General features: G+C 60.3%; 41 protein-coding genes (1 of these 41 running past the window's edge). 19 read left to right on the forward strand and 22 right to left on the reverse strand.

Going from position 1 to position 57,671, the window contains the following annotated elements; genetic code table 11:
- Window positions 1-59: 59 nt before the first annotated feature.
- Window positions 60-653, forward strand: a complete 594-nt coding sequence (leuD, locus tag H1B37_RS22550) for a 3-isopropylmalate dehydratase small subunit (protein WP_182869020.1) — start codon at window positions 60-62, stop codon at window positions 651-653.
- A gap of 124 nt (window positions 654-777) precedes the next feature.
- Here the strand turns inward: leuD and rarD are convergent, their stop codons facing one another.
- The 8 genes from rarD to H1B37_RS22590 form a co-directional block, all read right to left on the reverse strand.
- Complete coding sequence (rarD, locus tag H1B37_RS22555; RefSeq protein WP_182869022.1) at window positions 778-1,659, reverse strand: EamA family transporter RarD; 882 nt, start codon at window positions 1,657-1,659, stop codon at window positions 778-780.
- A 326-nt stretch (window positions 1,660-1,985) separates the two neighbouring features.
- Window positions 1,986-2,234 carry an acyl carrier protein gene (locus H1B37_RS22560; RefSeq protein ID WP_182869024.1) on the reverse strand — a complete coding sequence of 83 codons (249 nt, stop codon included), beginning with the start codon at window positions 2,232-2,234 and terminating at the stop codon, window positions 1,986-1,988.
- 47 nt (window positions 2,235-2,281) lie between these two features.
- Window positions 2,282-4,093, reverse strand: a complete 1,812-nt coding sequence (locus tag H1B37_RS22565) for an L-fucose isomerase (protein ID WP_182869025.1) — start codon at window positions 4,091-4,093, stop codon at window positions 2,282-2,284.
- A 136-nt stretch (window positions 4,094-4,229) separates the two neighbouring features.
- Window positions 4,230-6,053, reverse strand: a complete 1,824-nt coding sequence (locus H1B37_RS22570; protein WP_182869027.1) for an alpha-L-fucosidase — start codon at window positions 6,051-6,053, stop codon at window positions 4,230-4,232.
- 72 nt (window positions 6,054-6,125) lie between these two features.
- Window positions 6,126-7,517 (reverse strand): sulfatase family protein, encoded by a 1,392-nt coding sequence (locus tag H1B37_RS22575; RefSeq protein WP_286178048.1) that lies wholly within the window; start codon window positions 7,515-7,517, stop codon window positions 6,126-6,128.
- Window positions 7,518-7,622: 105 nt separating this feature from the next.
- On the reverse strand, window positions 7,623-10,664 hold the full coding sequence (locus H1B37_RS22580) for an FG-GAP-like repeat-containing protein (protein ID WP_182869031.1): 3,042 nt from the start codon (window positions 10,662-10,664) through the stop codon (window positions 7,623-7,625).
- A gap of 193 nt (window positions 10,665-10,857) precedes the next feature.
- Window positions 10,858-13,773 carry a PDZ domain-containing protein gene (locus H1B37_RS22585; protein WP_182869033.1) on the reverse strand — a complete coding sequence of 972 codons (2,916 nt, stop codon included), beginning with the start codon at window positions 13,771-13,773 and terminating at the stop codon, window positions 10,858-10,860.
- Between the two features lie 16 nt (window positions 13,774-13,789).
- Window positions 13,790-15,004: an AraC family transcriptional regulator gene (locus tag H1B37_RS22590; protein ID WP_182869035.1), complete on the reverse strand. Its 1,215-nt coding sequence runs from the start codon at window positions 15,002-15,004 to the stop codon at window positions 13,790-13,792.
- Between the two features lie 532 nt (window positions 15,005-15,536).
- Here H1B37_RS22590 and H1B37_RS22595 point away from each other — a divergent pair.
- From H1B37_RS22595 to H1B37_RS22610, 4 genes are all read left to right on the forward strand, one after another.
- Window positions 15,537-16,745 (forward strand): DUF1559 domain-containing protein, encoded by a 1,209-nt coding sequence (locus tag H1B37_RS22595; RefSeq protein ID WP_182869037.1) that lies wholly within the window; start codon window positions 15,537-15,539, stop codon window positions 16,743-16,745.
- A 266-nt stretch (window positions 16,746-17,011) separates the two neighbouring features.
- Complete coding sequence (locus H1B37_RS22600) at window positions 17,012-17,206, forward strand: hypothetical protein (RefSeq protein WP_182869039.1); 195 nt, start codon at window positions 17,012-17,014, stop codon at window positions 17,204-17,206.
- Between the two features lie 255 nt (window positions 17,207-17,461).
- Complete coding sequence (locus H1B37_RS22605) at window positions 17,462-18,889, forward strand: sulfatase-like hydrolase/transferase (protein ID WP_182869041.1); 1,428 nt, start codon at window positions 17,462-17,464, stop codon at window positions 18,887-18,889.
- A 30-nt stretch (window positions 18,890-18,919) separates the two neighbouring features.
- A complete protein-coding gene (locus H1B37_RS22610; protein ID WP_182869043.1) occupies window positions 18,920-20,401 on the forward strand; it encodes an FMN-binding glutamate synthase family protein in 1,482 nt (493 codons plus the stop codon).
- A gap of 112 nt (window positions 20,402-20,513) precedes the next feature.
- Here H1B37_RS22610 and H1B37_RS22615 read toward each other — a convergent pair whose 3' ends face one another.
- Entirely contained in the window at window positions 20,514-21,302 is a 789-nt protein-coding gene (locus H1B37_RS22615) for a protein kinase domain-containing protein (RefSeq protein WP_182869045.1), read from the reverse strand.
- Window positions 21,303-21,700: 398 nt separating this feature from the next.
- On the opposite strand from H1B37_RS22615, the gene H1B37_RS22620 reads away from it, so the two are divergent.
- Both H1B37_RS22620 and H1B37_RS22625 read left to right on the forward strand, forming a co-directional pair.
- Window positions 21,701-23,038 carry a DUF1552 domain-containing protein gene (locus H1B37_RS22620; RefSeq protein WP_182869047.1) on the forward strand — a complete coding sequence of 446 codons (1,338 nt, stop codon included), beginning with the start codon at window positions 21,701-21,703 and terminating at the stop codon, window positions 23,036-23,038.
- Window positions 23,038-25,542: a DUF1592 domain-containing protein gene (locus H1B37_RS22625; protein WP_182869049.1), complete on the forward strand. Its 2,505-nt coding sequence runs from the start codon at window positions 23,038-23,040 to the stop codon at window positions 25,540-25,542. The genes H1B37_RS22620 and H1B37_RS22625 overlap by 1 nt, the downstream gene beginning before the upstream one ends.
- Window positions 25,543-25,682: 140 nt before the next feature.
- On the opposite strand, the gene H1B37_RS22630 is transcribed toward H1B37_RS22625, so the two are convergent.
- The 5 genes from H1B37_RS22630 to H1B37_RS22650 all read right to left on the reverse strand — a co-directional run bounded on the left by H1B37_RS22630 (window position 25,683) and on the right by H1B37_RS22650 (window position 35,040).
- Window positions 25,683-27,464, reverse strand: a complete 1,782-nt coding sequence (locus H1B37_RS22630) for an ABC-F family ATP-binding cassette domain-containing protein (RefSeq protein ID WP_182869051.1) — start codon at window positions 27,462-27,464, stop codon at window positions 25,683-25,685.
- Between the two features lie 192 nt (window positions 27,465-27,656).
- Entirely contained in the window at window positions 27,657-28,385 is a 729-nt protein-coding gene (locus H1B37_RS22635) for a MotA/TolQ/ExbB proton channel family protein (RefSeq protein ID WP_182869053.1), read from the reverse strand.
- Window positions 28,386-28,601: 216 nt separating this feature from the next.
- A complete protein-coding gene (locus H1B37_RS22640) occupies window positions 28,602-30,455 on the reverse strand; it encodes a ribosome biogenesis GTPase Der (RefSeq protein ID WP_182869055.1) in 1,854 nt (617 codons plus the stop codon).
- Complete coding sequence (locus H1B37_RS22645) at window positions 30,448-32,574, reverse strand: hypothetical protein (protein ID WP_182869057.1); 2,127 nt, start codon at window positions 32,572-32,574, stop codon at window positions 30,448-30,450. Before H1B37_RS22645 ends, H1B37_RS22640 begins: the two co-directional genes overlap by 8 nt.
- A 9-nt stretch (window positions 32,575-32,583) precedes the next feature.
- Window positions 32,584-35,040 (reverse strand): serine/threonine-protein kinase, encoded by a 2,457-nt coding sequence (locus H1B37_RS22650; RefSeq protein WP_182869059.1) that lies wholly within the window; start codon window positions 35,038-35,040, stop codon window positions 32,584-32,586.
- Between the two features lie 31 nt (window positions 35,041-35,071).
- Between H1B37_RS22650 and H1B37_RS22655 the strand changes: the two genes are divergently transcribed.
- Complete coding sequence (locus H1B37_RS22655) at window positions 35,072-36,721, forward strand: sulfatase (protein ID WP_182869061.1); 1,650 nt, start codon at window positions 35,072-35,074, stop codon at window positions 36,719-36,721.
- Between the two features lie 112 nt (window positions 36,722-36,833).
- Window positions 36,834-37,442: a hypothetical protein gene (locus H1B37_RS22660; protein ID WP_286178050.1), complete on the forward strand. Its 609-nt coding sequence runs from the start codon at window positions 36,834-36,836 to the stop codon at window positions 37,440-37,442.
- A gap of 374 nt (window positions 37,443-37,816) precedes the next feature.
- On the opposite strand, the gene H1B37_RS22665 is transcribed toward H1B37_RS22660, so the two are convergent.
- The 4 genes from H1B37_RS22665 to H1B37_RS22680 all read right to left on the reverse strand — a co-directional run bounded on the left by H1B37_RS22665 (window position 37,817) and on the right by H1B37_RS22680 (window position 42,137).
- Window positions 37,817-39,025, reverse strand: a complete 1,209-nt coding sequence (locus H1B37_RS22665) for a cytochrome-c peroxidase (protein WP_436298720.1) — start codon at window positions 39,023-39,025, stop codon at window positions 37,817-37,819.
- 169 nt (window positions 39,026-39,194) lie between these two features.
- Entirely contained in the window at window positions 39,195-40,343 is a 1,149-nt protein-coding gene (gene mutY, locus H1B37_RS22670; RefSeq protein WP_286178052.1) for an A/G-specific adenine glycosylase, read from the reverse strand.
- A 19-nt stretch (window positions 40,344-40,362) separates the two neighbouring features.
- Entirely contained in the window at window positions 40,363-41,664 is a 1,302-nt protein-coding gene (locus tag H1B37_RS22675) for a PDZ domain-containing protein (protein ID WP_182869065.1), read from the reverse strand.
- 59 nt (window positions 41,665-41,723) lie between these two features.
- A complete protein-coding gene (locus H1B37_RS22680; RefSeq protein ID WP_182869067.1) occupies window positions 41,724-42,137 on the reverse strand; it encodes a hypothetical protein in 414 nt (137 codons plus the stop codon).
- Window positions 42,138-42,337: 200 nt separating this feature from the next.
- Between H1B37_RS22680 and H1B37_RS22685 the strand changes: the two genes are divergently transcribed.
- On the forward strand, window positions 42,338-42,667 hold the full coding sequence (locus H1B37_RS22685; protein ID WP_182869069.1) for a hypothetical protein: 330 nt from the start codon (window positions 42,338-42,340) through the stop codon (window positions 42,665-42,667).
- A gap of 90 nt (window positions 42,668-42,757) precedes the next feature.
- On the opposite strand, the gene H1B37_RS22690 is transcribed toward H1B37_RS22685, so the two are convergent.
- Window positions 42,758-43,144: a lipopolysaccharide assembly protein LapA domain-containing protein gene (locus tag H1B37_RS22690; RefSeq protein WP_182869071.1), complete on the reverse strand. Its 387-nt coding sequence runs from the start codon at window positions 43,142-43,144 to the stop codon at window positions 42,758-42,760.
- A 266-nt stretch (window positions 43,145-43,410) separates the two neighbouring features.
- On the opposite strand from H1B37_RS22690, the gene H1B37_RS22695 reads away from it, so the two are divergent.
- The 3 genes from H1B37_RS22695 (at window position 43,411) to H1B37_RS22705 (ending at window position 46,883) form a co-directional block, all read left to right on the forward strand.
- Window positions 43,411-44,256, forward strand: coding sequence for an ImuA family protein (locus H1B37_RS22695; protein WP_182869073.1), 846 nt, complete (start codon window positions 43,411-43,413; stop codon window positions 44,254-44,256).
- Window positions 44,162-45,883 (forward strand): Y-family DNA polymerase, encoded by a 1,722-nt coding sequence (locus tag H1B37_RS22700; RefSeq protein ID WP_182869075.1) that lies wholly within the window; start codon window positions 44,162-44,164, stop codon window positions 45,881-45,883. The genes H1B37_RS22695 and H1B37_RS22700 overlap by 95 nt, the downstream gene beginning before the upstream one ends.
- Before the next feature lie 139 nt (window positions 45,884-46,022).
- A complete protein-coding gene (locus tag H1B37_RS22705) occupies window positions 46,023-46,883 on the forward strand; it encodes a DUF4349 domain-containing protein (protein ID WP_182869077.1) in 861 nt (286 codons plus the stop codon).
- A 467-nt stretch (window positions 46,884-47,350) separates the two neighbouring features.
- Here the strand turns inward: H1B37_RS22705 and H1B37_RS22710 are convergent, their stop codons facing one another.
- Window positions 47,351-47,590: a hypothetical protein gene (locus tag H1B37_RS22710; RefSeq protein ID WP_182869079.1), complete on the reverse strand. Its 240-nt coding sequence runs from the start codon at window positions 47,588-47,590 to the stop codon at window positions 47,351-47,353.
- 565 nt (window positions 47,591-48,155) lie between these two features.
- On the opposite strand from H1B37_RS22710, the gene H1B37_RS22715 reads away from it, so the two are divergent.
- Window positions 48,156-48,572 (forward strand): OsmC family protein, encoded by a 417-nt coding sequence (locus H1B37_RS22715; RefSeq protein ID WP_182869081.1) that lies wholly within the window; start codon window positions 48,156-48,158, stop codon window positions 48,570-48,572.
- 95 nt (window positions 48,573-48,667) lie between these two features.
- Here H1B37_RS22715 and purM read toward each other — a convergent pair whose 3' ends face one another.
- Window positions 48,668-49,726, reverse strand: coding sequence for a phosphoribosylformylglycinamidine cyclo-ligase (gene purM, locus H1B37_RS22720; RefSeq protein ID WP_182869083.1), 1,059 nt, complete (start codon window positions 49,724-49,726; stop codon window positions 48,668-48,670).
- 495 nt (window positions 49,727-50,221) lie between these two features.
- Here purM and glgX point away from each other — a divergent pair, with 495 nt between their 5' ends.
- The 5 genes from glgX to H1B37_RS22745 all read left to right on the forward strand — a co-directional run bounded on the left by glgX (window position 50,222) and on the right by H1B37_RS22745 (window position 56,453).
- A complete protein-coding gene (gene glgX, locus H1B37_RS22725) occupies window positions 50,222-52,324 on the forward strand; it encodes a glycogen debranching protein GlgX (protein WP_182869085.1) in 2,103 nt (700 codons plus the stop codon).
- 127 nt (window positions 52,325-52,451) lie between these two features.
- Window positions 52,452-53,027 (forward strand): dCTP deaminase, encoded by a 576-nt coding sequence (gene dcd / locus H1B37_RS22730; protein ID WP_182869087.1) that lies wholly within the window; start codon window positions 52,452-52,454, stop codon window positions 53,025-53,027.
- A 4-nt stretch (window positions 53,028-53,031) separates the two neighbouring features.
- On the forward strand, window positions 53,032-53,619 hold the full coding sequence (locus tag H1B37_RS22735; protein WP_182869089.1) for a DUF2141 domain-containing protein: 588 nt from the start codon (window positions 53,032-53,034) through the stop codon (window positions 53,617-53,619).
- Between the two features lie 3 nt (window positions 53,620-53,622).
- Window positions 53,623-55,155: an ABC transporter permease gene (locus H1B37_RS22740; protein WP_182869091.1), complete on the forward strand. Its 1,533-nt coding sequence runs from the start codon at window positions 53,623-53,625 to the stop codon at window positions 55,153-55,155.
- Window positions 55,156-55,322: 167 nt separating this feature from the next.
- Window positions 55,323-56,453, forward strand: a complete 1,131-nt coding sequence (locus tag H1B37_RS22745; protein WP_182869093.1) for a DUF1570 domain-containing protein — start codon at window positions 55,323-55,325, stop codon at window positions 56,451-56,453.
- Window positions 56,454-57,141: 688 nt separating this feature from the next.
- Here the strand turns inward: H1B37_RS22745 and H1B37_RS22750 are convergent.
- Window positions 57,142-57,671: the 3' portion of a serine/threonine protein kinase gene (locus H1B37_RS22750; RefSeq protein WP_286178054.1), read on the reverse strand. It continues 1,036 nt past the right edge of the window; only the last 530 of its 1,566 coding nucleotides appear in the window; its start codon lies off the right edge, out of view — the gene reads right to left on this strand; the stop codon is at window positions 57,142-57,144.

A 57,671-nucleotide genomic window follows, 5' to 3' on the forward strand; every position in this document is an offset into this window, starting at 1 on the left:
TTCGCCCCTGCCCCCTTTTTCGCTCCCGTCAACTCCAAAACGCCACCCAGCATCCAACCATGCAAAGCTTTACCAAACACACCGGCATCGTCGCGACGATGGATCGTGCCAACGTCGACACCGACCAAATCATCCCCAAACAGTTCCTGAAACGGATCGAACGCACCGGATTCGGCCAGTTCCTGTTTTACGACTGGCGTTTTCAGGAAGACGGTGAAACACCCAACCCCGAATTCGAGCTGAACCAACCGGCCGTCAACGGCGCCTCGATCCTGGTCGCCCGCCGCAATTTCGGCAGCGGATCGAGCCGCGAACATGCGGTCTGGGCACTGGACGATTACGGTTTTCGCAGCGTGATTGCGCCGTCGTTTGCCGACATCTTCTTCAACAACTGTTTCAAAAACGGCGTGTTGCCGATCACGTTGCCCGAAAGCGACATCGACCACCTGTTCGAAACCGCCGAGGCCAAGGGCACGTACGAGTTAACGGTCGATCTGGAAAACCAAGTCGTCAAAGACGCCGACGGTTGGGAACGATCGTTCGAGGTCGACGCCAGTCGCCGCGACAAGATGCTGCAAGGCCTGGACGACATCGGCCAAACCCTGAAGTTCGAAGACAAGATCGCGGACTACGAAACCGCACGAAGCTGGTAACCGCATGCACGACGTCCTTTCCAGGTCGTCGCGTTCGACTCCCACCGACGAGGGCCCGGAAGGGCCATCGCACCCGATCAATGATCATCCTCGTCTGGAAGCACCGTAGAAGCGTGCCCCAGTTTCATCGCCGCTTGATCAAGAACACCGCCACACCGCTCCACACAAACGCGAACCCGATCAACGTGTTGGTCGACATCGGTTCGCCGAAATAAAACGCGCCGACCAAAAACTGCAGCGTCGGCCCGATGAATTGCAAGACGCCGATCAGCGTCAGCGGAATCCGCTGAGCAGCGGCGGAGAAAAACGCCAGCGGAACGAGCGTCAAAAAACCGCCGATGATCAGCAACGCGTCCAGCATCGCGTTGCCGCGACCAAAATCTCCCGCCCCACCCTGGTACAGCAGCGTCAGATAGACCAGCGTCGGCGATAACAGCACCAGCGTTTCAAGAAACAGTCCGTTCATCGGATCCAGTTGCGCCTTCTTCTTGACCAACGCGTATCCGGCGAACGAACTGGCCATCGCAAGGGAAACCCAGGGAAACTGGCCGGCGGCAAACGTCATCACCGTGACCCCGATCGCCGCCAATCCGATCGCCCCCCAACGCGCCGCCGGTAACCGCTCCCCCAGCACGACGACGCCCAACAGAACATTGAACAGCGGGCTGATGTAGTACCCCAGCGACGAGAGCAACACCTGCTCGTTTGTCACGGCATACAAAAACGCGCCCCAGTTGATCGCGATCAAGAACGCCGCCGCGGCATAAATGCCCCAGGTTTGCGGGCGGCGAAGCGCATCCAACAGCGCCACGCGGACGAAACGATCGCTGAGCCGAAACCGGATGCCCGCGATCAACATCGAAAACACGAACGCCCAAACGATCCGGTGGCTGACCAACTCCAACGCCGATGTCCCGCGCAGCAGATTCCAAAAGACCGGAAACAGCCCCCAAATCACATTGGCGGCGACGGCGCAGAAGAATCCCAAACGGGTGGAGGCGGACATCAGGAAACTTTTAAAACCTTGGCAAACGCCGTCAATGATCAGCCGCACCTGCGACCGGCCATCATCAAGCCGAGACCAGTGAATACCGGCCGATCCGGCCGAGCTTACAGCTCCACGCCCAACAACGGAATCGGCCCCCAAAGTGTAGAACCGTTGTCCCCAACGATTCCCCTGGCCGCGCAGCGGCCCCCCGCCAACGTCGCTCAGCCACGCCGATTCACCGCGCCAACCTTCCGGCCATTCTCTCCCCTATCATCCTGCCACTCTTCTTCCCCATCGTCTTGCCCCCCGGTTTTCTTCCCGCTGCCGAGACCGCTGGACTGCACTCAGTCACAACCAAGGTCCTCGACAAATCGCTGCTCGGGGTAGACCCGATCATAGTCAACGCCGAGTTGCTCGGAAATGATCCGTCGCACCCTCAGGGCACGATCACGGTCCACGCCTGGTGAACACCGTCGAATGAACTCGTCTTCCGAAATCGGCGGCCATTTGTCCTTGGACGGAATCTCAGCCGACGCACTCCACATCACCACGATCAAGATCGCACCACACAGGACGCCAGTCAGTAGCAGCATGTTATTCGCCTCTCTGCGAGACAATGCGATGACGAGTTCCGCGACAGCTACTTTCGTCCGTACAGCGGACCGAAGTTTTCGCAGGCGCGGAAATCGGCGCTTTCCAGATTGTCCGTTCCGAAGGCGTTCCAGGCGCTGGGCCGGAAGACGCGTGAGCGATCGACGTTGTGCATGTAGACGGGAATGCGAAGGATGGACGCCAGAGTGATGAACAGGTGGCCGACGTGGCCGGCCGTCATCACACAGTGGTTGGCGCCCCACGAATTCATCACGTCATAGGTGGATGAAAACGCGCCGCGGTCGTTCAACGTCGGTGCGAACCAGGTCGTCGGCCACGTCGGGTTGGTTCGCTGGTCCAATCGGTCGTGAACGTCCTCGGGCAGTTCGACGGTGTGGCCTTCGGCGATCTGCAGTGCGGGGCCGAGCCCATCGACCAGATTGATGCGGGTCATCGTCGCCGGCATACCGCCACGGGTTTTGAAACGCGTGCTCATACCGCCGCCGGGGAAGTATTCCGTCATCGATGGATGCCACGTTGTCGCTTTCAAACATTTTTCGACTTCTTCGTCGCTGATCTCCCAAAACGGTTTCATCGTCGGCGATCCGTCGGCATCGGACTGTTGGCCGGTGCCGTCCAAGGTTGCCGGGCCGGAGTTGATCAGGTGCAGCAAGCCATCACTTGCCACGCCATCAAGCTTGTAGCCGTCGCAGACCGATGCGACCGCATCGGGACTCCAGTAGGTCCGCAAGTCGGCAAACACCTGGGCCGTGTTGGTCAGCAGGTGCCCCAGCAACATCGTCGCGGCGTTGAGTGCGTCGTTTTCGGTGGCAACGATGTACGGTGCACGCTTGCCGTTCCAGTCGAACGAGGTGTTGAGGATCGCTTCCATGAAATCCCCGTTGGGGAAGTGGTCGGTCCATTGACGCTGGCCTTGGAAACCGGACGCGATCGCGTTGTGCCCGTGCGATTGTTCTTTCAACCCCATTTCGGCGAGCTTCGGATTGCCGACCATCAGGTCGCGGGCGATCAACGCCATCTTCACGTTGTCGGCCCACTCGCTGTCCAGCTGCTCGCGAGAACGTTTGGCGCTGTCGCTGTTGTAGTCCTCTCCTTCGGGACAGTTTGCCTTGACCCAGTCGAGGGCGCGTTCGTATTCCGCTTGGTCGTATTGGTTTTTGTTCATCCGGCCGCTGAACTCACTCATGTCGATGTCTTCGACACGCATCCCCAGCCACTTTTCCCAGAAACCATAATCCACCATCGATCCGGCGATGCCCATCGAAGTGCCGCCCATCGACAGATAGGATTTGCCACGCATCAATGCGGCGGCCAATCCGCAGCGGACGAAGTTCAGGATTTTGGCTTGCACGTCTTCGGGCATGTTCGCATCGCCCGCCTCTTGGACGTCTTGCCCGTAAATGCCGAATGCGGGCAGCCCCTTTTGCGAATGTCCGGCCAGGACTGCGGCAAGGTAAACCGCACCGGGACGCTCGGTGCCGTTGAACCCGAACACGGCCTTGGGACGCAACGGGTCCATGTCCATCGTTTCCGATCCGTAGCACCAACACGGCGTGACGGTCAGCGACACGCCCACGTTTTCGCGGCGGAACAGGGTTTCGCACTGGTCGGCTTCGGCAACACCGCCGATGCACGTTTCGGCGATCACGCACTCGACCGGCTGGCCGTTGGGGTAACGAACGGTTGACGAGATCAATTCGGCCACGCGCCGGGCCAAGTTCATCGTCTGGTCTTCAAGCGATTCGCGAACGCCCCCCAGCCGTCCGTCGATGGCCGCTCGGATACCGATCTTGGGAAGATTGCCGTTGAAAACGCTGGGTGAGGGAAGTGGTGCATTCATGACAAGAATTCGGTGGGCGATTCACTGTTTTCGGAAAACGAGTCGAGCGAGGATCCTAGTACCGCGATGTCGACTAGAGAAGTGGAAGACAATGGGAATGATACACGAACCGATTGAAACGCTCGACCGCCGACGATCACTCGACTTCCTTTGATGGGGCGTCACGTTTTAATGTCAACTGTCTCAAATTAATCGGTTGCCAAGACCCAGGGACCGGATGAACCCGAAGGCTCATGCGCCCCGGGCTGTCGATTCGAAGGGGGCCTAGATCCTTTTCCGTGTAACGCCCATACCCGCCGGTCGACGCCACGGTCGCGGTCAACTGGGAATCGAGCACGGTAACGCGGAACTGGGTTTGTGGTTCTTGAACGGACAGGACCGAAGACACACGGTAGACGCCCGGATCGCGGATTTCGATTTCCCATTCGACCCAGGCCTGATCGTCCAACCAATACCCGATGTGATCGATCCCGTCGTGCTGGCGAATCCCGGCGTCGCGGCTGCCTTCGTTATTGTGGATGAATGCCAGTTCGGCTCCCAACTCCAACACGCCGTCCTTGCCCGGTGTGGGCAATAACGATTTGACTTTCGGTGCACCGTCGACGACCAATTTGATCACGCTGTTGAATTCATCGGTCGCGTGCTCGGGTAAACGGACGCGGATGCCGTCGTCGATCGTCTCCGTCGTCAGGGATGTTTCCCCATCAAGCAAGGTGGCCGACAAGACTTGATTGGTCAGCCCGCGAACTTCCAAGACTTGATCCTCCGGCCAGTCGAACACGTGCAAATACAACGCGGTGCCGTCCGCGGTGACTTTGGCGGTGCAACGTCCCCAATCGGGTTCGCCGATCGGACTGGCGGTGGTGCCGTAAATCGATTCCCCGTTGGTCTGCATCCATTGTCCGATTCCCCGTAGCCGCTCGGTCGCCTGGGGCAGCAACGTTCCCTTTCCGGTCGGGCTGACGTTCAGCAAATAGTTGCCCCCTTTGCTGGCGATGTCGGCAAGGTTTTGAATCAACGTGCGCGTGGATTTGAACTTCGTATCGGACTTCTTGTATCCCCAGCTGCCGCTGATCGGCATGCAGACTTCCCAGTCTTTCTCCGCTGGCGCTTGTCGTGGGATGTTCCGTTCGAACGTCTTGTAGTCGCCGGGAAAGTCTTCTCCCAATCGGTCGTTGGTCAAGACATCCGGTTGCAGTTTGGTCAGCGAGTGCAAACTGTTAAACGCTTCCTCGCTCATCGCCCGCGGCGTGTCCCACCAAAAGATGCCGATCGGCCCGTATTCGGTCAGCAATTGACGCACCTCGGGGACCGCCTTTTCTTTCACGTATTGGTCGCTGCTGACGCGTTTGATGCTTTTGTCCCAACCGTTGCCGAACCCGCCGGGGTGATGCCAATCCTGGGCCTGGGAATAGTAGAACCCGAACTTGATGCCTTGTTTTTGGCAGGCGTCGGCCAACTCTTTCATGATGTCGCGGCCGAAGGGGCTGAAATCGACGACGTTGTACTCGGTCGCTTTCGAATCGAACATCGCGAAGCCGTCGTGATGCTTTGCGGTGATGACCAGATACTTCATGCCGGCTTGCTTGGCCAAGCCGACGAATTCATCGGCGTCAAAGTCGACGGGGTTGAATTGTTTGGCGTATTGTTCGTATTCGGAAATCGGGATCTTGCCCCGCGCCATCATCCATTCGGCGCTGTTGGGCAATTCCTGGCCTTTGTATTGACCGCCGACGACCGAATAGACGCCCCAGTGGACGAACATGCCGAACTTGGCGTCTCGCCACCACGCCATCCGCGAGGCGGAATCATCTCGTGGTTCGTCATTCTGCTGGGCGAATACGTGGCCACCACACAGAAAGACGTTGCCAACAAGCAGCAGGATGACCCAAGCGTAGAAAAGCCGAGGCGTCGCCCGATCGGTGACGGCGGGGTGATGGTCGGTCGGTTGAGTGTTCATCGTTGGGGAAAGGTGGTTGATCGGGTGTGGGGTGGCGTTTCTTGCGACGATTGTTTTTGAGGTTGGTGCCGATCAGTTTGAATCCCTGTCTCGCAAGGACGAAAAGTTCTTCGGATCCGGTTCGGCCGGCAGCGTCGCCTTCCACTTTGTAAGTTTGGCAACCAGATCGGCGACCACCTGGGGCCGTTGTTGATGTAAATCGTTCTGTTCATACGGGTCGGCGACGATGTCGTACAGTTCGACATAGTCCGAGTCGGCATCGCTAAGCAGTTTCCAGTTCTGATCAACGATGCAGTAATCGACCCAGTGAAAAGAGTCGGCGAGTCCCGGTTTGCCCCGCCCGCTCATCTTCCAAAACAACGGTTTGCGACGTCCGTCGCTGGTCTCGCCCTGCAGCGTTTTGACTTGGCTGATACCGTCGCTCACGTAAGATTCCGGCAGCGAGGCACCGGCGATTTCACAGAACGTCGGCAGCAGATCCACCGCGGACATCATCGCGCGATCATCAACATGCCCCGCGGCGACTTTGCCCGGCCAGCGGACGATGAAGGGGACATTGATCCCGCCTTCAAACAACGCCGCCTTGTACCCTTTGCGGCCGGCCGTGATTCCCTTGGCCGCCCCGATCCCGAAACCCGCCCCCGTCGCGGTGTCATAGCTGAGCGAGAGCGGTGTGCCGGGGCGTCCGCGGGCGGGCCCGTTGTCGGAGCTAAAGATGACCAAGGTGTTGTCGGCAAGGTTCAAGCGGTCCAGCGTGTCCAGGACTTCACCGATCCGATCGTCGGCGTGCGACAACACCGCCGCGTAGATCTCGTCGGGTTCATCGAGCCCGCTGTTGCGAAACCGCCAGCGATACTTCGGCACCACGTGGAACGGCGTGTGTGGTTCGTGAATCCAAAGGTTGACGAAAAACGGTTTGCCGGATTGATGACTTTGCGTGATGAAATCGATCGTGTTGTCGGCATCTTCGTGAACCGGCATCTGCTCGCCGGAACAGTTGAACGCGCCGTAGGTGTCATAGCCGTACCGCCCCGGTGACGGCGAATCGGGAATCATGTCGTTGGCCAGATGCCACTTGCCGAAATGGGCCGTCGCGTAGCCGGCATTTTGCAACAAGCGGGGCAGCGTCACGCAATCGGTGTCCAACCAGTCGGGCATGTTGCGTTTGGCGTTGCTGGGCACCCACGCAAAGTGCCCGTCGATGTTGTACCGAGCCGGAAAGTGTCCGGTCATCACCGCGGTCCGACTGGGCGAACAGACTCCGCTGGCAACGGTGAAGCGATGAAAATCCGTCCCCTCGCGGGCCAGCCGATCGATGTTGGGCGTCTTGACGTAGGGATGGCCGTGACAACTGAGGTCGCCCCAGCCCCAATCGTCGGCAAAGATGAACAGAATGTTCGGCCGCGGCGGTTCGGCGGCGATTGTCGTGGTCAGTGCGCCGTGGGATGCTACGAAAAGCAGCATGCATGCTGCAAAGACACGGGATTTCATGGTTGCTTCTTCACTTGGTGCCGATGGGGAATCTGGACAGCCACACCGTACTCTAGGGTCCCACAAATGCAGGGGGAATCAACCGCCAGCTGCGTCGACTTGCGAATGATTTGCGACACTCCCGCGAGCGTCCGACGTTGAATTGGTGGAAAACGCTTCTCCGGAACCTTCGATCAGGAGATACGTTCGCCCGGCGGTCAACGTCCCGAATGACTCGACCGTTCCATCGGGCCAGGTGACGCAGACATCGTCGATGCGGTCGCTGGAACCGATCCCCGCTTTGAGAATCCGCTCATTGCTGCTCATGTAGCCGTCGCCGGAGAGCAGCCAGAGCCGACGGGGGTGGCCACTTGCAATAAAGTCGATGACGGTCCCGATCGCGTCACGGGAACAGGTCGTTCCGACACACCGCAATCCGATCCGCCGGTGGTCCGTCTTGGTGCGATTGGCAAGCAAGGTCGGCGGAGCGTTCTGGTGCGTGATGATCAAGTCATCGGCCAAATCTTGATCGACGTCGATTTTCCAGAGAGCGCGTCCGATGTGGCTGGCCGCCAGATAGGCGTCGTCGCTGGCTCGTTCGATGATTTGGAACGTTCCTTGTGGCGACCGTCGGAACAGTTGAAACGGCTGCGCAAGGGGCGGCTGATCGGGACCGAAGTCACCGATGTGGCCGTTCGTGATCGCCAATTCATCGATTCCATCGGCGTCCATGTCCACCGCTTGCGTCCCGAACCCGACCATCATCCGTGTCGGTTCGATCAACGCCTGGGCGGCCGTGCTGTCGACCCAAGATCCGCCCGTTTGCTGTTCGTAGTAGATGTTGTACTCACGCGCAAAACCCGTGACGTAAACATCCAGGTCCAGATCACCGTCGAAGTCTCCGCCGGCAATGCCCATCGATGCCTGTGCGAGCGATTGCCCATCGACCGCGATGCCCCGTGGCACGGCGGCTTCGATCAAGCCATCTTTTGTGAGATGATGCCAGTGGTTGGCCGACATGTCGTTTGCGACCAACGCAGATTGCGAATGATCGGTCAATCGCCCGGCCAAAATCCCAAGGCCGCGCCCGGGCGTGATTTGCTTGAGCGGATCGCCGAGCGAATCGACCAGTGCACCCCGGCCGTCGCCCAGCAAGATTTGATCCTGGTCGCCGGCAAATTTCGCCGGGTGACAGGGGGCCGGCCGGCCATCGCTTTGGCAGGGCAGATCGACGCCTCCGGTCAACGAACAATAGTTGACTGCGACGAGGTCCACGATCCCGTCAAGGTTCAAGTCAACCCAAGCCCCGCACGTGGTCCACTGGATCGCCGAGGCCCCCAGCGACCGCGTTGCGTCGGAGAACGATCCGTCGCCGTTGTTTCGAAGCAACCGGTTCGCCCCGATGTTTGCAATGAACAAATCGGCAAAGCCGTCTTCGTTGTAGTCACCGACCGCGACGCCTTGACCGATTTCGGCACTCCTACAGCCGGACGTGAGCGTCACATTTCTGAACACTCCGTCAAGATTCCGCAGCAGCGCATGGCGTGGATCGGTGTGCTGATCCGTCTGGCCGACGGGGCTGCAGAAAAACAGGTCCGACCAACCGTCGAGATCGAAATCGATCGTTCCGCCGCCGCTGCCCATCGAATGGATCAAGCTCGATGCGATGTCGGGGTACGGGACCGTCGGCACGACCAGATTTCGCGTTCCGGTTTCATCAGCCCAATGAATCGCGTCATCGTTGCCGAGGACAGCCGGACGGTTTGCCGACCCGACGCGGCGTCCGGACCGATTGACCTGGGTGACCGGATCGGACGCCAGAGAGTCCAACGGAGCCAAGTCGGGAGGCGTATTCCAGCTTCGGTTTCGTTTCAAGTTTTCAATGATCGCCCGACGCAACTCATCTAGTTCCGGATCACGTTCATCAGGCAGCGTCATTGCGACCGCCGACCATGCCTCGGCCTCCCAGCAGCGCCCCATTCGGACCAGCACCCGGGCGATCTCGGCCGCGGCATGTTGGCTGCTTTCGCCGCTCGCGCCGAAACGTTGCAAGTGCATGCGAAGGTCCAAGAGGTCTCGGGCGTATTGGTCGCATGCACGGATGATTCGATCGGCGTCATCGTCACGCAGCGTCATCTGCTCACCGGAATCTGATATCGCCGCCCCTGAATCAAGCCGACGGATCGTCTGGCTGATTTGAGACCACGGGATCACCCGATTCGGGTTGATGCGAGTCGCTGCCAGAGAGCATGACAGCGCGGCCGTAAAATCCTCGGATTGAAAATGTCTTTCGCCAAGCGCGATCCAAAACTCGACTTGGCCGCGACAGTGCGGCAACGCGGCGTTCAACCAGTCCGCAAAGGCTTGATCGCCGGCCTGCTGCACACTCGGCATTCGCCCGAGTAACGCAAGTGCGGGGGCAAAATCGGCATGGTGCTGCACCATTTCACGCAGCACTGCTTCGGCATCAGAAAACCGACGTTGATCGCACAGCGACTGTGCGATGCCGAGACGAAGCCGGTGATCGGATGGATTGCGCTCGATCATCGCTTCGATCGCCTCGGCCGGAAACAGACGCTGCGACGTATCGGTACAGGCGAGCAACACCGCGACGTCAAACTCGCGGTTGCGAATGATCGCGCGGTAATGCTCTGGCATCAAATCGGTTCGACCGGCTTCTCCGAGCAAACCGAATAATAGACGCCGATTCGCCGAATTGTCGGAGTCTGTTTCCAACGCCCGGGAAAGCAACTCGATCGCCGGATACAGTTCGCCGACTTCCAGTAACGCCCGCACCGCCCACTGGACCCGCGTCGGGTCAAAATCGTCGGCTTCGGCGGCCCGGGAAAGCAGCATCGCTGCTTCGGTGCGGTCACCTGCGGCCGCCGTCGCCCGCGCCGCGTCGGTCAGAAGTTTCGGATCGTCGGGCGACGCGATCAACGCACGACGGGCGACTTGCAAGGCGTCTTCAGCCTGGGATTCAACAGTCGTCGCGTCGATCGAATCCGATTGCGAATCCTGTGCGGCGTTGTTGCTCGCTGGCGATCGGTTGTCGGACGAACACCCGGCCGCCAAGGTGACCATCGCGATCAATGCGAAGGCGTAAATGAGACGTGCGTTTTGGTTGAAGACAACCTTCATTAACACTGGTGCCTACACAACTTACAAAGGCTCCCTTCCCCCCCGGCTTTGCGGGGCAGAAGGGCTGGGGATGAGTGGGCCAGCAGCTTCAGTCCGTTGTTGGACCCGTCGCTTCTCTCGGTGCGGACGAAGGCGAGCGTACGGAAGGGAGGACTCATTGCAGGATCCAAACCTGAGGAAGTTGGCCCGACACCTATCGTACCCCCAATTCTTGAAACGCCGTGTTTTCACCTCGCTCGGTGACGGGCGTGACACTCCAGATGATCCAACGAAATCGTCCCAGGCTACGACCCGGTTTGGAACGGAGCGAGACAGCGTTGAAAGCGTCGCGGGACGCCGCACGGGTGTCGATCGATGTCAGCGGCGTGAACTTGGAGTGATCCTGGACGTTCCAACCGGGATCGGTCGCCGAATCGCATCCATAGACGGTCCATCGTTGTGCCCCCCGGACTCCGCCATAGTTGGCAGACCAACTGGTGATCGCCGAAATGTCTTTCAATGCCCCCAAGTCCATGCGGTAAACGCCGGTCGTGACGCTGTTGGCGAAGACCGGGCCGTACCCCATTTCAATCTTGCCGTCGGTCAACGTCGCGGGTGATTCGTTGCGCGGGGTGGGCTGGGCGTCCACCTTGCCGGTGGATGGGCCTTGCAGAATCAGGTTATCGAAACCGTCAGGATTTGACGCGGATTCGAAGACGATCGTCGGAGCGTGCTCGTAGGACAATGCGATCGTTTGCTGGTTTCGAACCACTTTCAGCGCCAAGGTGTTTTCGCCGAGTTGCTGGTAGGCGGCCAGCAACTGGTCGACTCGCTTGACCGCGTTTCCATTGATGCCCTGGATCAAGTCTCCATCACCCAAGCCCGCTTTGGCTGCTTCGCTGTTGGGGGTCACTTTCGAGACCGCGACGCCGCCTTCTTCTTGAGAGACCCCGTAGGCGGAAAAGTCGCTGCCTTTCAGATCACGGACCGCAGCCCCCAGCCAAAACGTCGCCGTGGGGATTCCGATCCGGCCGCTATCGGAGCGGGGTTTGGCCATTTCCTGCTTGACGTCCAATGCGGGGATTTCCGGCGTGCGTGCGATCCGCTTCAGTGCCGGTTTCTTGACGCCGAACTGATCCATGGCAAAGTTTTCGAACCCGATCTTCAGTGCCGGCGAATCGGACTGGACGCGAAAATCGCCGGCGGCCGGATCGATGAACTTGGGATCGGCGACGATCGAGTTGCGATCCCAACCGAAGCCGGCGTAGCGATCCTTGATCGCCGGCACGTGTGCGTAATACAGATTGCCGTCGACGCGTTTACCTTTGGCCGTTTCGGTCGGCATGCGGGCGCCCTGTGGCGCGGCCATGAAGAGGTTGCCAAAGACTTCATCGCCGCTGTGGTTGTACCAGACATGCGGATGCAGTCCGTTGTTGACGGTGATGTTGTTCCACGCCCGCCGCCGAAACCCCTCGCGCAGCTTCAATCCGCCGGAAAGCATCAGGTTGTTGTAGATGTCGTAGTTGGACGATCCGTCATCCAGATCGATGTCCCAACCGTGGTCACAGCGCCATCGGCTGTCGTGAATCACGGTCGTTTCGACCGCATCCAAGAACGGGAACTGGGGTTCGGAATCGATGACGGTTTGGCTGGCCTTGCGGTCGCTGCTCCAATAACGATCGCGTCCCCATGAATTGAACGAACCGTGGTCATGTGTTTCCTGGACGGTCTCGAACACATCGCAGCGCTCGATCAGATGACCGCCCCAGGCACCGTCGCCGATGTTGATGCCCGCGCGGGCACAGTCATAGATCGAACAGTCGCGGACCGTGATGCCGCGAGCCATCGTGATTTGAACGCCGGCCGGTTGACGTTCGACGCGACCGATTCCGTGAATCAAACAGTCTTCGACGCTACAATCCGCCGGGTAATTGTTCGTCTTGGGACCCGGCGTGCGATCGACCTGGGTCAGGTCGTTCTTTTGACGGTATTCGAACAACGGATCGCGGACGGCGTCGGGATCGCCGACAAAGCACACGCCGCTGGCGCCGGTGTCGTGGATGTGACACCCTTTGACCAAGGCACGGCGGTTGTAATTGCTCAGGAAGATCGCATTGCCGCCGACCTGGTCAAACTCGGCGTCCAGGATCTGGACATCTTCGGTGCCTGACAGCACCACCGCGCCGCCGCGATAGATCGTCCAATCCGATCGCAACAGCGGTTCTTTGGTTTCCATGAACGTTCGCGCCGCATGGCGGAACACGAATCCCTGCATCGTGACAAATCGCACGGGAGCGTCTGCGGTCCCGTCGAACTCGACCAGATGTCGTAGCCGCACGACTTCGATCACGGCTTGGTCCAGATCGACGCCCGCCGGAGGCATGAAGTACAGCGTGTTGTTGCTGGAGTCGTGAAACCATTCCCCCGGGGCATCCAGTTCTTCGAAGATGTTTTCGACCATGCGGTAGTCTTGGTGCATGCCCATTTGACGATTGTTCTGCCAGCCGCCTTCGTAGGTCACGTCCCCGTCGGCGTTTTTGCCGGTGATTTGATAGTGGTAGCCTCCCCAGCGGGCGCGATGCATCGCATGGATGAAGCCTCCGGTCGGATCGGCCCAGCCGCTGGCCCGCTGCCGGGAAAACGCGTCGGCGGCGAATCCCTGGTAGGCCTCGGTTTTCTTTTCGGGGTCATAGTTCGGATAGCGTGCCATCCGTTGTTGACGGCCCGAGACGAACAGTTGGTCGATCGTCAGCCCCGGTGTGGTGCTGGCCGTGAAAATTCCATCGCGGTAGGGCCTCCATTGCAAATCGAGTTTGGATCCGCCGCTCAGCACCGCGCCGCCTTCGTTTTCGGCGCGGTAGGTCACGGGCCATCGCTCCGATCCCGAATCGGCCGGAGTGAACGTCAACGTTTCGCTGAGGTAGTAGACACCGTCGGCAACCGACACCGTCACTGCGGCCTTGCCGGCCGATTGCCGCGCCAAGTGCTGGGCGCGGGCAAGGGTCGCCACCGGCGCGGCGGCCGATCCGTCGCTCGCGTCGTCACCGGTTGGGCTGACATAGATTTCGATGGCCTGGGAACAGGGGACGCCTAGGCCGAAGCAAATCAGGATCAAGAAGATTCGATGCATTGGTGTCTACGGGTCGTTATTGGTCGTTGGGATCGTTGGTGGTAACCAGGGTGTCGCGTTCGTTTTGATGCTGCGATCGATACTCGCCCGGGGAGTGTCCGAGTTCGCGTTTAAAGACCGAACCGAGACTCTCCTTATGACTGTAACCCGTCTTGAACGCGATTTGTTCCAACGTCATGTCGGTCTCGCGCAGCAGTTGTTTGACGCGATCGAGTTGGGTCAGGGTGATCTGTTGGTGCGGCGTGCGGCCCAGGGCTTCGCGGAACCGACGTTCGAGTTGTCGCCGGGAAAGGGAGGTGAATTGTGCGACGTCTCCGACGTTGATGCCCTGGCAGGCGTTCTGGCGGATGTACCGGCACACCCGAGCGATTTCGACATCGTCGACCGCAACCACCTTGGTCGACAGACGTTCGGAAACCGTCACCGGCGCGACGTATTCGATCTCGTTTTCCGGTCGCCAGCCGGTCAGCATTTGTTGCAAAATCTCCGCGGCTCGATAGCCGACCCGTTCGGCGTTGGGGCGGACGCTCGACAGCGGCGGGTCACACAACAAGCAGATCGCGTCATCGTCATCGACGCCGATCACGCCCAAATCATCCGGGACGGCGATGTTCGCCAACCGGCAGGCATTGAGGACCTGTTGGCCGCGAATGTCGTTACAGACGAATAGGCCGGTGGGACGCTCAAGTTTGGACAACCAATGCGCCAGCGACTCCAACTCCAGCACTCCCGCCTCCTCCAATTGTGTCAGCGTCGTGCCAGGCACGCCCGGTGATTGGTAGACTTCGAAGGGGCAGTCCGCGGCGTCGACGAGTTGTTGGAACGCCGCCAGTCGGGCATCGGAATAGGTTGCGAAGCGAAACCCACAGAACGCGAATCGGCGGAACCCACGTTCCCACAAATGCGTGAACGCCATCTTCGCCACACGTTTGTTGTCCGTTTCCACCTGCGGCACGCCCGTGAATTTTCGGTTGCATCGGACATCGATGATCGGAACACGCAATTGGCGAAGCGGCTCGATCGTGTGCCAGTCCACACGGGCGATCACTCCGTCGATGCGTGAATTAAAAATCCAATCGGGGATCGCCGAGTCCAGCGTCATCTCTTGGTGCAACAGCGACCATTCCACTCGCGTCCGCGAGAACAACGCAACGCCGCGTAGCAGTTCCCGCCCATAAGCCCGCGAGGCTTCGACGAGCAGTGCGATCCGGGGACGATTGGTTTGATTCAATGCAACATCCCTATGACGTGTTCTTCACCTGTGTCGCAAAACGCCGCCTGCGTGTCGCAAATCATTCGCCGATCGGTCACGGGCTTGCCGCGACGGGCCATCCGATGAAAGCTACCAGAAAGCATTGCGAGCCGCAAATCAGTCCCCAGGCGTCGTGTTCACTCATCCCGGCCAAACCTGTCCTCTGACGCGATGCGTGAGTGAACGGGCGTTCGCCTGATTGAGGACGCAGCGGGATTCACCAGGCGAATCGATTTTCAGCGGGATGCATCACGGCCCGTTGGTTTGATCGTTTTCTATGAAACCGCGGGGCAATGTGAGCCCGAAGCGGAGCCGCCCTCGCCCCTTGCTCGCGTTACGGGCTTGTAGATCAATAGGCCGCTGACCCGTCACGAACCTGCCGACGCAAATCGTTTGTGGTCCGACGCAAAAAAATATTTTCACCCCGCCGGGGCGATGGTAACGTGACGGCGGATCGGGGGGCTCCGCCCGGCCACTTACTACTCTCCTCTTTTTCCCCAGGTTATTCGAGATGAACCGAACGTCCAAAGCGGGCTTTACACTCGTTGAACTTCTGGTCGTGATCGCGATCATCGGCATTCTGGTCGGGCTCTTGCTGCCGGCTGTTCAAGCGGCGCGTGAAGCTGCCCGACGCATGAGTTGCAGCAACAATTTCAAACAACTCGGGCTGGCCATCCACAACTACCATTCCACTTACAAACGGATTCCCGCCCACGGCGTCGGCACGACCTCCAACCCCAGCGCCGGCAATGCTTGGTGGGCGTCCAACGCACTGGCAAACAATCGCCGCCTGAGCACGCTGGTCGGGATCCTGCCGTTCATGGAACAACAATCGATCTGGGATCGGATTAGCAACCCGATGGATATCGACAGCGACGGCGTCATCGACTTCCCATCGATGGGGCCGACTCCGGACAACATCGATTATGAACCTTGGACGTTGGAGATCCCCACCTACCGTTGCCCGAGCGATCCTGGTGTCGGCCTGCCGGCTTTGGGTCGCGCCAACTACGCCGCATGCTTGGGTGACAGTACCTGGCAAACCATGGTCGGTCCCTGGGACGGCGACCTGATCGAACCGGTCGCGTCGGTCCGTTTCCAGCGTGCCCAGGCAGGGCACCGAGGTTTCTATAAACCGCGTGACATCAGCGGACGCTTCCGCGATGTTCTCGATGGTCTGTCCAACACCATCGCCATGGGCGAGATCGCAACGTACCTGGGCGACACAGACGCTCGGACCGTCTTGCCCAGCGACGGCGGAACGTTGGGCAATAACAACGGCTCGATGAACGCGATCCGCGACAATCCGGGGGCCTGCGATGACTTCGTCGATCCCGATCGGCCGCGGTTCTGGCTCAACGGTGCCTCCCGCGCCACACGCGCTCGCGGTTTTCGCTGGGCGGATTTCAAGCAGATCTTCACCGGTTGCTTCACCATCCTGCCTCCCAATGACATCTTTTGCTCGCGCCACAATGGCGACGACCTGACGGGGACCGCACCGATGTCCAGCCGACACCAAGGCGGCGCGCACGTGTTGATGGCAGACGGTGCGGTCGTCTTTATCACCGATTCGATCGAAGCCGGCAATCGCAATCACGGTGATGTCTGGATCAACGGAACCGGGCCCCGGGCGCCGGGCAACAAGAGCCCCTATGGGCTCTGGGGCGCCTTAGGCACCCGCGCCGCAAGCGAAACGATCGAAGAGCAACTGAACCAGTAACTCTTCCTACATCGACGCCCGAAGGAAGGCGACACGCCGTTTGTGTCGCCTTCCAGCTTTCTCAATGCCCCTAGCCAATCAGCGACACTTTGAAACTGAAACAAAGTGAATCGCGATTCAAACGTCGCGACCTTCGCCAAAAGGTGGTTCCCACCACTCTCCACTCTCCACTCTCCACTCTCCACGCTCGCCTCGAGCGTCGCTACGTCATGGGGAGTCTATCCAGACAGCCTTTCCGAAATACCGAATGCTTCAAACGAGTTAATATGAACACACGATCTCTCCTCTTGATTGTCGTCGCCGCCGTCTCATTCTCCTTCTCGCTCGGCGGATGCTCGGAATCCAAACCGACCTCGGTGACCGAAGACGCCGATCAAGCCGCCATCGACGCCTACAAGGAAATGGAAAAGCAGATCGAATTGGAAACCATGGGTGAAATGGAGGAAGACGACCTGCAATAGCAGGCCGATCGCCCAATCTCCATCGGGCGTCTCCAACGTCTCCAAGCGACAACGTCTCCAAGCGACTCGGCGGTGATTGACGCAGCAGTCGGGAGCGATGAAACTGTTTCGACAAACCTGGGGGGCAGTGAGACCTGCCCCCCAGGTTTGTCGATTGTCGCCCTCTGTCTCTTGCGCCTCTCCCCCCGCCGACAGGGCTGATACGTTTCCGCGCCTCGTGCGTGCGGGCTCGGTTCCGCCCCCTTGGAGTTCAACATGATTCATCCTCTCGCCGCGAGACGACGCGGTCGTTGTGGTTCCGCGTCGGACCGCGGTCGTTGTCCCTTGGCATTGCTCGTCGCCCTTGCTGGCGGATTCTTTGCCTGCGGAATTCTTAACCCGTGTTTGCTTCAAGCCGATTCAGCGACTCGCCCGAACATCGTATTAATACTTGCCGATGATCTGGGTTATGGCGACGTGGGGTGTTACGGACAGCGGATTGCCAAAACGCCGAACATCGACGCGTTGGCCAAGCAGGGTGTGCGTTTTACGCAGCACTACAGCAACGGCCCGGAGTGTAGCCCGACTCGGACGGCACTGTTGACCGGGCGTTACCAACAGCGTGTCGGTGGGCTGGAGTGCGCAATCGGGACCGGCAACGTGGGACGCTATGACGATGCCATCCGATTGGCCGAGCAGCATGAGTTGGGTCTGCCGGTCGATCATGCGGTCTTACCGGGCATGCTCGCGCCGGCCGGCTATCGGTGCGGACTGTTCGGCAAGTGGCACTTGGGTTACGAAACCAAATTCAACCCGATGGAATATGGTTGGGACGAATTCGTCGGCTACTTGGGCGGCAACGTTCACTACTTCAATCATCGAGAACTGAGTGACATTCACGTCTTGTTTCGCGGCCGCCAGCCGATCAAACGTGAGGGTTACATGACGCATTTGATCACCGACGATAGCATCGAGTTTATCAAGCGACACAAAGACCAGCCCTTCTTCGCCTACGTCGCCCACGAGTGCCCTCACTTTCCCTACCAAGGCCCCGGCGACAAGGACAAGGTCGTGACCGAGGAGAATTGGATGGCGTTGGATTCGTCGGCATACGTCGCCATGATCGAGGACCTGGATTCGGAAGTCGGACGGATTCTCCAAACGCTCGACGAACAGGGGATCGCCGACAACACGATCGTCATCTTTGCCTCCGACAACGGCGGGTTCGCCGGGGCCGGAGACATGGGGCCGCTTCGCGGCAGCAAGGGCACGACGTATGAAGGTGGGATCCGCGTGCCGATGGTGGTGCGTTGGCCGAATCGCATTCGCGGCGGGACGGTCAGCGACCAGGTGTGCGTGACCTTCGATTTGACACGTTCGATCCTGGCCTTGGCCGGGGCGGATGAATCACATCTGCAATTGGAAGGCATGGACATCTTGTCGCATGTCGCCGAGCAACGCGCCGGCGTTGCTCGCACGCTGTTTTGGCGCGGCCGACGGGGGAAACGGACGTGGACCGCGGTGCGTGAGGGTGATCTAAAGCTTGTCCGCAAGCGTGAAGGCACCAAGGTGCAGCAGTGGTTGTATAATCTATCCGACGATCTGAGTGAAAGCAGCGATCTTGCCGCCTCGCGGCCGCAAGACGTCGATCGGCTGGAGCTTCTGATCGACCAGTGGGAAAAGGACGTGCGACCGCTACGCTGAACCACCGCTTCGCTGACCTGAGGAACAAACATGGCCTGGGTGTGGACGACGATCATCATTGTGGTGATCTTGCTGGCTTGGGTCACGTACGATGTGCTTCAAAAGAGGCATGCGATCCTGCACAATTTTCCGATCATCGGCCATTTCCGATACTGGTTGGAAGCGATCGGCCCCGAGTTGCGACAATACATCGTCACCAACAATGACGAGGAGCGGCCGTTCAGCCGTGACCAGCGGCGGTGGGTGTATTCGTCCTCGAAGAAGGTCAACAATTACTTCGGGTTCGGGACCGACAACGAACTGGAGTCGTCCCCCAACTACTTGATCATTCGCCATTCGGCGTTTCCGCTGAGCGATCCGCAGCCCGGCGACGAAGCCTTTGATCCGCAACATACCGCCGCATGTTTGAAGTTTTTGGGCGGGGCACGGGGCCGCGCGAAAGCGTTTCAACCCGAATCCATCGTCAACATCTCCGCGATGAGTTTCGGATCCCTGAGCGCCCCGGCGATCGAAGCTCTCAACCGCGGCGCGGCGCTGGCCGGTTGTTTGCACAACACCGGCGAAGGCGGCGTGTCGCCCTATCACGCCAAAGGCGGCGAGTTGATTTGGCAGATCGGCACGGCCTACTTCGGTTGCCGAAATGCCGACGGCAGATTCGACATTTCCCGATTTCGCGACGTCGTGCAGACGCACCCGATCCGCGCGATCGAAATCAAACTCAGCCAAGGTGCCAAACCCGGACGCGGCGGATTGCTGCCGGCGGCCAAGATCACGCCGGAAATCTCCAAGATCCGCGGCGTTCCGATGGGCCGCGATTGCGTCAGCCCGGCGTCCCACCGCGAATTCCACGACGCCGACTCCCTGCTAGATTTTGTCGAACGATTGGCCGATGAAAGCGGGTTGCCGGTCGGTATCAAATCGGCGGTGGGCCAGATGCAATTCTGGACCGACTTGGCCGGCCAAATGCGCGACACCGACCGCGGCGTGGATTTCATCACCATTGACGGTGGGGAGGGCGGCACCGGGGCGGCACCGTTGGTCTTTTCGGATCACGTCGCGATGCCGTTCAAGCTGGGGATGAGCAGTGTGTATCGTGTGTTTCAGGAAGCCGATCTGAACGAAAACGTGGTCTTCATCGGATCGGGAAAGCTCGGTTTTCCACACAATGCGTTGCTGGCCTTCGGGCTCGGGTGTGACATGATCAACGTCGGCCGCGAAGCGATGCTGGCGATCGGATGCATCCAAGCCCAACGCTGTCACACCGGGCATTGTCCGGCCGGAATCGCCACTCAAAACCGATGGCTGATGGGCGGTCTGGATCCGACCGATAAAGCCAACCGGTTTGCCAACTACGTCGTGACGCTGCGAAAAGAATTACTGCAACTGGGCCGGGCCTGCGGCGTGTCGCATCCCTGCGAAGTCCAGCTCAAACACTTTGAGATTTTGAACGATGCCTTCGGCACCCAATCGGCCCAGAAACTGTTCGGTTATCCGATCGCCAGTGCGGATTGATCAGCCGTTTGGGGCGTTGTCGACGACGCCAGTTCGCGTTGGGTGTCGTTACTTGCGTCAGAAGGTCGAGTCCACGCTCGCATCGAGCGTAGCTACATTGCACCTCGTCGCATCATGCGGCGCGGCGTTGGACCGTGGGGACGATGTGTTCGCCGAGGGTGTCGATTTCCATCCGCAGCAACGTCGCGGTGACCTCGTCCGCCGACGGGCGGTTTTCCGGGGCCTCGTCGACCATGCATTCGACCAGTTCACAGACCGGGCTGAGCACCTGTTCGTTGCTCGTTTCCACGCGGGCCAGCCATTCCCAGAGCATTCTGCCGGCGGCAAACAAGTCGCTGGCCGGAGTGCCCGCCGATGCGTTGACCAACAACTCCGGCGCGGCGTATTTTCGGGTTCCACGGAACGGTGCCGAGGGGTCCATCGTGCCTTGGTGGGCAAAGGCCAAATCGATCAGCGTCACGTGCCCGTTGCTGCCCACGATCACGTTGTCGGGTTTGACGTCGCCGTGGGTCCATCCCGCGGCGTGCATCGCGGCCAGCCCCTGACAGATCTGGCGGATCAACCACAAAGCGACCGGCAACGGCTTTCGCGGCCCGCTGGCCAAATGCCACTTCATCGTCCGACCGTCCAGCAGCGGCATCGCCACATACGGCCATTCGCCGGACGCGTTGCCATCGAGCACGGGAACCACGTTGGGGTGCCGGATCACGGCGCCCGCGGCGATCGAACTGGCGATCCCCGTGCGACCGTCGGGCGACGTCGCCACTTTCATCGCATAGTCCCAACGCGGGCTGCCGACGGCATCGACCGGTTGGGCAAAACAGACGCAAAACGACGCACCCTCGCGCACGTTGGACCCGAGTCGCCAAATTCCCAGTTGTTCAGGCAGCGTTGATTCCATGTCGCCGTCGATCCATGTGGTCGTTCCAAGGGGCAAAAGAAAGGCCGATTAAGAACATCGACTAAATGAACGCTGTGCTGGTGATCGGCAGAATCAACCGGCAAAGTCGACCTGGTTTACCGGCGATGGGGCGCAGGCAAAAGATGGCAGAATGATGGGGGCAAAACGATGGGGAAAGTGGGACGAGCCATGGACGTCGCTACGCTCGCCAGAGCGTGGAATAGGCCGATGAACCACCTTCTGGCGAAGGTCGCTACGCAGCACCGGCAAGCCACGGTCTTTCTGCGTGCCTGGGCGGGAGGATATTTCGATCGGGTTGGCCGATCGTGTAGACTGGAGGGGCCTGGATCAAGTCCCTCCACCTCGCCCACCACTTCCCACCCCGTTGGTCTTTCACCATGAATCGCCACCGTCTTCCCCGACGGGTCGTCCGTCGCCGATCGATCCTGCAGGCCGCTGGGATTTCGATCGCTTTGCCGGCCTTCGATTCGCTCCGTAACCGGGCCGCCGCGGCCGAATCGGATGCCTCGTCCGCGACGTCTTCACCGGCACCGCGTCGGATGGTTTGCATCGGCAACATGCTGGGCTTTTACCCGGATGCGTTTTGGCCGGAGCAGAAAGACGAGGGGAAAGTGAGAGTCGGGGGCGATCAACCCGCCGCGTTGTCGACGACGCTTGCGTCCCTTACGCCCCACCAGGGCGATTTCACGGTGATCGGTGGCCTGGACCACGGTCTGAAAGGAGGTCACTTTTCAATTCACGCGTTCCTGTCGGGCGTGCGCAGCGTGGATGCGAAATCGATGCCCGACGGAAACATCACGCTGGACCAATTTGCCGCCGAAACGATCGGCGGGCAGACTCGATTCTCTTCCTTGACCGTGGGCAGCGATTCGGGAATCCACGGCGGTTGCCAGATGTCATGGAGCCGTTCGGGAACACGTGTGCCACCGATCACCGGGCCGCGAGAGTTGTTCGAAAGACTGTTCGTCGGAGTCGCCGCGGCAGACAAACAACGGGCCGCCGATCGGTTCCGCATGAAGGAATCCATCCTCGATGCGGTCCGTGGTGACGCCAACAGCATTTCAAAACAACTCAATCGTCGCGACGCCCAAAAGCTGGACGAATACCTGACGTCGATCCGCGACGTCGAACGGCGACTCGGCGATAGCAAACAATGGATCGACATCGAAAAACCGCCGGCGCCGTTTGATGCCCCGAACAACACCAACATGGTCGATGACCTGCCGATGTTGTACGAGTTGATCGCACTGGCACTGCAAACCGATTCGACTCGGATCGCCACCTTGGAACTCGGCGGCGATTTCGAAGCCCGCGATTTCGGATTCAAAAGCGGCTACCATTCGCTTTCGCACCACGGCCAACGAGAGGAGTCGATCGAGGCGCTCAAGACGATCGAGGCCTATCAGGTTGAACAATTTTCGCGGTTCTTGACCAAGCTTCGTGAAACCGAATCTGGCGAATCAAATCTGCTGCAGCAAACCTCGGTGCTGTTCGGCAGCGGGATGGGCAATGCGAATTCCCACACCAACACGAACCTGCCGATCGTCGTCGCCGGCGGAGGGCTGCGTCACCAAGGCACGATGTGGTTTGACCGGTCGAGCCCGCACCGACCGCCGCTGACCAACCTGTTCTTGACCCTGCTGCATCGCTTCGGAGTCCCGGCCGACCGCTTCTCGACCAGCACCGGCACGTTGACGGGTTTGGAGTTGGTGTAATGCCGGAAACTTCGACGCCTCGGCAGCGGCAGCTCGCACGGCTGAGTCGACTGCAATGCTGGCTGCTGGGCTGTTTGATCGCACCGGTACTGATCGCGACGCCGGCGTTGGCCGTCGATCCAAGCGGATTCCTGCGCGACTACTGCATCGATTGTCATTCTGCCGACGATGCCAGCGGTGAACGTGAATTTGAAACGCTCGATTTGTCGTCCGCCGATCCCGATACACAAATCACTGTGCAGGAGATCATCGACCAATTGACACTCGGTGACATGCCGCCCGAAGACGCGGACCAACCGGCGGGTGAGGATCGCCAGGCAGCGATCGATGGTTTGACCGAAGCTCTGCAGCGATTGCGTCAACAGTCGACCAGCACCGGCGGGCAAACCGTGCTGCGACGCCTGACCCGTCGCGAATACCTGGCGACCGTCGGCGACTTGTTCCAAATGGACATGTCGATGTTCGACCCGACCGATCGTTTCCCACGTGACAACACCGTCGAGCACCTGGATAACGTCGGCGACGCGCTGGTGACGTCGGGGTATCTGTTAGAGCAATACTTGGACGCCGCCGAGAAGATCGTGGAAAAGGTTTTTGCCGACATCGATCAACCCGAAGAGCAGACGTGGCATTTCGACGACGACTTTCACCAGCAACCCGAATTGAAGTTGGCTCACCGGGCGGCATTTAATTTTCGCTACCTGTGTTTGTACGACAGCCCGCTGGCCGACCGCCCCGAGGGCGCCTACGGGCCGGTCGAAGAATTTCGCCAAGGTGTTCCGTCGGACGGACGGTACGAAATCCGTGTGCTCGCCCAAGCCCTGCATCGTGACACGCCGTATTCCGAGTCGGTTCTTAAGATCGATTTGAGCGAAAAGTTCCGTTTGGGGATTCGGCCCGGCAACGCCGACGCGGGCAGCCTGCACACGATGCAGCCGATTCAACCGCTGTTGGCCCAGCGGACGATCGAAGACGGTGAGCCGCAGTGGTACACGATGGAGGTTCACCTGGATCGCGGTTTCACGCCCCGGTTCACCTTCGAAAACGGATTGCGTGAAGTGCGACCGTTGCACACCCGGCTGCACCGCATGTACTCCCACCTGCTTCCCGAACACGCGCGGGGCGGCAGCGGGATTGTTCGCGGCCGCAACGCGATGTTGCGTTATGGTCAGGTCCCCCAGATCCGAATCCACGAAGTCGCGATCCGCGGCCCCATTTTTCGGCAATGGCCCAGTGCCACGTTGGCGAGTGTCTTGCCCGACGGCCGGTTCAATCCGGCGGACGTGCGAACGTTGACCGAGGCGTTTGCCCGCCGGGCCTATCGTCGGCCACTCAAACCCGGCGAGCTGGATCGATTGATGTCGGTCTACAAGGTGCGCGAGCAGGACGGACGCGAACCGCTGGACGCCTTCAAGGACACGCTGAAGACGGTGCTTTGCTCGCCGGCATTCTTGTACCTGCACCCCGATTGTCCGGCTGACTCTGACCAGTTGTCCCAACACGCGCTCGCTTCCCGGTTGTCGTACTTTCTGACCGGCTCGATGCCCGACGCGATCCTGCGCGACTTGGCCGACTCCGGGCAACTGGACCGAGCCGCGCTGCTGGATCAAACCCGTCGACTAATGGCCGATCCCCGGTCCGATGCGATGATCGCGGGATTCACCGATGCCTGGTTGAACTTGCGCGCCTTGGGTGAGATGCCACCCGACCGCGATACGTTTTGGCGCTACTACGCATCGAATCTACAGCCCGAAATGAAACGCGAAACGCGATTATTTTTGCGCCACTTGATCGATGAGAATGCGTCGATCATCCGTTGGTTGGACGCCGACTACTCGTACATCAACCGTGATCTGGCAAAGCTTTATGGCGTCGTCGATCAGGTGCCACCCGAGCGCGCCGATGAGTTTCGCAGGGTCACGTTTTCGGATCGGCGTCGTGGCGGATTGCTGGGCCAAGCGAGCGTGTTGACCGTCTCGGCCAACGGGATCGAAACTTCACCGGTGGTCCGCGGTGTGTGGATGCTGGAGAACGTCCTGGGCACGCCTCCTCCTCCGCCGCCGGACGATGTGCCGGCGATCGATCCCGATGTTCGGGGTGCGACGTCGGTGCGTGATCTGCTGGAAAAACACCGCTCCTCGGCGGCGTGCAACGAATGTCATCGCAAGATCGATCCGTTGGGGTTCGCCCTTGAGTGTTTTGACCCGATCGGTGCGGTGCGGAATCGATACGAGAACAAGGCGGCGATCGACACCTCGGGCAAACTTCCCAGCGGACAAACGTTTGCGGGAATCGCGGAATTGAAATCTCTGTTGGTCGAGCGGAAAGCGTTTTTCGCGCGTGCGTTCAGTGAAAAGTTGCTCGCCTACGCACTTGGCCGCCGCATCGAATTGGGCGACCGGGCGACGATCGATGCCATGCTGGATGGGCTGGCCGAGCAAGACTATCCGACGCGAGAGTTGATCGAGCAAATCGTCCTCAGCGATTTATTTTCGCGGCGGTAGCGAATCGAGTCGTCACGCATCGCGTGACCGCTGGACGTGACCGATCACCGAACGAGGCAAGCGTAGCTACCTTCGCCAGAAGGTGGGGCGGTGCTTTCCACGCTCTGGCGAGCGTAGCTACGATGTCGTGACGCGACGTACTAGAAATCACTCAACTCCATCCAGCGTTCTTCGGCCTGTTCGAGTTCGTTGCCGATTTCGGTCAGCTGGTCGTGCAATCGCACGGCTTCGTCGGGGTCGGTTTCGGTCAACAGTTTCTCGTTGATGGATTTCTTTTCGTCGTCCAACTGGGCGATCTTCTTTTCCAGGTTCTTGATTTCCTTTTCGGTCTTTCGCGATTGCCGCTGGGCGGCTCGATAATCGTCGGCGCCAGCGGTTTTGTTCGCTGGCGGCGGAGTGGATTTTCCGGCGGCCCGATCGCGTTCGCGTTCTCCCGCATCGACTTCGCTTTCCACACTTTGCAAATAGGATTCGTAGTTGCCGAAGTAATTCTTGACCGTTCCGTCGCGGACTTCGATCACGTTGGTCGCGACGCGTTGCATGAAGTGCCGGTCGTGCGAGGTGAAGATCACGGTGCCTTGGTAATCGATCAGGGCATCGGCCAGGGCTTCGACCGTTTCGACGTCCAAGTGGTTTCCGGGTTCGTCCAAGACGAGCACGTTGGCCGTGCCGAGCAACAACCCGGCCATGCACAACCGGGCGCGTTCGCCTCCGGAAAGCACTTTGATTTTCTTGTTGATGTGGGAATCGCGAAACAGCAACGCGCCGGCCATCGCCAAACAATCCTGACGCGTCGTGTCCGCATTGGACTCGTATTCCAGGTGTTCCAGCACGGTCCGCCGATCATCCAGGCTGGTGTAGACGTGTTGGGCATACGTGCCCAGCTCGGTCGCGTGGCCCCATTTAATCGTCCCGTTGATCGGTTCGAGTGAATCGACCAGCGTCCGCAACAGCGTCGTTTTCCCTTGGCCATTATCGCCGACGATCGCAGCCCGCTGGCCGTGTTCGATTTCCAGCGAAATGTTCTCGGCGACGGTGTGGCCCGGGTAACCGATCGCAAGCTCTTCGGTTCGCATCACCGTGCCCTGGCGCGGATTGACGCGTGGGGCACGGATGTGTACGGTCGGCTCGTCGACTTCCACTTCGCTGGTCTGCAAGCGTTCCAACTGCTTGGCCTTGCTGCGCGCCTGGCTGGCGGTGGACGCGTTGGCCCGGTTCTTTTCGATGAACCGTTGCAGCTGTTTTTGTTTGGCGATGACGGTTGCGTTGACGCGGCGATCGTGCTCACGACGTTCTTCGCGGAACTCCAAAAACCGGTCGATCTTGCCGGGGTACATTGTCAGCTTGCCGCGCGAAAGCTCCAACGTTTGCGAGCAGGTCGCTTTCAAAAACGCTCGGTCGTGGCTGACGATCAAGGCCGCTTTGTTGAACGTCCGTAGAAAGTGCTCCAACAGAATCTGGGTTCGCAGGTCCAGGAAGTTGGTCGGCTCGTCCAGCATCAACAGGTTGGGGTCGTTCAACAGCAACGCCGCCAATTTGACCCGCGTCTGCCAGCCCCCGGAAAGCGATTTCACCGGACCATTGAGGTAGTCCCCCTTGAGTTCGAATTGGCCGGCGACTTCGCCGCACCGCCAATCCGGCTGGCAACTTTCCCGCATCAAGAAGTCCAACGCCGACTCGCCCGGTTGAAACGGGTCGTGCTGGCGGAGGTAACCGATCCGCAGCGAGGGATGGTGGATGACCTCGCCCTGTTCAAGTTCCTCGTCGCCCAGGAGCGCTCGCAAGAACGTACTTTTCCCGGCACCGTTGCGGCCGATAAAGCCGACTTTCACGTCATCGACCAAGGATACGTCGGCACCATCGAGCAGGACTTGGTCGCCGAATCGCTTGTGGGCGTTTCGGACTTGGATCAATACGGCCATACCGGCAGACAAACGGGGGGTAAGGGGGCGTGAACGAAACGCCGTTGAGGGTACCAAGCCGAGGCGGAATCGTCGACTGCCGTCAGCGACGCGCCAGGATCAAATGCCAGCCCGTGGCGTTAGCGAGGGGCATGTGTCGCAACGGGGGTGATCACCGGCCGCTCGCTCACGCTTCCCGCTGGCATTGGGGCGTCACGACCGTTTGGGGGCCGCGACGGATTTGGCGGGGCGGCGCTTGATCGGGGCGAGGGCATGTTGGACCTGGAACGCGACGTCCGCGATCAGGGTGTCCACGCGGTTGCGGCTGACCGCATAAGCCGCCAACGCGGGGATCGCGACCACCAGGCCGCCGACCGTCGTGACCAGCGCCTGGTAGATCCCTTCGGCCAAGTCCCCGGCGCCGGCCGCGCCGCGCGTCGTGGCAACTTGCTGGAAAGCGAAAATCATCCCGGTCACGGTTCCCAGCAATCCGACCATCGGGGCGATGTTGCCGATCACACTCAGGTACTCGATCCGCCGCATCATCCGCGCCGACTGTTCGGCCAGTGCATCTTCGACGGCTTTTTCCACGCCCTGCCAGCCGTAGTCGACTTCCGCGATCCCCGACAGCAACACCACGCTCAACACGCTCGGTTCACGCCGACAAGCCGCATCAGCTTCGGGCAGCCGGCCGGTCAGCAACGCTTGCCGCACCGTTTCACTCAACCCTTCCGGCAAGACCTCGCCACGACGAAGCGTCATGATTTGGTCAAACACCAGGTAGGCCGCGAGGAAGCTGAGTGAGAGCAGAACGACTAGGATGACGGCGCCGACGATGCCCCCGCTGAGCACGATGTCCAGCAAGCCTGCGCCCTCGGCCGCCGCGTCGACATCGCCTTGGGCAAGCAACACATCAAACGAGACGGGCAATCCTTGCGGCATGGTTTGGCGGTGGATGAGTGTTGAAGAAGCGGTGACAGGGGAAGCCCCAGTGTAGGCGAACCGCCAGTGTAGCAGCCACGCAACTGCCGTTAAGGACAGCAGGTAGGAAGATTTCGGGGGTAAGAAAATGGTGAGGGTAAGAAAATGGTGAGAGGCACCATCCATTCGGGCTGGACAATTTCCCCACCCCCAAATCTTCCTAACTCTCCGCCCAGGTTAACACCGGCCGGCGGAGACTAAGAATTCCGCGTCGGTCAACAGCGGGTCGTCCCAGCGGAGACGCAGCACTCGGTCCTGCTGCAATCGGGCGATCGCATCCTCGTGGCCGCGGCGAATGGCCTGCTGGGCGCGCCCGGTGCGACCGTTGGACTGGGCACTGGAGAGTGCGATCATCGCAAAGATCGCGGTGGGCAACAGCGACAGCACCAAACTGGTGATCACCATCGCGAACTCGGGCTTGGGAAAATGTTCTAGCGGGTGTTGCGTTCCCGAAGCGTCGGACGCCGAAACGTGCATCAACGTCTCGTAACTGGCTTTCAAGTATTCACCGTAGAGCGCCACGAACGGGCCGGCCATCAACGCCCAAAAGATCAATGTTCCGATGATGGCCAAAGCGGTGGCGGTTGACGATGCGACCGCATTCTCTTCGACCGCGTCTTCGAAAATCTTTTGAGACCGTTCCTGGAGCGCGTCGATGCCGGCCAGCGAGGCGACGTGTTGTGTTTCCGAGCGCGACGAAACACGCCAATCGCCCGCGGCAAGCGATTCCGCGCCGGCTTCCTGATCGTGACGCTGCAGCAGCGCCAACTCTTCGCGAAACTGCGCCGCCAGCGGGCCCAGTCGATCGGTCACCGCGGCGGCGCTGCGACGCTGCAACCCGTCGCGGACTTCGTCGTTGGCGTTGCGCTCGGAGGTCAAACTTCGCGTCGAGGTCCAGATCGTGCTGACCAGCGACGGCAGCGAACCGGACAACGACAACAGCACGCGATCCCAGGCGCCGTGGGTCAAATTCAACACGCCCAGGATGGACCGATAGGGAAACCAGATCGCACCGGTCGACGTCAACAGTTTCAAACGCAAACGACTGCGCACCGCGGCCTGCATCGGGCCGTCGGGGCCGACGAGCGTTTGTGCGACTTCGCCGGGCAGCTTCGTCGCCTCGTCATTCAAGCGACCGACCGCGCGGGTCAGCCCCGGCAACTCGTCGGCCAACAACGCGCTCAATGCGGATCGGAAACGACCGTCCAGTGCAGCCAGTCGCGTCGATTTGCGCCGATCGCTGTCGGGGTTGTTTTCCAACTCGATTTGCAATTGGCGGAGCAGGTCGCCGGCGGCTTGGGCGCCGATTGGTTCTTCGTCTTGGCCGCTGAGTTCAAAATCGTTGACCTGGATCGGTCGGGCGATGATGCTTTCGGGCGCCGCGGAGCGCAGGTTTGCCAGGAAGGCATCGATGTCGGCATGCAAGGCCGCATCGTCGGCGCCGATCGTGTTGATCACGGGAATGACGATCGTGCCTTCGCTCGCCACGGCAAGTGCTGATGGCGTCTGCCCTCGGATCTGATCGCGGCGGACGACCAGGACGATGGCCGAGGCCAGCGAGAGCGCCCGTCGGGCGACGTCGGCGATCCCCGGTCGATTGTCGGTCGCCCCAGGTGCGTCAACCAACATGTACGGTGTGCCGATCGGTTCCATGTCGGCGGTGGAAACTCGAATGAACCGTTCAAATCGCGGGTCCAAATCGACCGGCGGGTGCGGGCCGACCCAAACCAGATCCTCGGTCGCCTGGTCGGCATTGTTGCCGCTGCGGATCGACACAGCCGCCGGCGAACGGCGAACCAATTGACGGATCAACCAAGACTTGCCTTGCCCGGTCGCGCCGACGACCGCCAAGACCAGGGCACCGGCGGCGCGATCTTGTGAAATCAATCGCCGCGCCCGGGCGTGTTCATCGCACAGGGCTCGGACGGCCCGCCCCGTTTCACTGTCGCCCAAGACGGAAGCCCCGGCGCGACGAACCCGAGTCAAAAATTCGTCGTCCGGGGTCACGGATGCTTCAGAAGATTCATGCATGTTTGGACTCGCGGGGCAGGATCCCGTTTAATTCTTGACGAAAGGCGTTGTTCATACGATAGACCGCGAGCGTCGCCCTTGCCCGGCCGTCGGAGGCGACTTTGACATTCGGCGTGGGGAACAGCACGTTGGATTGCTTGATGCGGATCGACGGCAACGGCGAGCCGGGATCGATGCCGATTTGGTGACACAGCAAGACATAGAACATCGACATCTGTTCGACGGCGGCTTGCGTGCTGAGCGCCTGGGCGGTTTTCCCGCCGGCCCAGTAAGCAGAAAAGGCGGTCAGCCCGGCGGCGGCCAACAATTCGACGACCGACGCGTTGGCCACCAGCACGGTCGCTCCGAAATCGACCGGCAACATCAGGACACTGCCGAACGCGGCCAGCAACGCCGCCAGGGGCGTCAGCCCGAAAGCCAACTTTTTGTGGCGTGGGATGTGCCGCCACATCTCTTCGGCCACGTCGCGCAACTGTTCACTGTCGAACACGACGCGATCGTTTTCATCAAAGCTACGCAAGACCTCGTGCATCGCTTGGTTCCACGCCGAAGCGTCGATCGGATCGTTCTGGCCGTCGAACCAGTGGGGCAGGGTCAATGCGGCGCCGAAACGGCGCAGCGAGACATCCAGTTCTTCGGGGCTGACCAGCTGGCCGACTTTTTTCGCCTTGAATTTCTCCTTGATCGATTCGGCGTACCGTTCCGCCATCGCGGTCGGCACGTACTGTTTGAACAAGTCGGTCGCTGCTTTGGTGCGGCCTTGAATGAACGTGTTGATCCGCACGCCCCAGCGGGCATACCAGGGGGCGGCGTCACAAAACGCGTCGGCCAATTGACGCACGATGCGTTCGCTTTGGTGCATCCGAACCTCGGTGATCGCCCCGCCGGTCGTCTGCTTGGTAAACAGGTTGATCGTTGTGTCCAACAGTGTTTGTCTCGCCCGCCGGGTCAACCGCAGCGACTTCTCGGCATCGTCTTCGACCGCCGGCAACCCGAGGTTCCAGACCGCGCGACGCAGTGCGGCATGGCGTCCCAACAAAAATCGGTCTGACGATTCGGGGCGATCAAGTTCACGTGTCAGATGGGTCAACAACCGGTCACAACCGATTTCCGCGGGCGGGTTTTCGTCGGCTTGCGGCGAGAGTGAAAAAAAGATCGGCAGCGGATCTTCGTCGTTGTTCTCGATCACGAACTCCTTGTCTCCGTCCTTGGCCGACTTTGGAATGAACGGTTCACTCTTGGGCAATTCGAAATCGTACGCCCCGTAGACGCGCTCAACACCGAACTTGCTGGCCTGGGGCTCAAACGATTCCAGTACGTCTTCGGGCGTTTGGCCGGGACGGATCTTGTTGACGGCCAACAAACGTGGAATCCCGGGCATCAGATCCGAGATCGTTTGCAAGATGTCCCCGAGCGAGCGATCGCGGGCCATGCTGGGGGTGGAAACGACCAGAAACGCGCTGCAGAACGTCGATGCCTTGCCCAGCAATTCACGCCTCCGCTCGGGCGAACCGACACCAAACACTTCATCGGACACGATGTCGGGGCAATCCAGCAACCCGATCCCCAGATCATCCAACGCCGGATCGGTCGCGACCAGGGGAACGCCCAGCGCGTCGACGCCGCCGCTGCGATTGTTGTATTGCTCGTGCGCCTCTTCGGGCATTTCCGCCAACAACTCGGGCGGGTGTCCGACGGCGTCGCCGAAATCATCCAGCAATAACTGCCACAGGTCGGGTTCGTCGCGCCATTTTTGAGGCAGCCAGAGGACGAACCGGTGGGTGCCTTGACGGTTGGCGACCCCACGCAACGTTCGACGACGCCCGTGCCGGCTGAGCAAGGCGGCGACCAGGCTGGTTTTTCCGCTGTTGAGCATCCCGGCGATGGCCAAGGTCGGGTACTCGGCCAAACGGGCTCCGTGAAACACCTGACGGCCCAGCGAAATCACATCGCCGGCCAACTTCGGCTCGATGCGACGCAGCGCGGACAAGAAACTTTCGTTTCCCGGTTCGGGGTAAAGACGCTCGACGGCGGCCCGACGATCATCGTCTTCGAGTAACGCTTTCAGCCGTGGCCAGTCGACCTGGGGCGGGGATTTTCGTCGTTTGTGACCAAACATATCCGGTGTTCAGTTCGCCGTTGATTGAGCCAGTGGACCGGCCCCTGGACTGGCCGCTGGACGTTTTTCGTTCACGGCAGTGTCACCTTGGGTGCCGTCGGCCGATGGATTCTCTTCGCTGAGCTCAAAATCGTCCAGATATGGCCCGTCGAAGATCTCGCGCCACCATAAAGCAGCGTCCGCTTGCGTCCAATGGGGACTGTCGGCACAGGCGAACAGCTCGCCGGCCAATAGCTGTGCCGACTGGGGCCGTTTTTTCGGATCCAAATGCAGGCACCGCAGCAAGATCTTTTGAAGGTCCTTGGCCAGCGGGACGCCGACACGTCGCTCCGGTGGTTCCGGCTCCTGGTGCAGCTTTTTGGCGCAGATGTCGGTCGCCGATTCGCCGTCCAACGGTGCCGAGCCGCACAGCAGCGTGTAGCCGACCGCTCCGATCGAATAGATGTCGCTCAGGACGTCGGCCGAGGCCGCATCGCGAATCGATTCGGGCGACATGAACAGCGGCGTTCCGGTCAGCGAATCGACGCGCGTCAACTGGACCGAATCATGATCGATCTGTTTGGCCAATCCGAAGTCCAACACCTTGATCAAGTCATGGATGCCGCTCCGCGAGGTCAACAGGATGTTGGCCGGTTTGATGTCTCGGTGAATCATCCCCGCCAAGTGGGCTTCGGAGATCGAACCGCAGATCTGCAACAACAGATAAATCACACGCTCGGCCGGTTGGCGCCCGTAGTAATCGACCAGCTGTTCCAGCGAGATCCCTTCGACATACTCCATCACATAAAAAAAGGTGCCGTCGTCAGTGCGGCCGAAGTCGTAGATTTCGACGGTGTTGGGATGCATCAACCGTGCCGATAGCTGGACTTCGCGTTGGAACCGCGCCAGCGATCGCTCGGTCGCATCGGCGTTTTCGAGCACTTTGATGGCGACCTTGCGTTCCAACAATCCGTGGGTGCCCAGATAGACCGTACCCATCCCGCCGCGTCCGATCCGCTGATGCAAATCGTATTGTCCGAGGCGTCGTTTAAGTGCTTCGACACGCCGGGCGTTGATCTCCCGCGGGCGTGTGATCCAGGCAAGTGCCAACAGAACCGCCGCGGCGACGAGCGCGGCACAAAACAACGCGAGGAAGGAATTGCGAAGGATTTGCAGCGACGCAAACGCTTCGTCGACATCCAGCTCGCTGGCGATGCCGAAATCGTATTCCGACAGCCATGTCCACGCGCCGACCACGGGGACGCCCCGATAGCCGTTGTACCCGACGACGTTCGATCCGGTGCCGCCTCGCGTCGCGTTGTCGGCCATCAGCGTCATCGGCCACGTCGTCGGCTGGCCCGACACATCGACCTGCCTGAGAAGGTTGACGCCGGGATCGCGGACGTGAATCTTCAGCGGACTGGTTTCCCCGGGCGCCAGCAGCCCCACCTGGGACAACTGTGTTTCGAATCGGCTGCTGGAGATCATCACCGCGTGGCGATCAAAGGCATACGTCTCGCCGCTGCTGCCCATTTGAGCGACCGACAAGATCTTGCTGAACTGCTTGGACGGATCGATCATCAACGCCAAAAAACCGCTGGCCCGAAGGTCGTGCTGCAGCGGAGCGATCGCACACATGACCGCGATCGTCTCCGCACCGTTTTCCTCGTTGCCGACCTGACGTGCCGCGATTTCGAAAGGGCGTGTCACGGAGGCCTTTCCGGACGTCAATCGCTCAATCAGTTCTTTACCAAACGGAATCGCGCTGCCATTGAATCGATCATCACTTGAATCCAGTACTCCGCCCAACGGATCGATGATCGCCCAACCCAAGTAACCGGCGTTGCTCAATCGTACCGTCAGATCCCGCAAGGACTCGGTTTGGTGCGGTGGCATCGGATCGGTCAGGTTCGGATCCCGTTCCAAGATCCCGATCGCGATCGTACTCAAACTTTCATCGGCGGCATACTGCTTGGCCGTTTCCCGCTGATCGGCCAGCCACAACTGCAGCGCGTTGATGTTGGCCGCCAACACGGTTTCAAGCGAATTGCGAATGCTGCCCCGCACACTCTCACGCACCAACCAACCGACGTACAGCGTCACGCCCAACAACACGGCAACGACGAGCGAGGCGATCAGTGGCGAAAACGGTCCGACAGGCGTTTGACGAACCACGCTCAGGATCGTCGATTGCCCCAGCCCCCGCGGCGCGCGCGGGGCCCCGTCGAGTGTTTTCCACTGCGAACGCGTCGGCGGATTGCGGCTGGTGTCGTCTCGGGCCATCGTCACAGTATACGAAGACGCGGCAACCGCGCGAGCCGTCACGGTAGCGGAAGCCGCCAAGGCTTTCGGCACGCTCCCGCCGAGGACGAAACGCTTGGCGAGTTCGGCTACAATGGCAATCCATCCGGTAGCGGAAGCCGCCAAGGCTTTCGGCACGCCATCGAGAACGAAACTCTTGGCGAGTTCCGCTACGATGATCTTCAAGCTCCACTCCCCACGATTCCCCACCACGTCCATGACAGATCAGCTTGACTTGACCGGTCGCGTCCATCCCGGAAAATCACTCGCAGCAGCGATCACCACTCTCCTGACGGCCGTCGTGGTTCTTCAAGGCCTTGGCTTGACACAACACACGTCCGCCCAGGAAACGAACGTCCCACAACCCGCCCCCCAACGTCCCAACGTCGTCTTGATCCTGATGGACGACATGGGGGCGATCGACCTGTCCGGTGAAGGCAGCACGTACTATCGATCGCCGCGGATCGACAGCATCGCAAAGCAAGGGATGCGATTTAGTAACGGCTACGCCACGTGCTGTGTGTGCAGTCCCTCGCGGGCAAGCATCCAGCTGGGGACGTTTCCCGCCCGCAACGGCATCACCGACTGGATCGGTGCCAAGACGGGACTCGATTGGAAACGTCCCGACCGCTTGCTGCCGGCCGAGTACGTGCATGCGTTGCCGCACGACCAGGTGACGATCGCCGAGGCGTTGCGCGACGGAGGGTACGCCACGTTTTTTGCCGGCAAGTGGCACCTGGGAGACAAGGGTTCTTGGCCGACCGACCATGGTTATCAGGTCAACAAAGGGGGACACGACAAGGGAAGCCCGCCGGGCGGCTACTTCGCTCCCTACACCAATCCGGTACTCGAGAGCGGTCCCGACGGTGAATCATTGCCGATCCGTTTGGCGCAGGAAACGGTCCGTTACATCAACGATCACAAGAGCGATCCGTTCTTTGCGATGTTGTCGTTCTACAGCGTTCACGGCCCCGTGCAGACGCGAAAAACCCTGTGGGAGAAATACCGCAAACTCGCCCCGCCGTTACCCGAGGGGCAACAACGCTTTCGCGTCGACCGGACGTTGCCGGTGCGACAGGTCCAAGACCACCCGGTCTATGCCGGCATGGTGGAAACGGTCGATGACGCCGTCGGGATGGTCCTCGATGCCCTCGACGCCAACGGATTGACCGACAACACGATCGTCGTCTTCACCAGTGACAACGGCGGCGTTTCCTCGGGGGATGCGTTCTGCACTTCCAACCTGCCCCTCCGCGGCGGCAAGGGACGGCAGTGGGAAGGCGGAATTCGCGAACCGTTTTACATCCGCTACCCGGCGTTGGTTCCCGCCGGATCGTCTGACGAAACGCCGGTCACCGGCGCGGACCTGTACCCCACGCTGTTGGATCTGTGCGGATTGCCGCTGCGACCGACGCAGCACCAAGACGGCGTCAGTTTAAAACCGTTGTTGACCGGAGGAACCCTCCCCGACCGACCGCTGTATTGGCACTACCCCCACTACGGCAATCAAGGCGGAGAACCACATGCGATCATCCGTCAGGACGATTGGAAACTGATTCATTATTACGAAGACGGACGCAACGAACTGTACCACTTGGCCACCGACCCTGGCGAACAAAGCGATGTGTCGCGTACCCAACCGGCACGCGCCGCGGCGATGTGGCAGCAACTGGACACTTGGTTGAATGACGTCGGGGCCAAACGCCCCCAACCGGATCCGCGCTATGATCCCGAAACCACCCAGCGCTATTACCTGGAGAAACAGACGAAAATGAAACAGCGGTTGGAGGATTTCCATTCTCGGATTCTGGAGGCCGATTGGCAACCAAATCCGGATTGGTGGGGAAGTCTGCGTGCGAAGGACTGATTTTTGACTATGCTAAATCAGTCTTGACGGCATTGACGCATTGCCGCTAGCTGTCGAAAGACGACATCGCGAAAACGGGTCCTTCGCACTGTTCTATTTCGGGAGATTGATTATGACGTCACATTCCGGTCACGGGGCTGACAGTCCCGGCAATGGGGAACGCCACGGGGACCATCCCCGTGGCGATGAACTCGGCGGTGAACTCCACGGATCGACCATCGAGCGATTCTTTCGCGGGATCAGCGAGTTCATCTTTCACACCAAACTCGGCGTGGCCGACGTCCAACTGGTCGATTACGTCAGTGATCTGATGCTGCGGTTTGTCCGCGTCGATTCTCTGTACTGGTTGCGGCAAAGCGACGGCATGCGAACCAAGCACGTCGTGCAAATGATCTGTGAAGCCGAACGCCGAATCGGTTTGGCCAAACGTGAAGTCTATCGACACGTCGGTGACTTCACCCTGTTCTGGTCGGGGATGTACCCGGAAAGCTTGGCGGCGAAGAAAAACCGCGATAACACACCGGACCAATTGATCGATTACTGCCGCCAAGGCAAACGCGCCTACGCGATCGCCGCGGAGATCGACGGCGGTGCCGATCGCCCATCGTCGGAATTGATCCACCGCATGAGCGAACACTTTGAAATGTGTGCCTATGGCCTGCGCGAAGTCCGACGCCACTGGGAAGAAGACGACAATTCCGGCGGTTTGCTGACCTGGTGAATTGAAACCGGAGCATTGCTGCCGTTTTGGCAATCAATTCAGATTCTCTCCCTTGGGAGAGACGGCGTTTGCGCAGCAAGCGAACGCCAGAGAGGGCCCGTGCCGCAAAAGTTTTCGCGACTTCCGCTACGATCAAATCCGTCACTTCTACGATCACGCCCCGAGCGAGGCGATGGAAATTTCCCCAGACGCCGCCTCGGGGTGAATGCGGCGTGTGTAACAGAAGCCACTCCTGCACCAACGTTCCAAGAGGGAGCCTTGGAACGTCGCGAATCGCGGATCAAATGTAGCGACCTTCGCTAGAAGGTGGTTCCACGGTGCACTACGCTCTGGCGAGCGTAGCTACATCGAACTCTCGCTAGAGGAGCGTCTCCCTACTCGGGCAATCGGCCGGTTTGAATTTTCGGGAACGAACCGGTCAGCCCTTCCTTCATGAACGCGACCAGATCGGCTTTCTCTTGATCGGTCAGATTCAACACCTTCATCTTGTCGCTTAACCACGGGTTCTTGTGCCCGCCCTTGTCGTACCAGTCGACGACTTCGGCAAGCGTCTGTTGGCTGCCGTCGTGCATGTACGGTGCTGACAACGCGATGTTGCGCAGCGTCGGTGTCTTGAAGGCTCCCTTGTCCTTTTCCTGCTTCGTGACTTCATAGCGTCCCAGGTCGGGATCATCCGCTTCCATGCCGACACCCAAGTTATGGTACTGCTCGTCAGTGAAATTGGCTCCGGCGTGGCAGGTCGCACAGTTTGCTTTTCCGGCGAACAATTTCATGCCACGTTTGGCCGATTCGCTCATCGGATTGGCGGCGATGGCGGCTTTCAGTGCATCGTACTTTTCTTTCAACTCCGGCTCTTCGTCCAAATACTCCAAGTCGTCGGCGAACACTTTTTCAAACGTGTCCAGATCGTTTTGGAAATCGTAGGGTGCCGGCCCGGTCACCAGGGCGCGTTCGAAGGTCGCGATCGCTTTGCCGACATTTTCGATCGTGACCCCGTCGCCGAATACCTTTTCAAATTGCAGTTTATAGATCGGGTTGGCCGCCAGATCGGCGACACAGGATTCGTGGCTGTTGCCCATCTCGATCGGGTTGGCGATCGGGCCGACCGCTTGATCTTCCAGCGTGGCCGCACGCCCATCCCAGAACTGCGCGTTGCTGACGATGCGGTTGTAAGCGACCGGTGAGTTGCGACCGCCTTCTTGTCCACGCACACCCACACCGAATTGGGTTTGAGCGCCGTAACCTTGCGCGGGGTCATGGCACGAAGCGCACGAGATTGTGCTGTCGCTGGAAAGCCGGGGATCGAAGTAGAGCTGTCGTCCCAATTCGATCTTCGCCCGCGTGATCGGATTGTCATCGGGAATGAACAGGTTGCCTTTGGCGGCATCGAGCCCCTTGGGCAACGTGACCGTCAATTCGACGTGTTGCTCCGGCCGGCTCAGCCAGTTCTTGACCTCTTCCAACGTCAGCTTGCCACTGCCGGGGATTCCGGTCAGCAGCGAGTGATCGTCGCCGAGAGTGACCGTGGCCGATGGAGTTGCCGAGCCGGATGCCTCCGTCGCATCGGCAGCGGCGTTCGACAGCGTTCCGGTTGCGGCCAGACACAGCGGGGCCAACGAAAAAAGCGTTCTTAACAAGAATCGTTTCTGTTTGGGCATGGTGAGGGTGGGCTCTCGAGGGGGGGATGGGCAGGAGGTAACTTGATGTTCGTTCGTGTTCGATTTTGTGGAAGCCTACGCCACAGAATCAACTTTAACGAAGCGGCAAAATGGGTTGTGGGTCATCGACCAGGAATTTGGCAATTTTTCGCCCCGTAACACTCAACGGCAGTGTGCGGATCTGGTCAAGTGAGACCCATTGCCACGGCTCCGGCGGCTTCCGCTTGGCCACACCGGCGGCGGACGCAAACGACGCCTGGTGGACGTGCAGCGAAATGCGAAACTTGGTCACCGCGTGACGAAGCGTCTGCAGACGAACTCCGGGGGCAATTTTCGCGCCCAATTGATCGGACAGCCAATCGGCGGCCGCGTCGACGGATTCGGTCGTCGCGTGGGTACAGCGGGGAAAATCCCATAAACCCGCCCAGCGCCCGCCGTCGGGCAAGGGCCGAGCCAAGTACTGTGTCGTGCCGCGCGACCGGCGAGACAGGATCAACGCGAATTCCGTTCGGTCTTCGTATTTGATCCGCTTGATTTTTCCCGGAATCTCGGACTGCAATTGCAGCTCGGCGGCCCGGCAATGATTCTGCACCGGACATTGATCACACTTGGGTTGCTTGGGCAGACAGACCAGTGCGCCGAGTTCCATCGCCGCCTGGTTGAATTGACCACTGCCGCGGCGCGGCAACATCCGCGTCGCGAATTCCCACAGCAGTTTGTTACCGGCGTTTTCGGTGGGCGAGGCACGCAGCGCGATCCAGCGGCTGTAAACGCGTTGCGTGTTGCCCTCCAACACCGGCAGTTTGGCGTCGGAGGAAATCGACAACACCGCTCCGGCGGTATAACGTCCCACGCCCGGCAGCGCCAGGACTTGGTCATAGTCCAAGGGGAATCGGCCGTCATGATCGGCCATGATCTTTTTTGCCGCCGCGTGCATCGAACGCACACGGCGGTAATAACCTAGACCTTCCCAGTGCCGCATCAACTCGGATTCTTCCGCGGCGGCCAACTCGGCGATCGTGGGAAAGGATTCCATCCAACGTTGATAGTACGGCAGCACCGTCGCCACCTGGGTCTGTTGCAGCATGATCTCGCTGACCCAGACGTGATAAGGCGTCGGATCGCTGCGCCACGGCAGCTCGCGCGCGTGCGTGGAGAACCAATCCAGCAGTTTACGTCGCAGCTCGCTTCGCCAGCGCGTCCGTTGCCAATCGTCGTGATGTGGCGGGGTTTCAGTCGGCAAGGTTCGCGATCGAATGACGTCAGGGAGTGCGTTGTTTCTTCAGCGTCGCGGTCGTGTCGAAAACAGCTTCGCCACGACGGTAGCGGATGGCGATTTCGTCGCCGGGGATGTGCGTGTTGATCTGCCGTTGCAGATCATCGAATCGAGTGATTTTGACGTCGTCGATTCGGATGACCACGTCGCCGGCCTGCAACCCGGCGTCTGCCGCACCGCTGCCCGGTGTGACTTGGCTGACTTCGCAAGTGTCTTGCAATGTTGTTTGGCACATCACACCCAAGAACCCGCCGCGGCGAAGTGTGATTTCCAATCCCGGCATTTCGACCCGCAAGCGTTCGACCCGCTGTTCGGAAACCCCCGTCCCCATCAGATGAAGTGCGTCGCGCAATCGCACCTGGCGGAGTTCGGTCAACAGGTCTTCGTTCAAGCGGACGTAGCGCAGTTCGATCGTCTCCAACCGGGCCCGTTTTTGCATCGCCCGGACGGCCTCCGACGTGAGCTGGCAATCAACGATCACCAAGGTCGCCAAGTCGGGCATTTTCATCACCGCGGCCAAAATATCCTCCGTCGCCTCGGTCGATTCGATGACCACAAAATCGATCTCGCGGATCCAACGCAGCCACGCCAGGACGTCGCGATCACCGTTGAATTGGGAGTCGATTCGAACGATTTCGCGGGGGCTGCTGCGCGAGGCCAGCGCGACGGTTTCGGTGCCGACAAAGATGCCGGCGTCGGCCAGCTGAACTCTGGCTTCGCGGCCGCGCGTCTCGGCGAACGATTGCAGCGTCGATTGGGCCAAGGTGGCTTTGGTGCCGAAACTGGTCTCGGCGATCGATTCCAACGTCGCAAGCGCCCCGTCCTTTTGCCACGGCGGTTCGTCTTCGGCGACCTTGGCCAAGATCGAAATGACGTTTTCAACCGTTTCCAAATCGCCGGCATCCAGCATGTCGCGAAGGACGGGAATCGATTCCAAACCGCCATCGATCAGGTGCCGCCGCGCCGATTGGCGACGCAAATAGCGTTCATGGGACAGCTGGCTGGCCCAGTACTGGAGCGTTCGCTCGCCAGAGCGAGTTCGCGGGGGTGGGGCCGTCGGGAGTGGGGGCGAAGGCGACTCGGTCGATGGATGGTCGACCGAGTCGGTCGCAGACTGCGGCGGAGAAGCCTGCTCGGTGGGAAGCTGCTCGGTGGGAAGCTGCTCGGTGGGAAGCTGTGCGGCCACTGGGTTGGCCGCGCCGATCAATGACGCCGCGGCCACCAAAGCGACGACGCACACCACTGCGGCGACGCGGAGCCGACGTCGATGGTTACGCCGAGAGCCCATGCGCCGAAAGTCCGTGCGCCGAAAGTCCATGCGAGCGTCAATGACCAGATCCCCCACCGTTAGCCGATGCACCAGCGTTCGTTGAACCACTCGACGCGGTCCGCACGACGCGGGTTGTACTTCGTCTCGGGGTTGAACTTGTGCGTCTTCAAGAACGACATGAACGCCTTGCCGGGCACCTCGGCGTGCTGGGCGATGATGTCGACATGCTCGCTTTCGGGTTTCCAGTCGTACAGGATCTTGTTGTCGGATTCGAATTTTTCGTCCAGGTACTCGATGTTGGCCGAGCTGCAAACGACGAAGTCGCAATCACGCTTGCACAGGAAATTCAACAGCTTGGATGCCAAGGCACGGGTCTCGGCCAGCTGGCCGTCACAGGTCGCCGAAGCGATGTTCCAGATGGAGACAAAACTGTGTTCGTCCTGGTCGTCCGGTGAAATTTTGAAATCGATTTCGTCGTCGGCGGCTGCCATGCTGATCAAGCCTTCTCAGATGGGGGGTAAATGATTGTTTCAGTCCCCCGATTCTAGACGATTCTTGTCGATTCGCACAGAGTCGACTCGGGCGTGACCGGACGTGTCATGACGCTCTCGATGATTCAGCCAACGAATGAGACATCGCTCATTCGGCACGTGTTTGGACTGATTCGCCGGAGCCTATTGCCATGACCCAAATGATGCTTTTCGACACCTGCTCGCTGGCCCCCAATGTCGCTGTGGCCCCCAATGTCGCTGTGGCCCCCAATATCGCTGTGGCCCCCAATATCGCTGTGGCCCCCAATCCGGCTCCCCTGGCTGCCAGTCCAGCGGCTGCCAGTCCAGCGGCTGCCAGCCCGGTTGCCGCCAACCCTGCAGTCACTCGTCCCCGCACCGCCGGAACCGCGGTCGCCGACTCCGCCGACGACGGCCTGCACCGCATGGGCGATTTGGCACGCCTGGTCCTGCTCCGCTACCAACTGGTCGCCCAACGACGCCAACAAATGGCCGCCCGGCGGGGAAAGTGAAGGGGGAACGGTCAGGTAAGAGTCAGGAGTGGGACGGCAGGAATAATGAGGGTGAGCAAGGGAGCGATGCGAAGTCCTCTCACGGACCTCTCAACCGCCGCCAACCGACCCGCCGTCCTGGCCGTCTTTTTTGTCCGGCTTGCCCAACCGCTCCTTTTTTCGATGCAGCATCCAAGCCGTCCACAGGGCGCCGACCATAAATCCGATCAGCCCCGAAATCGCCAACAACATCGCCAACGGGACTTCGACGTGAAACACCAACGGCATCCGCAGCAACACGCGCTGGGTGTTGGAAAGCGAAAAGATCATCAGCACCAACACGCCGGAAATGATCAAAAACCATCGAATTCGCGCCATGTTCCCCATGTCCCGTGATGTACCAAACGTCCAGTGAATCGCCAACGCATTGAGCGTGCCGAACCACCCGCCGGGGTGCGAAACGGCCGCCGTTAAAAATCGAGCCCGAAATGCTAGCATTAGTTATGCTGGCGTTGGATGCGGGCCGCAACTTTCTTTCCCTGTATCCATTTCGTTCGGGATGAATCGACATGGCCAATCAGCAGCAATTTTTTTCCTTCATGGAGCCCCCGGCGGTCAAACCGCCCGCTGCTGCACGTCCCACGGCATCCCGCCGGCGGATCTCAAACGGTCATCAGTCGTCTAGGACCAGCCGACGGGCCCAGGAGGCTGGGGCATGCCCGGACGCTGCATGCCCCCCCGATCGCGACTCGATCCTGAAATCCTTGCGAGCCAAGGTCGGTTGTCTCAGTACGGCGCGACAGGACGACGGGATTGGGTTTTCGACCGGCTGCGAATCGTTGGACCGTTGGTTGCCGATCGGCGGTTTGCACCCGTCCACGCTGACCGAATGGATTGCCGCCCACGACGGTGTCGCCGCCGGATCGTTGGCGATGTCGGCCGCCGCCAGCCGATTGCGTCAAATCCCCGCGCGACCGCTGGTGATCGTCGATTGCAGCGGCACATTTTATCCACCGGCGGCGGTCGCTTTGGGCGTGCCGCATCAACGCATGATCTTGCTGCGGCCGCGGAGTGGGGCCGACGCGCTTTGGGCGATCGACCAATCGCTGCGATCGGGGGCCGCCGCGGCGGTCTGGGCCAGCCTGCCCATGCAAATCGACGATCGCGACGCCAGACGTTTGCAACTGGCAGCCGAAGCCGGTCGAACCCCGGGCTTGTTCGTGCGTGGATTTGCCGCGCGTGGAAAACCCAGCTTCGCCGAAGTCCAGTTTTACGTGTCGCAGCAACCGCGTGACGCAACGAAGCACAACACAGCGCAGCACAACACAGCGCAGCACAACACAGCGCAACGTGCGTCGAAGCGTCGGCCGATGAACCGTTCGCGCGGTTTCGAAGTCCTCTCGGTCACACTCGATCGCGTCCGTGGCGGTGTCGCCGGCAAGCAACTCGACCTGCAGATCACCGACGCCGCAACACTCCGTCCGCTTTCCACCACCGCCCCACAGACCCCACGGCATGAAACGGCTGCTGAGCATCTGGCTTCGCAACTGGCCCATCCAGCGATTGCAAAGCGAGTGGCATCGCGACCAGACGCCCGAACCGCTTCCTAGCGATCGATCGGACCGCCCGCACGCAGAGTCGCCATCCACCGCGCCGCCAAACTCCCGACCGCTGATCCTTTGGAAAAACGATCATCGCCGCGGCCGGATGGTCGTCGCCTGTTGCGCCGCGGCGCGACCGCTGGGCGTTCGCCCCGGGATCGCGATCGCCCAGGCGACGGAGCTTGCCGGTGCCTCCGGTGTGACACCGATCAGCATCGAGCATGACTCGATCGCCGATTCGATCGCACTGGACCGAATTGCCGATGCACTGCAACACCGGATCAGTCCCCTGGTCGCGATCGAATCGCTGGGCAAACGACCGTGGGCCGGACAGATCTTGCTTGAAAGCGACACCTTGTTCTGCGACCTGTCCGGCGTGACGCATCTGTTTGATGACGAAGCCGGAATCCTGGAGGCGACCCGTCGCACGTTGGCCGAATTCGGATTGGTCGGCAAATTGGCGATCGCCGATCATGCCGCCGCCGCATGGGCGCTGGCCCATTACCACCCCCGCGACACCTACATCTCCGATCGCGGTGCGGATGATTTACGGGACCTGTCGGTCAATGCGCTACGGATCGAAACGGAAACCAAACACACGCTGGACCGGTTGGGGATCGAAACCGTCGGACAACTGCTGCGACTGCCACGCGGCGGACTGGCCCGACGCTTGGGCGACGGCATCGTCAAACGCATCGCCGAGGTGTTGGGCGAAGTCGAGGTGCCGCTGGAAATCCATCATGCCGAACAACAACACCACAGCACCCACGACCTGGAGTATCCGACCGAGGATCGAGAGATTCTGATGGATCGCGTGGGGCGATTGACCGAGGACATCGTGGCCAGTCTGGCGACCGCCCAACGCGGGGCGCTGCGCGTGGCTTGCCGATTGGAACTGGTCGAACGCGCGCCACTGACCACGGTGATCGGCATGTTCGCACCGACGCAAGACGCCGAGCACCTGCACGGTCTGATTCATGCCAGCTTGGAAGCGTTGCGGATCCAAGCACCGATCACCAAGATCACCTTGTCGGTGCTCAGCAGCGGCCCGCTTAGAACCCAGCAAAGCACCTTGTTCGCCGAGGATGCCTTTGCACTGGACAACGACTCGGTCTCCGATCGCTCCCTGGCTCGACTGGTCGACACCCTGACCGGTCGACTGGGACGTGAGGCGGTTTTGGGGGTCCGGTTGAGCGAAAACCCGTTGCCGGAGAAGGCCTTTCGGACCTATTCGCTGACCGACCACCGCACCCGCCAAGCGCTACAACGTTTGCCGGCCAAACAGGCCGCACCGTCATCGACCGCCCGCCACCGTTCCGGCTCTCACGCCCCCCGGCATGACGACGCCCGCCGCCGCCCGATGCAACTGTTGCGCAAACCCATTCCCTTGACCGTCGTGGCCGCGACGTCCCCCGACGCCGCCCAATCCTCTCACGAGCTACCGGCCTTGCGCGTCGAAGGTCAGCTGCACCGAGTCGCCCAATCCTGGGGGCCCGAACGGATCGAAACCGGCTGGTGGGATGGCCCCACGATCCGCCGCGATTATTACCGCGTCGAAACGGAAACCGGCAAGGTTTGGTGGGTGTTTCGAGCGTTAAGGACCGGGGACTGGTTTTTGCACGGGCGTTTTGTCTGATTTCTCGGTGCTCCTTCTCAAAAACCTAAATCCCCACGGGGACCAGGCTCGTCTGATCGGCAGTGCATTGCCGAATCGCCCCGACGAGGACCGAGACGTGGTTAGACCAACAAGATCGCAAACCCTGCTGGCAGCCATCATGTTCTGCCTCCCGCTGCTGGGGTGTGCCCAGCAAACCGAAGGCACAAGCATCGCCGAAGTGCTCGATCGAGCCGAAATCCAGACGTCGGGGGAAAATCCTGCGGTCGCATTGGTCGCCGGAGCTGATGTGCCAGGGCTCCAGACGGCCGGTCGATCGGCATCCAAACGCAAGATCATCTACTCGGCCGAAGTCGAATTGGTGGTCGAAGACTTCGCGGCCTTCGAGCGTCAGATTCCCGCCGTGATCAGCACCCATGGCGGGTTTGCCGCGGAGCGTCAGACCGATCGTCGCCACGGCGATCACCGTGGCGGCACCTGGGTGATTCGGGTCCCGGTGGAAAACTACGACGCCTTTCTGTCCGGATTGGATGCGCTCGGTTTCGCCCGATCCCGCAGCGAGACGTCCGACGATGTCACCGAAGCCTACGTCGATTTGGAAGCCCGCATCAGCAACAAACACAAGCTGGAAGAACGCATCGTCGCGATGCTGGAAGAACGCCCGGGAAAGCTCTCGGACCTGATGGAGATCGAACGAGAACTATCGCGCGTGCGGGAAGAGATCGAACGGATGGAAGGTCGGATGCGGGTGTTGGCCGACCAGACGTCGCTGGCCACCGTGACGCTGCGGATCACCGAAGAAGCGACCTACCAACCGCCGGCGGCGCCGACCTTGGGCGACCGCATCGCCGCTGCCTGGAGCGGATCGGTCCGATCGATCACCGGCTTGGCCAGCGGACTGGTGATCCTGGCAGTTGCACTGGCTCCCTGGACCGTGATCCTGCTGCCGGTCGCGATGCTTGCCTATCGGTTTCGCTCGCGCTGGACCGGGGTGTTTCGCCACGACCTTCCGGCTTCGTGATTCCTCGTCGTCTCCGTCAGCCCAAGGGTCGGTTCAGATTGCAAATTGCAAAATGAACATTTCCAATTGCAAATTTGCATTGTTCAATTTGCAATTTGCAATTCTCCGTCCGCCCACGTTCTCACGCCCCATCCTGTTTCGGCTGAAGCCAGCGGAATCGTGATCCTGCTGCCGATCGCGGTGCTTGCGTATCGACTTCGCTCGCGCTGGACCGGGGTGTTTCGCCACGACCTTCCGGCTTCGTGATTCGCCGTCTACGTCAGCCCAAGGGTCGGTTCAGATTGCAAATTGCAAAATGAACATTTCCAATTGCAAATTTGCATTGTTCAATTTGCAATTTGCAATTCTCCGTCCGCCCACGTTCTCACGCCCCATCCTGTTTCGGCTGAAGCCAGGCCGAGCGGCGACAAATTTGAATAGGAAGCGAAACCGGGGCCGACGCTTGAGCGGCTTCCGCCAATCGTCTCTCAGCCGATTTCCACACAATTGCAGACTTGGCCGAGCACGCCGGCTTGGCGAATCGCCGGCACCAGCGCTTGCTTGAGTGCGACCGACGGCAGTTGCCCGCGAAGCACGATTCGCGACCCCTCCATCGAAATCTCAAGGTTGGCCAAGTGGTCACAGAGTTCGTGGTGGGAACACAGAACCGAGTCGATTCGCTGAATCAGATGGGTGAAACGCGAATCAGAAAGTTGTGATGTAGCCATCGGGCTATCTCCCAAGCGGCGGAAGTGAATTTCGCTACTCGAACAAGCGGACTTCTGCCGTTGAAGTGACAAACAAAACTGGAAATTTTGCCGGGACGCAGAAATATCAGGCGGAGACACCTACGTCGAGGCGAATCGGAGTCAACATTTTGATTTCGTGAAAAACGCGCAATGTCGATCTATCTACCGCAATCGTCCCTTAACGCTAATCAGACGCTCGAAAAAACGTTTTGTTTTCCAAAAAGTTTTTAAAATTTCATGTCTCTCGAACCGGTTGAACGCTCTCACCGGTTCCCCCCCGGTGCGTCCTACCGACGCACGACGCTCACCGGCCACTTGATGACCGGACTGGATTGACCCTCCCTGGCAGGGAGTGGCGAGCGGAGCGAGGGGAGGGGCGATTCGTGGCGTTTAAGTGTTCTCGAGCCACTGCGAACCCAGGACCGCCGACCGCATCCTATCCGTGGGTTCGCGCTGCCATCGGTGGGCATTGATCTGCTTGTGGTGTAGGGTGGCCACCGAACCGATTGAGTCCCCTTTTTCAATCAACAATGGAAGCAAATCGATGGCTGTCGAAATTCATGCGGTCTACACCGGCCAGCTCGGTTGCACGGCCACGCATGGCCCGAGTCAGAAGACCTTGATCACCGATGCACCGCTGGACAACGGCGGCAAGGGAGAATCGTTCTCCCCGACGGACCTGGTCGCCACCGCACTGGGCAGCTGTGTGCTGACCATCCTGGGGCTCGTCGCCGAGCGTCACCAGTTGGACATCCAGGGGACCGAGGTACGGGTGGTCAAGGAGATGATTCAGAAGCCGGTCCGTCGGATCGGAAGTTTGCGGACGGAGGTGACGATTGCTGCGGCCGCGGTCAGCGAGGCATCGATGCGGGATCGGCTGGAATCGGCGGCGCGAAAGTGCCCGGTCCACCAAAGTCTTCATCCGGACATCGATGCGCCGATCGAATTCGTCTACGTTTGAATCCCCCGGCGCAACGTAGCTACCTTCGCCAGAAGGTGGTTTCCTCGGTTTCCACGCTCTGGCGAGCGTAGCTACGTCGAAGCTGCGTTTGGCCGCTAGACGTAGCGGACCTTGCCGGTCCCGAAGGTGATGTTTCCGATCGGCGTGGCTTGGAACCCCAAGTCGGCCAGTCGGGACTGGATGCTGGCGGCATAGAAATCACTGACGATCATGGCCATGCCGATGCCCATGTTGAAGACGCGTCGCATTTCCGCATCGGCGACGTTGCCGGTTTGTTGTAGGAATCGGAACACGGCGGGCGGTTCCCAGCTGTTCGGATCGATTTCGGCGTCAACGCCCGGGGGCAGGATCCGATCCAGGTTCTCTTCGATCCCGCCGCCGGTGATGTGGGCCAGACCGTGGATGACCTGTTTGACTCGGTAATGGTTTTGGACGGCCCGGACGGCGGCGACATAGATTTGAGTCGGCGTCAGGCATTCTTGAGCGATCGTTTTGCCGCCCAGGGCTTCGGGCGTGGAATCCCAGGTCAGCCCGGCATCGGCGATGATCTTTCGCACCAGCGAAAACCCGTTGCTGTGCAAGCCGCTCGAGGCGATCCCCAGCACGACGTCGCCCTCGCCGATCTGTTTGCCGTCGATCAGCCGTTTTCGTTCGACGACTCCGACGGCAAAACCGGCCAGGTCGTAGTCATCGTCGCCGTACATGTCGGGCATGATCGCGGTTTCGCCGCCCAGCAGTGCCATGTCCCCGGCGACACATCCGTCGCTGATTCCCTGGACGATCCGTTCCAGCCGACTCGGGTCGTCTTTGCCCATCGCGACGTAGTCCAGAAAGAACAGCGGTTCGGCGCCGGTGCAGAGCAGGTCGTTGACGCACATGGCCACCAAATCGATTCCGACGGTGTGGTGGACGCCGGTGGTTTGGGCGATTTTCAGTTTGGTGCCCACGCCGTCGGTGCCGCTGACCAGCACCGGCTGTTCGTAATTGCGGGCAAACAGTTTGCCGGCGAAATCGAGTTGAAACAGCCCCGCAAACCCACCATCGCTGGCCAGCACGCGTGGGGAGAAGGTGCGATGCATCAGTTTGGGCAAACGCCGCATCGATTCGGCGTACACGTCCAGATCAACGCCGGCGTCCTTATATGTCGCAGCCATGGTTGGGGGTCAGCAGTCAGGTTGAAAGTGAAAATTCGGGTCAGCGGCTCCAGTTTGACATCACCGCGGCGGCTCTGGTAGCCGTCTGGCAATCAGAACGCCATTATCCGTGGTGTAGTGCGCGGCGATGTTCCACCCACCCTTGCGGGCCGGCGATGGCGGTCATTGAGGCCGCCAAAAACGCCGAAAAACGGTAAACTGTGCCGGTTGACTAAGTGATGTCGGGGCCATTTCCCGGCTGATAGGTCCGACCGTCAGTGTTTCACCAACCGTTTCCTGAGGCTTCTTCGGCAATCCATCGCTAGGCGTCATCGCGTGCCCGTCGGCCTGCCTGTTTTCCAATCTCCGCCCCGTGTCTGACAGACCCATGGTCAGCAAGTGGTAGGGTTTCTGGCAAGCATTGTGCAGGCACGTGATGCAGGCGCATTGGAGGTGGCACATGGTGTGCTCACCCCACAGACGCGTTCAGAAAGGATTGCAGGAGACACTCACAACATGCTTATGCGACAACCGACCGGAAACCTTCAGTTCACCTACCAGCCGCCGTTCGGTGCAACGTTGCAGGAGAACGGCGTCCAGTTTTCGGTGTTCAGCCGCTCGGCAACCGCAATGCGTTTGCTGCTCTACAATAAAGTCACCGACCAGGAACCGGCCGACGTCATCGAGTTTGACCGCGAGACCGATCGTTGGGGTGACGTCTGGAGTCTGAACGTCAAAGGGCTGGAAGCGGGCCAGCTGTATCATTACCAAGCCAGCGGGCCCTGGGACCCGGCCAAGGGGCAGCGTTTCGACTCGGCCGCCCGTTTGATCGATCCCTACGCGCAAGCTCTCGCGGGCACCTTCGGACGCAGCACTGACGGCGTCGTCCGGCCGCCCAAGTGCGTCGTCGTCAAAGATGACTTCGATTGGGAAGACGACCGGCACCTCCGCCGTGACCTGAGCGAGTCGGTGATCTACGAGATGCACGTGCGTGGTTTCACCAAAAGCCGCACCGCCAAAATCAAATGCCCCGGCACCTACCTGGGTGTGATCGAAAAGATCCCCTACCTGCAATCGCTCGGGGTGACCGCCGTCGAACTGATGCCGGTCAACGAGTTTCCGATCCTGGACATCTACGGCAACCCGCCCCAGCGGCCCAACTATTGGGGCTATGACCCGATGGCGTTCTTTTCGCCGCACCGCGGATACGCCCATGACAAACGCCCCGGCGCCCAAGTCAACGAATTCAAACAGATGGTCAAAGCGTTGCACGCGGCCGGGATCGAAGTGATCCTGGACGTCGTGTTCAACCACACCTGCGAAGGCAACGAGCAAGGCCCGACGCTGTCGTTCAAGGGGCTGGAGAACCAAGTTTATTACATCCTGAGCGAAGGGGAGCACTACACCAACTACAGCGGTTGCGGCAACACCCTGAACGGCAACCACCCGGTCGTCCGCGAGATGATTTTCCACTGCCTGCGGCATTGGGTGCACAACTACCACGTTGACGGATTCCGATTCGACTTGGCCAGTATTCTGTCACGTGACCGGGGCGGAAACTTGGTTCCCAACCCGCCGATGGTCGAACTGATCGCCGAAGACCCGTTGTTGGCCGACACCAAGATCATCGCCGAAGCCTGGGATGCCGCCGGTGCGTATCAAGTCGGTTCGTTCGGCAACCACCGCTGGGCGGAATGGAACGGTCGCTACCGTGATGACGTCCGCGGATTCTGGCGTGGCGACGGCGGAACGCTGGGCGCCCTGGCGACCCGACTGGCCGGCAGCAGCGACTTGTACGAACACGCCGGACGGCCTCCGTTTTGTAGCATCAACTTCATCACCAGCCACGACGGCTTCACGCTCAACGACCTGGTCAGCTACAAAGACAAGCACAACATGGCCAACGGGGAAGACAACCGCGATGGCGACAATCACAACATCAGCGACAACTACGGCGTCGAAGGCCCGACCCGGAAAAAAGGCGTCAACACCATCCGCGGACGTCAAATCCGCAACATGCTGGCGACGTTGTTGCTCTCCCAAGGCGTCCCGATGATCGTCAGCGGCGACGAAGTCCGCCGCACCGCACGCGGCAACAACAACGCCTACTGCCAAGACAACGACCTCAGCTGGTTCGATTGGCGATTGGTCGAAAAGAACAAGGATGTGCTGCGGTTCGTGCAATCGCTGATCCATTTCCGACGCCAGCAACCGACCGTGCGTCGCGTCAATTTCTTGACCGGCCAACCGGTCGACGGCCGATTGATCCGCGACGTGTCCTGGTACGCCGACGACGGCAGCCCGCTGGATTGGGGACAACACCACCTCAGCATGGTCGCCTACATCGCCGCCCCCAGCCGCGCCGAAGACCCGGCCGGGTTGGGACGCGACTTGGTGATGATGTTCAACAGCACCGGCGAAGACCGCACGCAACAATTGCCGGCGGTCGGCCGCGGCATGAAATGGAACCTGTTCCTGGACACCGCCGCCGATTCGCCCAAGGACATCTATCCGGAACTCAACGGACCGATGCCGCCGAGCAATCGGGCCGTGGACATGCCCTGTCACTCGCTGAAGGTGTTCGTCAGCGGCAAGGTATCCGCCAAGCGTCGCAAGTAGGGGCGCGAAGCGGCGAAAATCGCCGCCACTCGCTTCACCTTGCTCAGATTTGTTACACTCTGGAAAGCCCGATCTCGGCATCGTTTGCCGGCTCGGGTTTTTCCATTTGAATCGATTCGGAACGGCGATGCTTCTATCGAGCGACCAGATTCACCGGCGGCTGCAACAGGACGAAATCAAGATCGATCCGTTCGACCCCGCCCGGTTGAACCCCAACGGGTACAACCTGGCCTTGCACGACGAACTGTTGGTTTACGAGGAAATCGTGCTCGACGTCGCGGTCCCCAATCGCTATCGGCGGTTGGAGATCCCGGCCGACGGCCTGACGCTGCAACCCAACGTGTTGTACCTGGGGCGGACGGCCGAATACACCGAGACCCGGGGCTTGGTGCCGATGATCCAAGGCCGTAGCTCGCTGGGCCGATTGGGGTTGTTCATCAACCCCGGCGGATCGCTGGGCGATGTGGGGTACTGCGGCACGTGGACGTTGGAGATGTATTGCGTCCAACCGGTCCGGATCGTCCCCGGCATGCAGGTCTGTCAAATTTATTATCAAGAACTCAGCGGTGACGGCGCGGCCTACTGCAGTGACAAGTATCAACACAGCCGCGACATCCAACCCAGTTTGATGTACCGCGAATTCGGCGGCACGGTTGACGAAACGCAACTGGAGCTTAACTTCGGCGAAACTCCCAGCCGTTGATCGCATGCCTGTTCCGAAAGACAATCGCCCTCTCCGCTCTCCCCATGAGAAAGGCCGCTATCGCCGCGCCTGGAAAGAGAGCCATGGAAACCTGTTGCTCGCCTTTGCCGGACTGATCTTCCTGGTCGGGTTGGCGATGATTTGGGCCAGCCCTCCGGGGACGCCCGAAATCGACGTCGACTTGGGCACGGTCGATGACGCCGACCAAGTCGTCACGCTGCCACCGAACGTGATTTTGATCCGGGTGGCGACCAGTCAGCTCACTTCTGAAGGCCCGATTCGGATCGCGGTCTACGATTCGGCCAAGACCTTCGGAAATCCCGAACAGGCGATCATCAAGGATTCGTTGGTTCCGATCGACGGGTTCGTGGTGTGGGAGATCAAGCTGGATTTCTTGCCGGAACAATTCGCGATCGCCGCCTACCATGACCTGGACGACAACGGCGAACTGAATCGTGCGCTGTTCAACGCGCCGGTGGAACCGTACGGGTTTTCCAACAACGCACGCAGCCTGGTCGGGCCGCCGACCTACGAGCAGACGATCATGCAGCGGCCGACCGAATCGACGGCCATCGAAATCCGTGTGTATTGATTGATGCTCTGGATCCGCCCGCTGCTGTTGACGTTGCAATTGATGGGGTTGAGCGTCTTGGTGGCCGCGGCGATCGGAATCCCGCTCGCGTTTTTGATTTCACTGGTTCCCCAACGGCGTCGATGGGGCCGCGCGGTCACCGCCTATTGTCTGGTCAGTTTGGTCGCCTGCCTGGCCACCCCGATGATCCTGCACGCCGCCGCGTGGGAAGCCACCGCGGGCAAATTCGGCTGGTTGACGTTTTCACAAACGGCCGCGCGGACCTACACCGGACTGGCCGGCCGCTACAGCGGGCTGGTCGCTTGCGTTTGGATTCACGGCTTGTCGGGCGCCGCGGTGGTGTCGCTGGCGACGTGGTTCGGGACCACGCGCATCGCCCCCGAAGTGATCGACCAGAGTCGGCTTGATGGCGGCAGGACGTGGACGTGGTGGCGGATCCGTTTGCCGATCGCCGCACCGTGGGTGATCACCGGCCTGTTGGCCACCGCGATCCTGGCAGCCACCGAAATGACCGTCGTCGATTTGTACGGCGTGCGCACCCTGGCCGACGAGTTCTACCTGTTTCACGCCGCCAGTCCTTCGATCACGTCCATCCTGGTCCTCCTGGTGCTGCCCTGCGTGCTGTCGATTGCGATCTTCACCTCGTTTCTGGTTTCCAGACGCCGCGGATTGGACGCCCGTAGTTTGCAACACAAGCCATCGCAAGTCGGCGGCGACGGACGCCGGGGGCCGATCTCCAGTTTGGCACCGGCCGCCGCGATCGCGATCGTGACGCTGATGTATGCGTTCCCGTTGGCCGGGTTGGTGGTCAAGGTCGGGCATCAGATCACGGTGTCTTCGGACCCCGAGTCGACGCTGGCGGTCGGTTGGTCGCTGCGGCATGCGATCGGGCTGCTCGCCGCGGCGCCCCGGGAGTTTGCCAGGGAATACACCGGCACGGCGATCTTGGCGGCGATGACGGCTGCGGTCTGCGTCCCGCTGGCGTGGTCACTGGCGTCGGTCACCCGCACGCGCCCGAGGTTGGGCCGAAGTGTCGAGCTGCTTTCGCTAATTCTGTTTCTGATTCCCGGCCCGATCATCGGCTTGGCCGTGGTGCGTTTATTCACGCTGCCCGTGCCGGTACTGCCCAGTTTGTATCACCAAACGCTGGTGCCGACCGTGGTGGCGCTGATGGCCCGAGCGTTGCCGGTCAGCTACTGGATCCTGCGGGCCGGTTACGCGGGGATCGACAGGGCGGTCTTGGACAGCGCCCGCATCGATTTTTCCTGGCTCGGTCGGCTGTGGCGGGTCGAGCGACCGCTGTTGGCAAAGCCGTTGATGATCGCCGCGTTTGCCGCGGCGGTGGTGGCCAGCGGCGATGTTCCGGCAACCCTTCCGGTCATCCCCCCCGGTGTCGTGACCGTCGGCACACGCTTGTTCGCGTTGTTGCACAGCGGCGCGCGCCATCAAGAAGCCGCGCTGGCATTTTGGTACGTCGTTGCGATGATCGTTCTTGCAATCGCCTGTCGGTTCCGTTGGAAGCGAGCGGAGCGATAACGTACACTGGAAGGCACGGGCATACGTGTTGGTGGACAGGCTTTCGCCGCCCAATCTCGCTGCGACGCGGCGACCGGGAATCGCCTACAGGCTAGACACCGACGATTGCCGCCTCCCTTAATCGCTCGACCTCGTCTTCCCCCTCTCGATGGATTCCCCGTCCAAGGATGTCCCTTTTGATTTACAACAACGCCGGCGCGATTGTGATTCGAGTTTGCCTGTTTTGCACCGCCTGTCTGGCTTTGGTGGTTTCACCGGCCGACGCGGTGGAAACCGTCACCTTTCAATCGGACAAGACCGACCTGGTCAACGGCGCTCCGATGCCGACCCGAACGGTCAACGGAGAAATCCTGGTCGAGGCCCAGGACGGCGGCTTGATGCTGCAAAGTGATGACGGCCGCATCTGGATGATCCAACCCGACCAAATCCTGAAACGTGAATCCGACGATGAGGTGATGCAGCCGCTCTCGGCCGACCAGATGGCCGAACGGATGAAGGACGAATTGCCGGACGGGTTTTCAATCTACCGAACCGCCCACTACGTCATCGCGCACAACACCTCCGACGCCTACGTCAAGCAAGTCGGATTGCTGTTCGAACAGCTTTACAAAGGCTTCTATGCGTTCTGGAAGAATCAGCGTTGGCGATTGCCCGAGCCGAAGTTTCCGTTGGTCGCGCTGGTGTTGGCCGACCGCGACGATTTTTTGAAACATGCCGGCGCGGAGGTCGGCGACACGGCGCAGCTGGTGATCGGTTATTACCATCTGTCCAGCAACCGGATGACGACGTTCAACATGCCCAATCTGGAACGCAACGTCGCAACGATCATTCACGAAGCGACGCACCAATTGGCCTACAACTGCGGCTTGCAACGACGATTCGCCGACAACCCGATGTGGATCAGCGAAGGGCTGGCGATGTTTTTTGAATCCCCTGATTTCCAAAGTGCGTCGCGCTGGCGCGGGATCGGCCGCGTTAATCAGGTGAACCTGAAACGCTGGCATAACTACCTGCCCGTCCGACCGCCCAATTCACTCGTCACCCTGTTATCCGACGACGATCGATTCCGCAGCTCCGACACCGCCACCGATGCCTATGCCGAAAGCTGGGCGTTGACCTACTTCTTGCTCAAGACGCGACGTGAAGAATACGTCGAGTACCTGAGGAAACTGAGCAGCGGAAAACCGATGGCCGAATTGACCGCGCGGGAACGCGTCGAGATGTTCGAGGAGACCTTTGACGCAACGATCGCGGAAATCGACCGGTCGCTCGTCCACTACATGCGCCGCGTCCGCTAGCCCGGCTTCCCCAGTTCGCGGCGTCAACCCCGTTTTTCCGGTGTCGGCCCCAAGGCGTTGGCACTCCATTTCCATTTGCCGTGATCGCTCGACCCGATCTCGCCCGGTTCTTCCACCACACGCCGGGGGACAGCGCCCAGGCCAGCCTGCTCGTGTAGGACGCCGAGCATTTTCCACATCACGTCACTGGTTGCCCCTGAAGAACGAATTCGCAGTCGCCAAGCATTGGAGGCATCCCAGGCATCTGCGACCGGACCCTAGGCTGGATCATTAACCTCGCGCCCACGGCGATGCCGAAGGTCCAGCCGGCGCGGCGGTCCAACGCTTCCCCGTGCCAAGACAGCGGTGTCCGCCACCGCCGCGCCGAAGCGGAAACGATCCGTGCGGGCGGTGGGTCCAACCGATGCAGGTTACGGGTGCTGAGGACGGAGTCCGTCAGCGGTGTCTTTGACGCCCATGTGGCAGCTTGTTTGGTGGGCCGAAAAACGACGCCGGTTCACCGCCACTGCGTGTAATCGGGAATTGAGTTCTGTGAGTGATGATCATCAGCTTTCCGCCCCTCTCTTTTGTGACGGCAATTGCGAACTTTGTCCAATGGCGGTTCGACCACGGTCGAATCGCATTGATCGTCCAGTTGCCAGCGTTCGTCGTAGGGGATGACGGGCTCGTACCTGCCGATTGTCAGGCCTTACAAACCAAACGGTTCGAGCGCTCTAGCAAACTCTTCTGCCGTTTCAATGCGGCGTTCACGATCCCGGTGGAGCGCGCGTTGAAGCAGGCCCGATAGTCCGGCCGGGAGATTTGGATCGATCTCGTCGATCGGTTTTGGCATCAGATTGAGCTTTTGGTGAACGATCTCCGCCGGAGAGTCGGAGTCGTGAGGGAAACGCCCTGTCAACAGACGATACAGGCAAACGGCGATCGAGTAAACATCACAATCTGGTTCGGCATACTTGCTATTGGTGAGCTGCTCGGGTGACATATAGGCGATTGTTCCGCACACCGCTTCACTGGCGGTAATTCCTGAATAGCCGGCGGTCTCAAAAAATTTGGACAGCCCGAAATCGGTCAGTTTGACGAAGAGCCGTCGGTTCTCCACCCCGGTCAGGATGTTGCTGAGCTTGACATCACGATGGACCACGCCCTGATCATGCGCGTGTGCAAGCGCGGACAGTATCTTGCGTACGATCCCGATGCACAAACGAAGTCTTTTGTGTT

It is taken from the genome of Stieleria mannarensis, assembly GCF_014154935.1.
Taxonomy (GTDB): Bacteria; Planctomycetota; Planctomycetia; order Pirellulales; family Pirellulaceae; genus Stieleria; species Stieleria mannarensis.

What these genes read in the sequence shown, in the direction of transcription:
- leuD (WP_182869020.1), top strand. Translation starts at nt 60, where the DNA reads ATGCAAAGCTTTACCAAACACACCGGCATCGTCGCGACGATGGATCGT.
- rarD (WP_182869022.1), bottom strand. Translation starts at nt 1,659, where the DNA reads ATGTCCGCCTCCACCCGTTTGGGATTCTTCTGCGCCGTCGCCGCCAAT.
- H1B37_RS22560 (WP_182869024.1), bottom strand. Translation starts at nt 2,234, where the DNA reads ATGCTGCTACTGACTGGCGTCCTGTGTGGTGCGATCTTGATCGTGGTG.
- H1B37_RS22565 (WP_182869025.1), bottom strand. Translation starts at nt 4,093, where the DNA reads ATGAATGCACCACTTCCCTCACCCAGCGTTTTCAACGGCAATCTTCCC.
- H1B37_RS22570 (WP_182869027.1), bottom strand. Translation starts at nt 6,053, where the DNA reads ATGAACACTCAACCGACCGACCATCACCCCGCCGTCACCGATCGGGCG.
- H1B37_RS22575 (WP_286178048.1), bottom strand. Translation starts at nt 7,517, where the DNA reads ATGCTGCTTTTCGTAGCATCCCACGGCGCACTGACCACGACAATCGCC.
- H1B37_RS22580 (WP_182869031.1), bottom strand. Translation starts at nt 10,664, where the DNA reads ATGAAGGTTGTCTTCAACCAAAACGCACGTCTCATTTACGCCTTCGCA.
- H1B37_RS22585 (WP_182869033.1), bottom strand. Translation starts at nt 13,773, where the DNA reads ATGCATCGAATCTTCTTGATCCTGATTTGCTTCGGCCTAGGCGTCCCC.
- H1B37_RS22595 (WP_182869037.1), top strand. Translation starts at nt 15,537, where the DNA reads ATGAACCGAACGTCCAAAGCGGGCTTTACACTCGTTGAACTTCTGGTC.
- H1B37_RS22600 (WP_182869039.1), top strand. Translation starts at nt 17,012, where the DNA reads ATGAACACACGATCTCTCCTCTTGATTGTCGTCGCCGCCGTCTCATTC.
- H1B37_RS22605 (WP_182869041.1), top strand. Translation starts at nt 17,462, where the DNA reads ATGATTCATCCTCTCGCCGCGAGACGACGCGGTCGTTGTGGTTCCGCG.
- H1B37_RS22610 (WP_182869043.1), top strand. Translation starts at nt 18,920, where the DNA reads ATGGCCTGGGTGTGGACGACGATCATCATTGTGGTGATCTTGCTGGCT.
- H1B37_RS22615 (WP_182869045.1), bottom strand. Translation starts at nt 21,302, where the DNA reads ATGGAATCAACGCTGCCTGAACAACTGGGAATTTGGCGACTCGGGTCC.
- H1B37_RS22620 (WP_182869047.1), top strand. Translation starts at nt 21,701, where the DNA reads ATGAATCGCCACCGTCTTCCCCGACGGGTCGTCCGTCGCCGATCGATC.
- H1B37_RS22625 (WP_182869049.1), top strand. Translation starts at nt 23,038, where the DNA reads ATGCCGGAAACTTCGACGCCTCGGCAGCGGCAGCTCGCACGGCTGAGT.
- H1B37_RS22630 (WP_182869051.1), bottom strand. Translation starts at nt 27,464, where the DNA reads ATGGCCGTATTGATCCAAGTCCGAAACGCCCACAAGCGATTCGGCGAC.
- H1B37_RS22635 (WP_182869053.1), bottom strand. Translation starts at nt 28,385, where the DNA reads ATGCCGCAAGGATTGCCCGTCTCGTTTGATGTGTTGCTTGCCCAAGGC.
- H1B37_RS22640 (WP_182869055.1), bottom strand. Translation starts at nt 30,455, where the DNA reads ATGCATGAATCTTCTGAAGCATCCGTGACCCCGGACGACGAATTTTTG.
- H1B37_RS22645 (WP_182869057.1), bottom strand. Translation starts at nt 32,574, where the DNA reads ATGTTTGGTCACAAACGACGAAAATCCCCGCCCCAGGTCGACTGGCCA.
- H1B37_RS22655 (WP_182869061.1), top strand. Translation starts at nt 35,072, where the DNA reads ATGACAGATCAGCTTGACTTGACCGGTCGCGTCCATCCCGGAAAATCA.
- H1B37_RS22660 (WP_286178050.1), top strand. Translation starts at nt 36,834, where the DNA reads ATGACGTCACATTCCGGTCACGGGGCTGACAGTCCCGGCAATGGGGAA.
- H1B37_RS22675 (WP_182869065.1), bottom strand. Translation starts at nt 41,664, where the DNA reads ATGGGCTCTCGGCGTAACCATCGACGTCGGCTCCGCGTCGCCGCAGTG.
- H1B37_RS22680 (WP_182869067.1), bottom strand. Translation starts at nt 42,137, where the DNA reads ATGGCAGCCGCCGACGACGAAATCGATTTCAAAATTTCACCGGACGAC.
- H1B37_RS22685 (WP_182869069.1), top strand. Translation starts at nt 42,338, where the DNA reads ATGATGCTTTTCGACACCTGCTCGCTGGCCCCCAATGTCGCTGTGGCC.
- H1B37_RS22690 (WP_182869071.1), bottom strand. Translation starts at nt 43,144, where the DNA reads ATGCTAGCATTTCGGGCTCGATTTTTAACGGCGGCCGTTTCGCACCCC.
- H1B37_RS22700 (WP_182869075.1), top strand. Translation starts at nt 44,162, where the DNA reads ATGAAACGGCTGCTGAGCATCTGGCTTCGCAACTGGCCCATCCAGCGA.
- H1B37_RS22705 (WP_182869077.1), top strand. Translation starts at nt 46,023, where the DNA reads ATGTTCTGCCTCCCGCTGCTGGGGTGTGCCCAGCAAACCGAAGGCACA.
- H1B37_RS22710 (WP_182869079.1), bottom strand. Translation starts at nt 47,590, where the DNA reads ATGGCTACATCACAACTTTCTGATTCGCGTTTCACCCATCTGATTCAG.
- H1B37_RS22715 (WP_182869081.1), top strand. Translation starts at nt 48,156, where the DNA reads ATGGCTGTCGAAATTCATGCGGTCTACACCGGCCAGCTCGGTTGCACG.
- purM (WP_182869083.1), bottom strand. Translation starts at nt 49,726, where the DNA reads ATGGCTGCGACATATAAGGACGCCGGCGTTGATCTGGACGTGTACGCC.
- glgX (WP_182869085.1), top strand. Translation starts at nt 50,222, where the DNA reads ATGCTTATGCGACAACCGACCGGAAACCTTCAGTTCACCTACCAGCCG.
- dcd (WP_182869087.1), top strand. Translation starts at nt 52,452, where the DNA reads ATGCTTCTATCGAGCGACCAGATTCACCGGCGGCTGCAACAGGACGAA.
- H1B37_RS22735 (WP_182869089.1), top strand. Translation starts at nt 53,032, where the DNA reads ATGCCTGTTCCGAAAGACAATCGCCCTCTCCGCTCTCCCCATGAGAAA.
- H1B37_RS22740 (WP_182869091.1), top strand. Translation starts at nt 53,623, where the DNA reads ATGCTCTGGATCCGCCCGCTGCTGTTGACGTTGCAATTGATGGGGTTG.
- H1B37_RS22745 (WP_182869093.1), top strand. Translation starts at nt 55,323, where the DNA reads ATGTCCCTTTTGATTTACAACAACGCCGGCGCGATTGTGATTCGAGTT.